Origin of the sequence: Paenibacillus hubeiensis, assembly GCF_032334105.1 — a bacterium.
Lineage (GTDB): Bacteria > Bacillota > Bacilli > Paenibacillales > Paenibacillaceae > Paenibacillus > Paenibacillus hubeiensis.
In genome coordinates, this window is the sequence record NZ_JAVYAE020000001.1 from 1,166,620 (window position 1) to 1,224,290 (window position 57,671).

General features: G+C 49.6%; 44 protein-coding genes and 5 pseudogenes (1 of these 49 running past the window's edge). 17 read left to right on the top strand and 32 right to left on the bottom strand.

The genetic code is table 11. The annotated features are described in order from the left end of the window. Window positions 1–148 precede the first annotated feature (148 nt). From RSX24_RS05680 to RSX24_RS05710, 7 genes are all read right to left on the bottom strand, one after another. Window positions 149–631, bottom strand: a complete 483-nt coding sequence (locus tag RSX24_RS05680; RefSeq protein WP_343259927.1) for a DinB family protein — start codon at window positions 629–631, stop codon at window positions 149–151. A gap of 122 nt (window positions 632–753) precedes the next feature. Then, window positions 754–1,353, bottom strand: coding sequence for a hypothetical protein (locus RSX24_RS05685; protein ID WP_343259928.1), 600 nt, complete (start codon window positions 1,351–1,353; stop codon window positions 754–756). A 149-nt stretch (window positions 1,354–1,502) separates the two neighbouring features. Beyond that, window positions 1,503–1,922, bottom strand: a complete 420-nt coding sequence (locus RSX24_RS05690) for a contact-dependent growth inhibition system immunity protein (protein WP_343259929.1) — start codon at window positions 1,920–1,922, stop codon at window positions 1,503–1,505. A gap of 459 nt (window positions 1,923–2,381) precedes the next feature. Further along, on the bottom strand, window positions 2,382–3,569 hold the full coding sequence (locus RSX24_RS05695; RefSeq protein WP_343259930.1) for a glycoside hydrolase family 88 protein: 1,188 nt from the start codon (window positions 3,567–3,569) through the stop codon (window positions 2,382–2,384). 67 nt (window positions 3,570–3,636) lie between these two features. Continuing rightward, window positions 3,637–4,437 (bottom strand): polysaccharide deacetylase family protein, encoded by an 801-nt coding sequence (locus RSX24_RS05700; RefSeq protein WP_343259931.1) that lies wholly within the window; start codon window positions 4,435–4,437, stop codon window positions 3,637–3,639. Between the two features lie 11 nt (window positions 4,438–4,448). Further along, a complete protein-coding gene (locus RSX24_RS05705) occupies window positions 4,449–5,591 on the bottom strand; it encodes a serine hydrolase domain-containing protein (protein ID WP_343259932.1) in 1,143 nt (380 codons plus the stop codon). A 26-nt stretch (window positions 5,592–5,617) separates the two neighbouring features. Further along, window positions 5,618–7,591: a beta-galactosidase trimerization domain-containing protein gene (locus RSX24_RS05710; protein WP_343259933.1), complete on the bottom strand. Its 1,974-nt coding sequence runs from the start codon at window positions 7,589–7,591 to the stop codon at window positions 5,618–5,620. A gap of 158 nt (window positions 7,592–7,749) precedes the next feature. On the opposite strand from RSX24_RS05710, the gene RSX24_RS05715 reads away from it, so the two are divergent. Next, window positions 7,750–8,619, top strand: a complete 870-nt coding sequence (locus tag RSX24_RS05715; protein WP_343259934.1) for a helix-turn-helix transcriptional regulator — start codon at window positions 7,750–7,752, stop codon at window positions 8,617–8,619. 91 nt (window positions 8,620–8,710) lie between these two features. Here the strand turns inward: RSX24_RS05715 and RSX24_RS05720 are convergent, their stop codons facing one another. Next, window positions 8,711–9,571 carry a helix-turn-helix domain-containing protein gene (locus RSX24_RS05720; protein WP_343259935.1) on the bottom strand — a complete coding sequence of 287 codons (861 nt, stop codon included), beginning with the start codon at window positions 9,569–9,571 and terminating at the stop codon, window positions 8,711–8,713. 76 nt (window positions 9,572–9,647) lie between these two features. Between RSX24_RS05720 and RSX24_RS05725 the strand changes: the two genes are divergently transcribed. From RSX24_RS05725 to RSX24_RS05735, 3 genes are all read left to right on the top strand, one after another. Continuing rightward, on the top strand, window positions 9,648–10,304 hold the full coding sequence (locus RSX24_RS05725) for a hypothetical protein (RefSeq protein ID WP_343259936.1): 657 nt from the start codon (window positions 9,648–9,650) through the stop codon (window positions 10,302–10,304). A 30-nt stretch (window positions 10,305–10,334) separates the two neighbouring features. After that, window positions 10,335–14,327, top strand: a complete 3,993-nt coding sequence (locus tag RSX24_RS05730; protein WP_343259937.1) for a glycoside hydrolase family 2 TIM barrel-domain containing protein — start codon at window positions 10,335–10,337, stop codon at window positions 14,325–14,327. A gap of 78 nt (window positions 14,328–14,405) precedes the next feature. Next, window positions 14,406–15,371, top strand: coding sequence for an alginate lyase family protein (locus RSX24_RS05735; RefSeq protein ID WP_343259938.1), 966 nt, complete (start codon window positions 14,406–14,408; stop codon window positions 15,369–15,371). A gap of 53 nt (window positions 15,372–15,424) precedes the next feature. On the opposite strand, the gene RSX24_RS05740 is transcribed toward RSX24_RS05735, so the two are convergent. The 4 genes from RSX24_RS05740 to RSX24_RS05755 form a co-directional block, all read right to left on the bottom strand. Beyond that, window positions 15,425–19,939: an Ig-like domain-containing protein gene (locus RSX24_RS05740; RefSeq protein WP_343259939.1), complete on the bottom strand. Its 4,515-nt coding sequence runs from the start codon at window positions 19,937–19,939 to the stop codon at window positions 15,425–15,427. A 51-nt stretch (window positions 19,940–19,990) separates the two neighbouring features. After that, window positions 19,991–20,860, bottom strand: coding sequence for a carbohydrate ABC transporter permease (locus RSX24_RS05745; protein WP_183522861.1), 870 nt, complete (start codon window positions 20,858–20,860; stop codon window positions 19,991–19,993). 19 nt (window positions 20,861–20,879) lie between these two features. Then, complete coding sequence (locus RSX24_RS05750) at window positions 20,880–21,779, bottom strand: ABC transporter permease (RefSeq protein ID WP_236414948.1); 900 nt, start codon at window positions 21,777–21,779, stop codon at window positions 20,880–20,882. Window positions 21,780–21,861: 82 nt separating this feature from the next. Then, a complete protein-coding gene (locus tag RSX24_RS05755; protein WP_343259940.1) occupies window positions 21,862–23,424 on the bottom strand; it encodes an extracellular solute-binding protein in 1,563 nt (520 codons plus the stop codon). 362 nt (window positions 23,425–23,786) lie between these two features. Here RSX24_RS05755 and RSX24_RS05760 point away from each other — a divergent pair, with 362 nt between their 5' ends. Next, on the top strand, window positions 23,787–26,102 hold the full coding sequence (locus RSX24_RS05760; protein WP_343259941.1) for a helix-turn-helix domain-containing protein: 2,316 nt from the start codon (window positions 23,787–23,789) through the stop codon (window positions 26,100–26,102). A gap of 300 nt (window positions 26,103–26,402) precedes the next feature. Here RSX24_RS05760 and RSX24_RS05765 read toward each other — a convergent pair whose 3' ends face one another. The 15 genes and pseudogenes from RSX24_RS05765 to recQ all read right to left on the bottom strand — a co-directional run bounded on the left by RSX24_RS05765 (window position 26,403) and on the right by recQ (window position 42,476). Further along, the gene (locus RSX24_RS05765) at window positions 26,403–28,124 is read right to left on the bottom strand and encodes a helix-turn-helix domain-containing protein (protein ID WP_343259942.1); all 1,722 of its coding nucleotides are present in this window, start codon (window positions 28,122–28,124) and stop codon (window positions 26,403–26,405) included. A gap of 114 nt (window positions 28,125–28,238) precedes the next feature. Then, window positions 28,239–29,015: a (2Fe-2S)-binding protein gene (locus RSX24_RS05770; protein WP_343259943.1), complete on the bottom strand. Its 777-nt coding sequence runs from the start codon at window positions 29,013–29,015 to the stop codon at window positions 28,239–28,241. 1 nt (window position 29,016) lies between these two features. Continuing rightward, window positions 29,017–30,057 (bottom strand): ABC transporter substrate-binding protein, encoded by a 1,041-nt coding sequence (locus tag RSX24_RS05775; protein ID WP_343259944.1) that lies wholly within the window; start codon window positions 30,055–30,057, stop codon window positions 29,017–29,019. Between the two features lie 134 nt (window positions 30,058–30,191). Then, a complete protein-coding gene (locus RSX24_RS05780) occupies window positions 30,192–30,701 on the bottom strand; it encodes a DUF6933 domain-containing protein (RefSeq protein WP_339276771.1) in 510 nt (169 codons plus the stop codon). 68 nt (window positions 30,702–30,769) lie between these two features. Further along, window positions 30,770–31,156 (bottom strand): annotated as a pseudogene (locus RSX24_RS32295) (nucleotidyltransferase family protein); the annotation flags it as partial. A gap of 71 nt (window positions 31,157–31,227) precedes the next feature. Next, complete coding sequence (yqeK, locus tag RSX24_RS05785) at window positions 31,228–31,839, bottom strand: bis(5'-nucleosyl)-tetraphosphatase (symmetrical) YqeK (protein WP_236414956.1); 612 nt, start codon at window positions 31,837–31,839, stop codon at window positions 31,228–31,230. Between the two features lie 26 nt (window positions 31,840–31,865). Further along, complete coding sequence (locus tag RSX24_RS05790) at window positions 31,866–32,420, bottom strand: YfiT family bacillithiol transferase (RefSeq protein WP_343259945.1); 555 nt, start codon at window positions 32,418–32,420, stop codon at window positions 31,866–31,868. A gap of 223 nt (window positions 32,421–32,643) precedes the next feature. After that, window positions 32,644–32,991: pseudogene (locus tag RSX24_RS05795) on the bottom strand (NUDIX hydrolase); the annotation flags it as partial. Between the two features lie 240 nt (window positions 32,992–33,231). Next, a pseudogene (locus RSX24_RS05800) lies at window positions 33,232–33,528 on the bottom strand (serine/threonine protein kinase); the annotation flags it as partial. 653 nt (window positions 33,529–34,181) lie between these two features. After that, window positions 34,182–34,655, bottom strand: a complete 474-nt coding sequence (locus RSX24_RS05805) for a hypothetical protein (protein ID WP_236414961.1) — start codon at window positions 34,653–34,655, stop codon at window positions 34,182–34,184. A gap of 273 nt (window positions 34,656–34,928) precedes the next feature. After that, a complete protein-coding gene (locus tag RSX24_RS05810) occupies window positions 34,929–35,414 on the bottom strand; it encodes a GNAT family N-acetyltransferase (RefSeq protein WP_343259946.1) in 486 nt (161 codons plus the stop codon). 207 nt (window positions 35,415–35,621) lie between these two features. Further along, window positions 35,622–36,132 (bottom strand): annotated as a pseudogene (locus tag RSX24_RS05815) (GNAT family N-acetyltransferase); the annotation flags it as partial. 301 nt (window positions 36,133–36,433) lie between these two features. Continuing rightward, window positions 36,434–36,979: a GrpB family protein gene (locus tag RSX24_RS05820; RefSeq protein WP_343259947.1), complete on the bottom strand. Its 546-nt coding sequence runs from the start codon at window positions 36,977–36,979 to the stop codon at window positions 36,434–36,436. Window positions 36,980–37,698: 719 nt separating this feature from the next. Beyond that, window positions 37,699–39,705: a B12-binding domain-containing radical SAM protein gene (locus tag RSX24_RS05825; protein WP_236414964.1), complete on the bottom strand. Its 2,007-nt coding sequence runs from the start codon at window positions 39,703–39,705 to the stop codon at window positions 37,699–37,701. Window positions 39,706–40,595: 890 nt separating this feature from the next. Continuing rightward, window positions 40,596–42,476, bottom strand: coding sequence for a DNA helicase RecQ (recQ, locus tag RSX24_RS05830; RefSeq protein WP_236414965.1), 1,881 nt, complete (start codon window positions 42,474–42,476; stop codon window positions 40,596–40,598). Between the two features lie 351 nt (window positions 42,477–42,827). Between recQ and RSX24_RS05835 the strand changes: the two genes are divergently transcribed. Further along, on the top strand, window positions 42,828–43,343 hold the full coding sequence (locus RSX24_RS05835; protein ID WP_343259948.1) for a DUF5412 family protein: 516 nt from the start codon (window positions 42,828–42,830) through the stop codon (window positions 43,341–43,343). 154 nt (window positions 43,344–43,497) lie between these two features. On the opposite strand, the gene RSX24_RS05840 is transcribed toward RSX24_RS05835, so the two are convergent. From RSX24_RS05840 to RSX24_RS05855, 4 genes are all read right to left on the bottom strand, one after another. Continuing rightward, window positions 43,498–44,601 carry a glycosyltransferase family 2 protein gene (locus tag RSX24_RS05840; protein WP_343259949.1) on the bottom strand — a complete coding sequence of 368 codons (1,104 nt, stop codon included), beginning with the start codon at window positions 44,599–44,601 and terminating at the stop codon, window positions 43,498–43,500. A gap of 201 nt (window positions 44,602–44,802) precedes the next feature. After that, a complete protein-coding gene (locus RSX24_RS05845) occupies window positions 44,803–45,546 on the bottom strand; it encodes a class I SAM-dependent methyltransferase (protein WP_236414968.1) in 744 nt (247 codons plus the stop codon). Beyond that, entirely contained in the window at window positions 45,533–47,104 is a 1,572-nt protein-coding gene (locus tag RSX24_RS05850) for a nucleotide sugar dehydrogenase (RefSeq protein ID WP_343259950.1), read from the bottom strand. The genes RSX24_RS05845 and RSX24_RS05850 overlap by 14 nt, the downstream gene beginning before the upstream one ends. 18 nt (window positions 47,105–47,122) lie before the next feature. Continuing rightward, on the bottom strand, window positions 47,123–48,112 hold the full coding sequence (locus tag RSX24_RS05855; RefSeq protein ID WP_339276760.1) for a polysaccharide biosynthesis protein: 990 nt from the start codon (window positions 48,110–48,112) through the stop codon (window positions 47,123–47,125). A gap of 313 nt (window positions 48,113–48,425) precedes the next feature. Here RSX24_RS05855 and RSX24_RS05860 point away from each other — a divergent pair, with 313 nt between their 5' ends. Then, window positions 48,426–49,136 (top strand): GT-D fold domain-containing glycosyltransferase, encoded by a 711-nt coding sequence (locus tag RSX24_RS05860; protein ID WP_343259951.1) that lies wholly within the window; start codon window positions 48,426–48,428, stop codon window positions 49,134–49,136. 189 nt (window positions 49,137–49,325) lie between these two features. Here RSX24_RS05860 and RSX24_RS05865 read toward each other — a convergent pair whose 3' ends face one another. After that, on the bottom strand, window positions 49,326–49,715 hold the full coding sequence (locus RSX24_RS05865) for a hypothetical protein (protein WP_343259952.1): 390 nt from the start codon (window positions 49,713–49,715) through the stop codon (window positions 49,326–49,328). A gap of 209 nt (window positions 49,716–49,924) precedes the next feature. On the opposite strand from RSX24_RS05865, the gene RSX24_RS05870 reads away from it, so the two are divergent. The 10 genes and pseudogenes from RSX24_RS05870 to RSX24_RS05910 all read left to right on the top strand — a co-directional run. Continuing rightward, window positions 49,925–50,932, top strand: coding sequence for an RluA family pseudouridine synthase (locus RSX24_RS05870; RefSeq protein WP_343259953.1), 1,008 nt, complete (start codon window positions 49,925–49,927; stop codon window positions 50,930–50,932). Between the two features lie 41 nt (window positions 50,933–50,973). Then, window positions 50,974–51,555, top strand: coding sequence for an SLOG family protein (locus RSX24_RS05875; protein WP_343259954.1), 582 nt, complete (start codon window positions 50,974–50,976; stop codon window positions 51,553–51,555). An 82-nt stretch (window positions 51,556–51,637) separates the two neighbouring features. After that, entirely contained in the window at window positions 51,638–51,718 is an 81-nt protein-coding gene (locus RSX24_RS32300) for a putative holin-like toxin (RefSeq protein WP_356722732.1), read from the top strand. Between the two features lie 322 nt (window positions 51,719–52,040). Beyond that, window positions 52,041–52,853 carry an adenosylmethionine decarboxylase gene (gene speD / locus RSX24_RS05880; protein ID WP_236414978.1) on the top strand — a complete coding sequence of 271 codons (813 nt, stop codon included), beginning with the start codon at window positions 52,041–52,043 and terminating at the stop codon, window positions 52,851–52,853. Window positions 52,854–53,104: 251 nt separating this feature from the next. After that, window positions 53,105–53,647: pseudogene (locus RSX24_RS05885) on the top strand (GNAT family N-acetyltransferase); the annotation flags it as partial. Between the two features lie 72 nt (window positions 53,648–53,719). Then, window positions 53,720–54,157, top strand: coding sequence for an NUDIX domain-containing protein (locus tag RSX24_RS05890; protein ID WP_343260067.1), 438 nt, complete (start codon window positions 53,720–53,722; stop codon window positions 54,155–54,157). After that, window positions 54,154–55,023 (top strand): helix-turn-helix transcriptional regulator, encoded by an 870-nt coding sequence (locus tag RSX24_RS05895; RefSeq protein WP_343259955.1) that lies wholly within the window; start codon window positions 54,154–54,156, stop codon window positions 55,021–55,023. The genes RSX24_RS05890 and RSX24_RS05895 overlap by 4 nt, the downstream gene beginning before the upstream one ends. A gap of 152 nt (window positions 55,024–55,175) precedes the next feature. Then, window positions 55,176–55,700 (top strand): ankyrin repeat domain-containing protein, encoded by a 525-nt coding sequence (locus RSX24_RS05900; protein WP_343259956.1) that lies wholly within the window; start codon window positions 55,176–55,178, stop codon window positions 55,698–55,700. Between the two features lie 269 nt (window positions 55,701–55,969). Then, window positions 55,970–56,488: a sigma-70 family RNA polymerase sigma factor gene (locus tag RSX24_RS05905; RefSeq protein ID WP_343259957.1), complete on the top strand. Its 519-nt coding sequence runs from the start codon at window positions 55,970–55,972 to the stop codon at window positions 56,486–56,488. Next, on the top strand, window positions 56,485–57,671 hold the 5' portion of the coding sequence (locus tag RSX24_RS05910) for a DUF4179 domain-containing protein (protein WP_343259958.1). It continues 535 nt past the right edge of the window; the window shows 1,187 of its 1,722 coding nt (coding positions 1–1,187); the start codon lies at window positions 56,485–56,487; its stop codon lies beyond the right edge, outside the window. Before RSX24_RS05905 ends, RSX24_RS05910 begins: the two co-directional genes overlap by 4 nt.

Consider the following 57,671-nt stretch of genomic DNA (forward strand, 5'->3'; position numbering starts at 1 on the left):
TGTGTTCCCCCCAGGATCATTATTTTAAGCGGTCTTGCCTAACGTTTGGCTTCCTGACGTTCAAGCAGGTTTAAGTACTATATGGAAAGGTCCTCAGACTTAGCTGGTTGAATGCATCGTATACTTCCACTTCTTAAAGATCCGATTTTCAACCTATACTTATCCATTGTTTCTTAAGCATCATGATCTGACCAATGTGATACGCATTATGAATACTTAAATTGGATACCACGCCCCACCAAGGAGCATTGAAATAGGAAGGAATCTCTTTGATAAGTTTGAGATCATCACTTTCCTCAAGGGCTTTATTCCAACCATTAAAGACTGTTTCAAGTCGCTCTAAGGTCTTTTTCCACTCAAAATCATTTATCGTATGTGGATTCACGTAAAAAGTATCATCATTGTTTATTGAACTTTCTAATTCAAATTGTCCGACGTTATACCTCTCAAGCCACTTCTCATTCCAAAAAATAAGATGATTTACGATCGACCAAATGGATTGTTTACTTTCATTTTCCCATGCAGCTTGTGCAGCATTTAAATCTTTTAAAATGTCATGGAGCGGAATGAACCAACTCTTATCGTTATAACAGGCGTTTAATTGGTCTATAAGAATAGATTTATAACTCATCCTTGTACCTCACTTTTCGATTTATCTATAACGCTCCCCGTATTCACGACCTCGAAAGCCTTAAGGAATCAGTGACTGGGTCAGAGACTGAGCCTTGCAGAGGTGGTTGCCTGAGTCCGTTACTATTCGTCTTTCAAAAACCATTGAAGCATTTTCTGTTTCATTCGATCCGCTATTTCTTCATCTCTTGCCATGATCCATTGATATAAAGGTTCGTTTATAAATTCTAGTAAATCATTTTTGCATTTCTCAAGACCATCTAACAGCTCTTTATAGGTAAACCTGATACAAAATAATTCTTCCTTCTGTGTTACTGGATCATCTGACCACACTAAGACATAATCTTCATAATATATAATTCCAGGTGACGGATCATGCCCTAACCATGGACTTTGTTTTGCTTTAATTGAATTAATTATTGTTTGTAGCTCTTCAAGTCCGCAACAACAGCCAGGCATAATAAACGTTTCTTCATCCTGTATAAATGTAACCCCGCCTAAAATAGCAACTTCATCTTTCTCCAAAAGCTCTTTGAAAGATTCTTCAAAAGACATCGATGCATCTATACTGTTGTATCCAAATAAATGCAATAAAAACAATTCAACTTCATTTTCACTGCTATTCGAGGATAAGAAAGCAAACTCCTTCCGAGCCACTTCATTCTCAATCCATACAGGCTTATCATAATAAGGTTCTCGAATTACAGGTTTCATATAAGGCATCTTTGATTCCACCTACTTGGGTTGTTTATAAAAATGTCAATAATGTCTGCAGGAGCCGCAGCCTTAATTCAGCTTCCATTATTGCAAAGTATACACCCATGGCAATTTAAATAGATACTGTGTTTTTCGCATTTAGGGTATCCCCTCTTCTAAGCGGAAAATCCGGTGATAAACCTATGCTTCCGATGCAGCTTTCTTTCAGAAAGCTTTTTGGCGAACCGCTTCGCTTCTTCATATGTTCGGATCACTTCATCTAATTCGTTCTTCAGTTCTCTATGTTCTTCCCAATATCTTTGTCCTACCTTAAGTACCGAACAAAATAAATTTCCCATATACAGATCCCCTGAACTCAATGGGTTCTCCATTAATTTCTCTAAGGCTAAAGGTAAAAGAAAATCCAGACTCATTTGTTGCCCGATCGAAAGCCTTAAATCTTCATTATTCCATTCACAGAGAGGTTTCTTTCTTAATTCATATCCTTGGAGAACCAACCGAGAAGCAAAATTCGGTTCGTTCCACTTTTCGCCTTCTAACTCTTCAAGAGTTTTGGTTAAATCCACTTGCTGCATGGTTTCACCCGCTTAAATAAATGGTTTCCAGTATGTCATATAACGTTTCAGTATCCACGACGCCCCAATTTCATCACGATCGTTGAGTTGACTAATACATTTTTAGTAATATGTATCTCTTAAATCTTTCATTTAGTATAACAGTAATTATCGCTATCGATTTCTGAAGGGATGTTGTTACTATATGATTCCATGGTCTGATTGAATGATTCTTTGATTTGTGCAGAAATAGGACAAGATTGGACTGACAATATCTGCTGTAACCAATTCTACCACTCCTTAGGCATTATGATCTCTATATTATAAAAGAGTACGGGACAATGTCCTCTGCCACGGCTCATATCATAGAACCATGTTTGACGGAGGATCATTATCCCGAAGCGTCAGTACGTTGTTTTTTCCAAGTCTCTTATCCATATCTCCAACGCCTTATATAACGCTTGCTATGGTATTACAGTGTTATTTCCCGCTGCGCTCATACCAATAACCAGGAATACCATGCGCAAGACGCATTAACGCTTCCAGGTAGAAATAATCGCCCCAGATCATATAATCATCAGGGGATAAGCCGCCATGGACATGGTATGAGCCATGCTTAAGAAAGCCTTCCGCTTCATCGTCACCGATCGTGGCATAGTTATTAATTAGCGATTCCATGCTTGTTGCCAGCATCTGCTCGAAATATAGACGATCTGGATCAGCCGCAGCCAAATGGGAGATGAGCTCCGCCAGTCCGGCAGCAACGATCGCTGAGGCTGAACTGTCCCGGTAAGTATCCTCAGCTATAGGAGCATTGAAGTCCCAATAAGCAACACTGTCCTCGGGCAAATGCTCAAGGAAGTAGCGGGCCATACGCTTGGAAGTCTCCAGAAATGCCTTATTTCCAGTATAACGATAGGATAGCGCGAACCCATATACTCCCCAAGCTTGCCCTCGCGTCCAGGTCGAACCATTGTTGTAGCCTTGATGTGTCGCGCCGCCGATGGGAACCCCCGTCTTCGCATCCAAGAAAAACGTATGATACGAACTATCATCACCTCTTACGATATAACGCCGTGTTTTCTCTGCTTGGATCTGTGCTATTTCACCATACGCTGGATCACCCGTCTGTTCACTTGCCCAGTACAATAACGGCAGATTAAGCAGGCAATCGATAATAATCCTCCCCGCTTCTTGCTCGTTATCTGGTGCTCCCCACGCTTGAATATAACCGCTGCCATCACTCGTAGTCCGCCAACGTTTCATTAATACATCAGCTGCAGCAAGTGCCAGCTCCCGAGCGCCTTCATCGCCAGTTACAATCCACTGGGCTTTGGCCGATAAGCTGTACAGAAATCCGATATCGTGGTGATCCAGGGAGACATGCTGCTCGAGCCGCTGACGAAAACTTGCTACGGCCCCTTCTGCTGCCTTTCGGTAGCGTTCATCGTTTGAATATTCATAGCACAACCACAATATCCCCGGCCAGAATCCATCTGTCCAGTCGTCGTTAGCATTCAACATATAGGTTCCATTCAGACTGACATGGGGAAACCGGGTCCCAAACTTATCCATATTGTTTAGCGTTTTCGATAGAGTGTCCTCAATGGCTTGTATATAAAGTTTTTTCTCTTCCGAGTCCGTTGTTTGCATTCCCTCGGTAGACATCGCACTTCAGTCCTCTCTTCATCTATTAGGAGAAATGATCCAGAGAATGACAGCAAACAAGGGATCATCAACCGAGCTCGGTCAATTCGCCTGCCGCAAGCTCTACGACGTCAGTTTCCATGCTTACCCATACACTTTGTGCAGATGGATTATGGACGATCCGGTAATCTGCCGAGAATCGGAGCTGCCGCAATGCATGCATATACGAAACGATTTCAGCATTCGTAGCAAACCAAATATTTTCGTTTCCGGCAACGAGTTCTCCAAACCGATCGATCAGCTCCCAGTTGTTGTCGTTCTCAAATTCATAGCTGTGCCCCCACACATACAGCAAAGCCATCTTGGTATGCCTCTGCTTTAAAGCAAGTAACTGCTGCGCGTACTCCACCATTTGCCGATAATGGCAGGTCGGATGCCATCTCAGGAAATCTGAAGGCATATTGAACCCGAACTCGTTTGCTGCTGTCCGGGCATACTCTATCCCTAGCGAAGGCAGCAGCGAGACAAGCTGGTCGTTATATGTACCAAAAGGATAGCTCATCCCACGCACAGGATAACCAACCAGAGCCTCCAGTCCCTTTCGATCCTCCGTGATTTCCTGAACCATTTGTTCGACCGGCGACTGTTCGAGAAAAGGATGGCTGACGGTATGGGCAGATACTTCATGCCCTGTGAACAGGGGACGTATCTCGTCCCGTGTAAGAAATCCCTCTTTTCCGAGCGTACCGCTGTTTAGGTGAAACGTGCCTTTGAGACCATATTCATTAAACTTCTCGACCAGTCTCCTGTCATGAATCTGACCATCATCAAAACTCAGAGTGATGGCCTTATGCAGGCCACCCGGAAAGCGATCATATCGAATTCTCATGCCAATTCCTCCTAACGATGGTTCAAGCAAGCGTATACGAGATTTCTCAAACGTGGATGCACATAGGGCTCTTGATTGTTCAACATATGCTGCGCATACATGACGGTCAGCTGAGAAGACGGGTCCATGATCGCCAGAGCACCGGCTGCGCCGCTCCAGCCGAATTCACCAAGTGGACTGAGCGACCCGCTGGTCTGCTTGGAACAATGGGTGCGAACACCGAGCCCGTAACCATACCCCGCAAGCTGCGACCACGTGAAATGACTGCGAGTGGCCTCCGTCAGATGATCTGTTCTCATGAGATTCACCGTGTCGGCTGCGAGGATTCGAACGCCTTTGGGGCTTGTTCCTTGATGGGTAAGTGCATTCAGAAAGACGGCGTAGTCATCCACCGTAGAGAATAACCCGGCACCGCCGCTCTCATATTCCGTACCGATCCGGTAATCGTTCCCCTCCTTGTGAATAGGTTTACCTAAAGACTCGCTATATTCATACTGTGGAGCTAAACGGCTCCGTTTCTCTTCCGATACATCGAAGCCGGTATCACACATCCCGAGTGGGCCGGTAATTTCATCCCGAACATAGGCGCCGAACCGTCTTCCATCGACAACTTCGACCACAGCGGCAAGAACATCATGGCTTAAACTGTAGCTCCACCTCGCCCCCGGTTCGAACAACAGCGGTTCTTCGGCGATGGCCGCCGCTACTTCGCGGGTTGGTGCTCTTCCGCTTGTGCGTCTTACGACTTCCAGGATTGAAGGGGAACGGATATCATAAGAGAGCCCGGCCGACATGGTAAAGAGATCCCGTACCCGGATCGCTCTCTGGGCTTTCTCCAATACCATTTCACCGCTCGGCAAGGTCACCTTCACCGCCATCTCGGTATATTCGGGAAGATAATCCGACAACGGGTCATTTAACAGGAGTGCTCCCTTTTCTACCAGCTGAAGGGCTGCCGTACAGGTCAGAATTTTGGTCAGTGAATACAGCCGAATGATGTGCCTGTCGTGGATGGGAATACGTTGTTCCAAGTCAGCATAACCGCTGCGGTAGCGGAAGACCTCTTGATTGCGGTGCAAAACCAAAACCTCCGCCCATGGAATACGCCAATCCGTCAAGCGGTCGATAAATATGGATAGCGGTTTGAAGTCCATCGCTTTGCTTCCTTCCTGTCTCAATATCACTCGTAATCGATAACCACCATCTGATGGCATTCCAGCTTCGGAACGGTGTAGCTAACCGAACCCTTCTCCCACTTAAAGGGAATGGACTGCACTTGCGGTGCCAAATACACATCCTTCACTTGATGGGGAGTCCGGATGGACACCTCAACATCATATAGGGGGATGATATCCTCAATCACTTCGATCTGTTTGCCACGGCGAACAGGGGACGCATACAGCAGATGATGAACCAGCCTTTTCTCTTGCTTTTGCTTCTGCAGGGTGGTCACCCCCTGGGCAGGTAGATCGGTGTTCAGCGTTTTATTAGGCATGAGGCGGTTCAGCGCATACAGGATCGTCTCCTTCAGGATCAGACTTCCTTGGTTCGCATAATCCTCGAACACGTTCCAGGCCAGATAGATGCCGCTGCCGCTCTCTACCATGCCCGGTCCGCCATAGACATCGCTGCTTGGCGTGTGCTGGTGCGAACAGAAGGTAAAGACATCGCGGTTGAAATACGGGTCTTTCCTGCTTCCAAGCTCCGTTCCGCCGGCAAGTTCAAGCTTCTGGCCTTCCGTATACATGACAAAGGAAGCTTCCCCCAGGCTCGCAGGCTTGAACAACGGATGAAAAAAGTCCGGACGGTATGGATTCACTCCCACATATCTCACTCCGAAATCAATGGCGAAGGACGTGCCCTCCTGATCCAGACCCGACCAGCCTGTGGCAAGAACCTTACCTCCCTGCTGCAAAAACAAATCCAGCTTACCCTTCAGCTCGTCATTCACCGCCACATAATCCGGTAAAATCAGCACCTGATAATTCGAAAAATCATGTTCCGTATCAATCACATCAAATAGGATATTGCCCTCCAGCAGCATGCGTACAGCCCCTGCATCCGAATCGTTCCGACTTGCCTCTTCTTGGGCTTTAGGGTGCACGCCCGCTGCTTCCAAGGACAACAACGCTACATCCGCAACGTTCACGGCATTCACGCACCAAGCTTCCTTTCTTTCGACTTCACGGTAGGCCGTACCGATCAATTCATAGGTTGCCGGATCCATGCGGCCGTCAGGCTGAAGCTGATCCCCAATCGAACATTTTGCGCCATTGGAAAGACTGAGAGCGGTTTCATAGCGAAGTGCGTTTGGATGTTTATATCCGCCGAATTCTCCCCACGCCGTATGAAATTTGCCGGTCATGCCAAGAAATTCGAATCCGAGCGTTTGTACGTACCTGGCCGATAGAGGAAAATGGTCATACCCCCATCCGCCGGTAGGCAGCGACTCCAGTTCCAAATGGGTATTCATTGCAGCCAGGTCACGACGACCGCGCTTGATATGCCCACCGTTATGGAAAATGGGCAGACCTGGTTTGATCGATTCCACCGTCTCCTTCACCCTGGCTGTGTAATTGGCATATGTGCTCTCCCAGAGGCTCTTCATCGCTTCCTCGTTGCGGGGGTCATCCCCCTTATGCCTTATGGTATCCACACAGTTATGACAGTAACATTTGCGTATACCCACAATATCGAGAAACAATCCGTCTACATCATATCGGAGCAACACTTCCCTAATCTGTTCGATCAGGATATCGAGATAAGGAGAGTTCATGCAAAATTGATGATAGCCTGGCTGCATGAAGCCTTCGGCCCAATTCGTTCGATCATTCTTGTCACGGATCAGCCACTCGGGATGACGCCGGGCTAGCTTTTCATCCAAACCGGCCGAAAGGTACACTGGTGTTTTTACGTTGATTTCATGGGCTGCCTCAATCTGTGCCGCAAGCAAATCGAAGCTTAACCCCGGATGAATCTCATTAGCCTCCGAAGGATGATACGCCCAGCCATGATGGCACTTGGAGAACACCGTAATCGAGTCGACATGCCCAAGCTTCAACATGTCCTGAAACTGCCTTTTGTCAAAGCGGTCCCCAATGGGGACAATGGCTTCCGAGGTGTGAAAATCCAGATGGACTTGACGGAATCGCATGATTTCGCTTCCTTTCTCGTTCATATACCCCTAATATATTCTTTCCAGCATTGAACGAATAGGTGTAAAGACGACTTTTTATAGCACAATTTCGACCATTCGCAGTTCAGTCCATGATACAATAGGTGCACCAAGAAGTAATGGAAAGGGCTGGCCTTATGAATTGTCTTGAGCTAACCATCCCCCCACTTCCGCAATTAGTAACGATCGGTCACTCCATCTGGAACCCGGGGCAGCAGCACCTGAGTCGTTCGTTTAACTTGTATGACATGCTGTTTGTGATGAAAGGTACCTTGTACATGACCGAAGATGATATGCCATTCGAAATCACAGCAGGTTCCTTGCTTGTGCTTGAGCCGAACCGTCTGCATGTCGGGCATCGCCCTTGCGAGGAAGAAACTGAAATATATTGGCTCCACTTGGCCCACCCTGAGCCTGTCCGAACGATGGACAGCGGACAAATTCCATGGTCGACTCCCTTCACGAAAGGCTCCAACCTGGATGTCACTCCGCACCGGCAGGTCATGTACATTCCCAAATTCACAAGCCTCCACACACCAAGCATTCTTCCCTTCCTGCAGCGAATGATGGAGCTTCACCAAAGCTTGTCGCCCGCAACCTCCTTGCCGCTGCAGGGTCAGCTCGCTGGCTTGTTGACCGAACTGCAGTCGGCTATGCGCCTGCAGTATGCTCCACGTTCGAGAATACTGTGCGATCAAACGATAAGCTATCTCGAAGAGCATATCACCCGTCCCTTTGATGCGAAGCATATGGAAGAAACGCTTCATTTCCATGTGGACTATCTCTCCCGCTGCCTGAAGAAATACACGGGACTGAGTCCACTTCAATACCTGCACGAGCTGCAGATGAGTAAAGCTAAATCTCTTTTGGAAAATACGAGCCTTCCCGTATCCGAGATCGGTGTGCTGATCGGGATCGAGAATGCCAATTATTTTATTCGCTTATTCCGAAAAAAGCTGGGAATGACACCCGGTCAATATCGCAGCACCCGCTTGGGCCGCACATGACAAAAACAGCAGGAACGTAATCGTTCCTGCTGTTTTCTTATGAGTTCCTATTGTTTTGTTATCAGTTTCTGTTGTTTTCTCATCAAAACGTTTAGGTGTATTTGTCCCGGTATTCCGTGGGCGTACACAGGTAAATCTTCTTGAACTGGCGGGCGTAATAATTCTGGTCCCGGAATCCGCTCTCCTGAGCCACTTGCAAAATAGACAGGTTAGGATTACGCAGCAACGTACAGGAATAGTCCAGCCTCCGCCGGATCACATAGTCCATGGGCGTCGTTTGGAAGTTCCTTGCGAATTCGCGAAGAAACTGCCTTTTGGACAAATAAGCCCTTTCCGCGAGCATATCCAGATTGAGAGGCTCCTGAAAGTGTTCCTCCAAGTACGTAATGGACTCGGCGATTCGCAGCGCCTTATTCTGAGGCCACCCGTTGTTCGCCACATAATAGCGGGAGAGCACACCCATGAGTGCCGTAAAGTAGGAGCGGATCAGCATTCGGTAACCTTCTGGCCGCTGATCATGCTCACTCAGAATGACATCAAGCAGACCGGTGACCTGCCGCAGCTGTTCATCATTCAGAGTAAGCATCCCTTTGAAGTTCATTTCCTTCCGGTAGAACGGCTCGAAATAAAATAATGCCTGGAAGCCAGCCATCAGCTTCAGTTCCTGCAGCTGAGTCATCTGGTCAGGATGAAACATGACGTTGACGTACTCGATATGATCCACGTCTTTATAGCCGTGAGACACATTGCCATGGATGAAGAACACCTGCCCGGCAGAGATCGGATACTCCCTTCCTTCGATAATGTGAGTTGCGGTACCTCCAAGAATGACAACGAGCTCGGAATAGTCATGCTGGTGGACATCAAAGTCATGAGTTAGAGGGCACTTCTCGATGCGAAAAATAAAATCCGGTTCAAGCCCCAGGTCCAGATAATGGCTTTTTCTATTCATGTCGCTATTATGCTAAAGAAGGTCATTATCGTCAAGGAATTATGAAGCCAATTACAGTAACATGGGGATAACCGACATGAAACTGAGGTGGCTTATGTACCGCTATCATTTCCGTTCACAGTGCCGCGAGAATTCGAATCTTAAACAATTGTTCAGCGAAGCTTTACCCGTACTTCAAACCCGGATGAAGGAACTCGGCGCCCGTCAACTTAGTCTGTTCCATTTCGGAACACAGCTGTTTCTTTATTATGAAAGTCCAGCCCAGTCGGTTGACCCTCATGAACTCTTCGCTCACTGCGAACACGCTTTGGAAATCTGGCCCGGAACGAGCAGTGCTAGAAGGTGGGTACCGATGATCGATATTTTCCACTATCACAAGCCAGTCAGCGAGCAGCAATGGTCAAGACAAAACGCTTCGGCCCGGCCTTATGCCAGAATCGCCCATCTCAAGCCGGATCAAGTCGCCAGTTATGTTTTTTACCATTACCAGTATCAGGAGGAGAAGCCGGGGGATGGCGATAAGTACGGGATAATTGCCCTGCATGAAAATCTGATGTTCTTCTACTCGGAAGATCCGGCAACCATCGAGAAGCCGTCCTATTCAGGGAAGCTCTCCACATCCCATACGCCATCCGACTGGGCGGGAACGATGGAGCCCCACTTTATACCCTGGGATTTGTCCGATGGGAGCTCCCGGATCTGGCTGGAAATTCCGCTCGTGATCCGGGCATAACGAATGTCAAACGAAAGGAGCATTCTTATCATGCGAACTGAATACTGCTTAAACGGTGAATGGAATTTTATGCCCTTGTACAAGCGGGACACTGGCTTCGGCCTTCCTGCAGAGCTGGTTTACGAAGAGCAGAAGGTTCAAGTACCCTCCAGCTGGAGAAGCTCCTACGAAAGGCCTCCGGGAAAGAACTTCGGGATCATTCCTGAGTACGAATATGCGCCATATGATGTATTTCAATATCCGAAGGAGTGGGCGCAAGCCGAAGCGGGAGTTCTTCACCGGTCATTCCGGGTGCCTCTATCCATGAAAGAACCAGGGACACGCATCTTCCTCCGTATGGACGGGATCATGCAAAAGGCTGCCGTGTATCTCGATCATCATCTCGTAGCCATGTGGGAGGATGGTTACCTGCCTCTTCTCGTGGAGATTACCGAACTGGTCAGAAAGGATACGGAGCACAAACTTCATGTAGTCTGCGGCAGCTTTGACAAGGTCGAGATTCCTTCTGGTCAACAAAAAATCACGGGCCTTGCAGGCTCGTGGTTCGGTTCGATTGCCAGAGGGATATGGCAGGACGTATATCTGGAAAGTCGGCCCGAGATTTCGCTTGCGGATGTAACAATCCGAACGTCGGTACGGGAGAATCGGCTGGACGTAGATGCTGCGGTAATCCATCCCTTGGCTTCCTCCTTGAAGACATCCCACAAGGCTATTCTTCATGTGAGCGAAAACGGTGATTCGGCGTCCTCCCCCATTCTTCAGGCTGAAGCTGATGTGTTAGCCGTGAGCGGCCAAGGGGATTCAAGCCGGCTCACGTTCCGACTGGATTGGGAGGACGCCAAGTACTGGAATCCGGAGCAGCCTTTCTTGTACAGCTTGGAGCTTTTGCTTCTGGACGGTGAGCGGGTTATCGACCGGGTGGAACAGCCATTCGGCTTCCGTGAGATCTGGACCGAGGGTTCGCAGTTTATCCTTAACGGTACGCCCATAAACTTGCGCGGTGACTCCTGGCATTTCCAGGGTGCCATTCAACAAACACAGGAGTACGTACGCACCTGGTATGGCATGTGCAAGGAGGCCGGAGTGAACTGTGTTCGTCTGCATGCCGCGCCTCATCCGACCTATTATCTGGATATCGCCGATGAGATGGGCATGCTGATTGTGGATGAAACAGCCATCTACGGTTCGAGCAAATCGATGCCTGCGGATCATCCCGCTTATATCGCGAACTGCACAGCCCATGTCCGCAGACTGGTAGAGCGGGACCGCAATCATCCATCCATTATCCTGTGGAGCTTGCAGAACGAGATGCGCTGGGTGGACGGCCGCGATATATTCAAGCAGCATATGCCTTCCATGATGAACCTCATTCGCGAGTTAGATCCTACCCGCCCGATCATTGCAGAAGGCGATAACCGTCTCCTCCCCCAAGAACTCACGGAGGTGGAGAGCAGGCACTATAACATAGACGGCACCATCGACGCGTGGGATCGGAAGAAGCCTCTCGTGTTCGGCGAGCATGGCGGCTGGTGGTATGTCTGCCCCCAGAACAGCAGCATGTACGTAGGCTTGGCTGCGTATCGAAACACGGATGAATGTATCCGAGGTCTTGCCGAGAAGGAGCGGCTGTTCGTGGAGTATGCGAGGCGGCAAGGCGTTTCGGGAATCTCCACCTTCAACTTCGCCCATTATTTCATGCGGGCCATGCCGGAACGCGATATTGTGCTTCCTCCATCCGTTCCAGATACGCCGGGGCCGAAACCAAAAGTCATTCCGAAATACGCGCTAACGCTGAATAACGGTCTTCTTCCGAAGGAATATCCGCTTTATATGAAGAACCCGTCCTTCCCGATCATGGAAGCCTCTTTCAAGCCCGCTACCATGATACCGGCAGAATACAATCGTTCCTTTTTCGATGATGAGCCGATTTCCAGAAGCTTCGATGTTTATAACGATACGTTCCATTCAAGTAAGACTCGGATTGAATTCGAAGTACGCCAGGAGGACAGACTCCTTCACCAGGAGCTCTTCCTGTTCAACCAAGAACCGGCAAATCATGAAATCATAACCGTATCCTGGAAGCCTGAGCCTGTTAAGGATGTAACCGATATACACGTTCATGCCGTAATGTTTCACGATGACAAGCTCGTTCATGAGCTGGATTTGCAGTACAAACTGTATCCCTCACATTATAAAACAACCCCTGTCTCTATAGATCGACCTGTGGCCTTCATAGGTCGGGACGAAGACTTCGATCGAATAAACGTCCTTGTCCCGGAATGCAGACGAATCCGGCTTGAACAGCTTGGCGAGCTTTCACCCAACCACCTCGTCGTTGCAGGCAGCGGGCTGGAGGATGAGGACGGTCAACTGGAGATGGCGCTCCAAAATTATGTACGAAGGGGCGGGCGTCTTCTGCTGTTGGAGCAGCTCCATCTGTCTCTGGGTCATTTGACAATTTCGCGGCAGGATTTCATCCGCGCCCACGCGGGCAGCTATACCCATCCCATCCTTCAAGGCTTGGACGATGATGATTTGATGTATTGGGACGAAAGGATACGCGAGGATGGTCCCCCTCCTATCATCCACGCCGCTTTCGAGAAACCGATCAAGGGCAACTTCAATATGATCTTGGAATGCAGCGCAGGGGATTTTGGAGATGGCGGGGATCTGTGGTCACCTCTTCTGGAATACCGGAACGGCAGCGGCCTCTTCATCGCTAATCAATTGCAGCTCATGGAGCATTTCGACAGCGTTCCTGCGGCCTGCTGCTTGCTGCGCAACATGCTCGCTTATGCAGGAAACGTCGAAACGATATCGATTCGAACGGGTGCATGGGTTGATTCGGGAGGAACAGCAGAGCATTTCCTGCGGTCCCTTGGCCTTTCCTTCGACGTGCTCAAGAATATCACGAGCAGCCTTCTTGCAACATATCAACTGCTTGTTGTGGAGCCAAACCTCCTGTTGGGTACGGATTCCGTAGCCCGGTTAAATGAATATGTTCGGCATGGCGGTCAACTCGTCATCCTTCCCGCTGCTCCAGGTCATGAAGCCGCCCTGTCTGCTCTATTGAAGCGCCCTGTCTCGATCCTGAAGCATGAAACGTACCACTTGCAGGCGAATTACGATAGGCCTGTGGTCCAAGGATTAAGTCCGGTTGACCTGTTCGGTTTCGACAAGGTTTTTCTCTCGCCCAGAGAAGTTGTTAATCGTCCCTTGGCCTCTTACAGTCTGGATACGACCGATGCAGCGGTACTATGCGCAAGCGTAGAAGGGACAGCGTGGAAGGATTATTTTGTGCATGGGCATACGTCGGAATACAGCAGGCTGGCATTGGTGGAGTTAAACCGGGATCATCAGTATCCTGCCGGGAGTTTCGTACTGCAAGTGGAACAGGAACAAGGATGTATCATTTTATCTCAACTGCTCCTTGAACCGGATTCCGCCAAATCCATACGCTTATATAGCCGACTTTTGGCCAATCTGGGGGCCGCCATAGACGACGGTCTTCTTCACAGCTCCAAAACAGACGCGCACTGGTCTGTTGAAAAGGCCATGGCACTGCCTTGCAAGCCGTGGATCAATTACGAGGAAATGAAGGCCTATTATACGGATCCGGAATTCTCGCTGAACAATCTGGGCGAGGGGCTCTACGGCTGGATGCTCAAGAAAGAGCGAAGCTCTTCAGACGGTGCCTTTCTTATCCAGGATCCTGGGGATGAGCGCTGGTTCCTGAGCTGTTTCGTTCATGTATTGGACCCTTCATGCAATCCAGTCGATGGTATCCTTCGAGGTAAGCTTCAAGTCAACACGAAATCCGAATATGAGATTTATCTAAACGGGAGTCACGTTCCCGATCCAGAGAGACATATCGAGCTGCGTGCCGGTATTAATCGTCTGATCGCCATCGTGCAAGGATCCGGGGAGAACATCCGGTTTGGTATGGTATTTAGGAACGCAGCCGGTTCATATATGAGGCATCTTCAATATCGTCTGACCTTGGATGATGTGGAGCCCAAGTAAGTTTACTTTTCCGTATCTGTTACTGCGACAAGGATATTAATGAATCATTCCATTTCAAAAGAGGTGGGCTGCATGCATATGAATCATCCGACTGCACTTGAAGTTCTTCTTGATCAAGCAAACGAGAGTCTATCTGCGAACAGCCATGCGATTGCCACTTGGGGGATTCCCGGATTTTACCAGGATACTGAGGGGCACACGCTCGCGAAGCGGCGAATGGAAAAGGACGCCCAGACGGCCTATACGACTGCACTGGCCTACCGGCTGTCAGGAACAGCTGCTTATGCAAGCAAAGCGAAGGAAATCATCATGGGGTGGGCAGTGGTCAATCGGGAGATTACAGGTGCGGATGGACCGTTGGTATCTGCCTATTTGGGCGTTGGACTCATTCTGGCCGCGAATGAAATCAAAGAATACGTGGAGTGGGGCAAAGAGGAACGGGATATGTTCACCCAATGGATGACCCGGGTGTGTCTGCCGGAGTGGGATCAAATCCCTCTCCGCAACAACTGGTGGAGCTGGAGTCTGTATGCCCAGCTAGCGCTGTATCGTTTTATGGAGGATAAGCTTCATTTGGCAGAAGAGGTGACCGCTCTCAAAGAACATCTCGACCACTCCCTCTCCATCGAAGGATTCATTCCGGAAGAAGCGTCCAGAGGCAAGCATTCCCTGTGGTATCATTATTTCGCTCTCGCTCCGGTAACGGCCGCCGCCAAGCTCGTCCTGGACACGACGGGAGAGGATTTGTTCCGCTGGGTCTCACCGGGCGGCAAAAGCCTCCAGTATGCCGTCGAACAATTCTTCTATTATGTCAACGGGCATCTAAAGGAATGGCCATATGACGATAATCCGATCTTCCCGGCACAGCTATCTGGCAGCACATGGCCCCTTGATCTGGTTGAGGCGATGGCGAACATCTACAAGAATCCGGACTTTGAACGTTTTGTCGCCCCTTACCGTCCGATCACAGGCAATATTAATATCAACAGCGGCCTTTATCATGCTTATGCCTGGATCTATCCCGAGCTGCAATTTCAACGTTAGCTCTAAGAAAGAAGCCTTTCCGAATATGATCGGAAAGGCTTCTTTTCTGTGGTCTATTCTGTTGTTACAGCCTGCCCGTCCCGAAGCAGGTAGACTGCTGCTTCCTCCGTAATATGTTTGCCGCTCTGGGCTTGAACCTCATGGAGGAACGCTTCCGTATTCCCATTATCCAGCTTCTTGAGCAGGCTGTTAGCGATCCCGCCATTATCAATCCAGGACTTCTCCCGAAAGAGGGTTACCAGCGCTTTCAGTGAGCTGACATCTGCATAAGTGGAGAACGTCACAACCGCTTCCTGTTCATTTCCCGCTTCGTCTGTGGCGGTTACTGTGAAGGTGTGAGCTCCCAGGGGCAGCGTATAGAGAAGCACCGCCGCTCCCTGCTCGATCTGATGATCATCGAGCCTTGCTGTACTCTTCAATTCATTAACCCCGGACACCTCATCGACAGCTGTCCATGACAGATTCAGGGACTCTGCGCTTGTATAATCTCTAGCTAGCGGCTCTGCCACCGAAATCATGGGTGCCGAGGCATCCAGATTAAACTCCAGCGATTTCGCTTCCTCCGCGTTTCCGGATGAATCCAGTGAACGGTATAGAATGGAATAACGACCATCCTGACTGAAGGTCAGGGAGTCCTGATAGTCCAGCCAGGTATCCCCTCCATCCAGACTATATTCTGTCGATGCGGATTCAGAAGAGCCTTCAGAAGAGTGCAAGGCAAGGGTTACAGGCTGTGTATACCATCCATTCATGCCGTCCGGTTCTGCCGGACTCATCACGGCCGTGGTCTCAGGAGCAGTTCGATCCATATCGATCAGGGAAAATTGGATGTCATCGAACCACATTTCGCTGAACCCGCCAACATAGAAACCTACCGTTCCAGATGGATTGTGCTTGGTATCCGAACCTTCAAGCCTAAGTTCCCCGTTTACGTACACGCGGATGTCGGCACCTTCGACCCGGATGCGGATGGTGTACTCGGTATTAGGCTGCAGGTCCTCATCAGGCAGATTCGTCGTTTTCAGAGCTGTCCATGCTCCATTATAAAGAATCCATTGTGAAGTGCCATCCGCCAGCTTCTTGTACGCAATTTTCCCGGATGTGCTGGAGACGGAACGATCATATACATATAGTGTTCCCGTATCCGGCATGACCGCCGGCGTCTTCAGCGTGAAGGTAAGGTCATAGTCGGTATATGTCTTCGGATGAAGAGCCGAGGCACCTTTGAGAATTTTATACTTTTTGTTGCCATCCACAGTTACGATACTGCGGTTCGGGTCCACCGGCCATCCGTTCGCTCCCGAATCGAAATCCGTAAAGTGCATCACATCAGATACCTGAATGCGCACGGATGCTGATGCTTCCGGGTTGGCGACTGATGTTACGGTGATATCTGCCTCGCCTTCCGCCAAAGCGGTTACCAATCCATGTTCATCCACAGCCGCAATTCCCGGTTGGGAGGTATGAAAGAGGACCTCCTTATTCTCGGCATCAAGCGGATCAAATTGAACTTGCAGCTGCTTTTGTTCCCCCTTGACCATGTTGACATGGCTCTCACCCAGCAGCAAACCGGATACTTCCCTGCTTGGAACGGTAAATTTGATGTCATCAAACAGGAGCTCACTGAAGCCGCCGGCATAAAATCCAACCTGGCCGGACGCATTGAATGTCGAATCACTTGCCTTTAGCTTCAATTTGTTATCCACGTAAACACTAATCTCCGGACCCTTAACGATAACTTTCATGTTATAGACCGTATCCGGCTGCAGATCAGGTGCAGCCAGCGTATTCTGCTTCACTGCAGCCCAGGCCGCATTGTACAAAAGCCAGGCAGATGTTCCGTTTGCATACTTCCGGTAACCAATCCTACCGCCGCTTCCGCCAGAGTTCAGCCGGTCAAACACATAGAATGTGGCATCATCTGCGATGACTTTCGGCGTCTTCATCTTAAAAGTCAGCTCGTAATGGTTGAATTCATTCTCGTTTAGCGTCGTTGCTCCTTTAACGAGCTTATACATATGGTTGCCGCCTTCCACCTCGACAATGCTTCGATTCGGGTCCGTCGGCCAGCTGTTCCTGCCGTTTTCGAAATCGGTATAATCGATAATGCCATCCCCAACTTCAACAGTAACCTGAACCTCATCCTTTAAGGTCGGGTTGTCAGCAGAAACGGCTGTAATCGTGGCATTCCCTATGCTAACACCCTTCAGCTTGCCGCCTTGATCCACCTTAACAATCGAAGGGTCGCTCGACGTGTACTGAATAGCGGGGTTCGTTGCGTTCCAGGGAATGACTGCGGAATACAGAGCGTATGACTTCCCGATGCCGATGGTTACGCTTTCGTCATACAATTGGATCCGATCCACAGCAATGTGATCCGGAGCCAGATATGGACCGACTTTTCCCTGGACTCCCATCTCGCTGAAAGGGATGGCCGGGAAGCCAGGGATCTTTTGGAACACTTCCGCATCCGCCTTCAAATTCAAATCCCCGTTCGCCAGATTAACGAAGCCGGGATCATGATCCGTAATCCAGTTGTTTGCATACTGGAGCAGATTGCGCTTGTCACTTGCTCCCTGATTATTCGTGCCGCTTAATTTCCTCGTCGGGTTATAGATCACATTGTTCTGAAACGTGTTCGTATCCGGATAATACCGGTTCTCCGTGAAGAAATCCGCCAGTTCCGGGTATTTCTCCATATGCGGCGTGCCTTCGAAATGGTTGTTCTTTTCAAACAACGCCTTCCATTTAGGCATATAATTTTTGGAGATTTGCTGATCCGGTTGATCGCCTAGATACATGTCCGAATATTCATACGGTACCTTTGCATCAATAAAAATATTGTTCCGGGTCTTGATATGAGCACCGCCGTTATTGAGAATGGCATCGTTACCCATGCCGTTAAATATGTTCTCTTCAATGGTAATGCCCATAGTAAAGTTATCCGGATATACCCCTTGAACCCCTGCTTTGCCTTCCCCGATATTGTGGAAATAATTCCTGCGGATTACCGATCCCCGTTCCTGAGGCGACTCGCCCAGATTCATATAGATGGCACCGAGATCCGAGAAGGTTTTGCAGACGTCATAAATGTTGTTGTATTCCACGAGATGGTCATTTCCAAAGATCAGCATTCCCGGATGGGGAGCGTCATGAATTTCGTTGTGGGAAACCTTGTTCCCCGCACCGGTCAGGAAGATGCTCGGATTATAGGCTTTATGGTAATAAGCAAAATCATGAATATGGCTGTTCTCCACGACATTGTTTCCTGGCTCAAGCGTCTTCTTATCTCCACCATTCAGAATCACCCCGGTCCCGCCGATGTGATGAATATGGGAGCTGCTCACCGCATGATTCACTCCGTCCACTTTGGCAAAGTCGTTATACAACCAGCGGCTCTGCGTATTAATCAGTACGCCCCCATTGGAGAAATTCCGTATTTCGCAGTGCTCCAATCGGACGCTGTCACCGCCCATAATGACTGCTGCGGAGTCCCGGCCATTCTCCAGGATCAGGTCCTCAAAGGTCACATGCGAAAGATTATTCGCGTTAATCATCGGTGTTTTAAGCATTGTAACCATGATCTCAGGATGATCCCTTTCAAAGGCAGCCGTAGGCATGAAGTAGAGTTTGCCCTGCTTCCGGTCAATATAATATTCACCTGGCATATCGATCTCCTCAAGCAGGTTCTGGGCAAAATGGAAGTCCGGGTACCAGTTGGTAAACAGACCGCTCATCTCTCCGTATGCCAAGGTAATCGTCTTGTTGCTTGTATCGATGGATGCCACTTTATTGTACGACCATTCCCAGCTGTAACCGAATATACCATCCAACCAGATGTCATCCGCCTCTTCCCAGAGATCCGGTCTTTCGTAATTGTAGGTAAAGGTCCCGCCGCGTGTCTGCAAATCCGGGTCACTGCGGGTTGGTCCGGGATCGGTGATGGTGCCCATCTGGACCGTTCCATTGTTGGGCCAGCGGGCAAGGGTCATGCCTTGACCTTCGACATACAGCTCCATCGGAGGAACCTGACTGACGTCATTGGCTTTATAATAACCATGCCGGCTCATTACACCGTAATCGGTGATGCCTTGAGCTTTCAGATCTACCTGAAGAACCTTCGTTCTGGCATCCGCACTGATGATTCGGTCCAGGACACTCGTGTCTGTTACCGGAGAGAACCAGCTTTTCTGAAGTTCCAGACCGCCGTTTAACCGCACGCTTTCTCCTGGATAAGCCTTGTAGGTTATCCGCTTATTCTCCGTACCGGAGTCCTGCTCCTCCAGAAGAAAACTTTCGCTTCGATTATAGATGCCGCCCCTTAAATAGACCGTCACACCGCCTTCAGGCAGCCCGGAACCCGTCTTCAATTGCCGGATTGCATCCCTGGCCTTTTCAAGTGTACGGAATGGAGCGGCTTCCGTTCCCGGATTCGAATCATCACCATCATTTGAAATATAAAGGACAGCACCAGGGTTCACCATATCTTCCGCATTTGCTCCCGTAACCGGCAGACAGCCCACCAACAAGACCAGGATTAATGCAATAATGATCCGTCTCCTCATCATCTTTGGAAATACCTCCCTTTTATGATCAATCAGATAAAACGCACATGATCACTAGCCTTTTACAGACCCAATCATGGTTCCTTTTTCGAAATATCGAAGCAGGAAAGGATACATGACGATCACCGGCAAAGAGCTGACAATGACAGCCGCCATTTTCAAGCTCTCCGGAGCAGGCGGGGTTGCAAGCGTCGCCGTAGTAAACGGGTCCAGCTTGCTCTCGATGAGGATCTGGCGGACAACCTGCTGCAGCACGAATTTGGATGAATCGGTGACGTAAAGCAGGTTATCCATAAACGCATTAATGTGGTAAACCAGATTCCAGAGCCCGATCGTCACAAGAGACGGAATGGACAGCGGGAGCAGAATACGGAACAGAATTCGCAAGTCCCTTGCCCCGTCGATACGAGCTGCTTCGATCAGCGCATCCGGAACGGAGCGGAAAAACGAGATCATCACAAGCACATGAAAAGCATTGGCAGCGGATGGCAGCACATAGACCCAGTGCGTGTTAAGCAGATGCAGTTCTTTGATTAATAGATATTGCGGGACAATTCCGCCATCGAAGATCATCGTGAACAACAGCAGCATGATCAGCAGCCGCTTCATGGGCAGATCGGGACGGGAGAGCGGATAAGCGGCGCAGACGGTAACGAGAAGTGTTAAGGTCGTGCCTACGACCATCCGAAACAGCGTATTCGCATATCCTGACCAGATTAAAGGATAGTCCAGCAGCCCGCGGTATGCTTCCCACTCGAAATCCCGAGGATAAAAATGAAATCCGCTTCGAAGTGCTTCTCCCCTACCGCTGAAGGAGACGGACAGGACATGAATGAACGGGTACACAACGATGAGTGCCAGGATGGACAAAATAAGATAAATCATGGCGGGTGCAATAAGCTCTTGCCATCTTTTTATTTTCATGACTGTCTTCCTCCTGCCTTTACCATAGACCGCTCTCGCCGCGGCTCAATTTTCGCACGGTCAGATTAGCCCCCAGAATCAGCAGGAGCCCTACCAGCGATTTAAACAAGCCAATGGCCGCCGTGTAGCTGTACTGAAACTGCTGCAGACCTACCCGGTAGACATAAGTATCGATGACGTCACCCGTTTCGTAATTGACCGGGTTTAACAGATTGATGATTTGTTCGAAGTTTGCGCTTAGGAAACCACCAAGACTCAGAATGAACATAATAGCGACCGTGGGCATAATGGAGGGGATATTAATTCGAATGATTCGCTGCCACCGATTGGCTCCGTCAATGACGGCCGATTCATGCAGCTCCGGGTTGATCGCCGCCAAAGCAGCAAAGTAGATAATCGAGCCCCACCCGATATCCTTAAGAATCGAAGAGATGACTACAATCGGACGGAAATATTCCTTCTTTCCCATATAAAAGACAGGTTCCCCTCCAAACCATTTCACAATTTCCCCTACAACGCCGGACGTTGGAGAGAGAAAATAAATAATCAGCCCGGACATGACGACCCACGATACAAAATGAGGCAAGTACATGGTCGTCTGGATAAACCGCTGGAAATACCTTGACCTCACCTCGTTAAGCAAAATCGCCAGTATGATTGGTGCGGGAAAAGCAAAGATCATCTGATATAAATTCAGGAGCAGGGTATTTTTAAGTAATCGATAAAAATCCCCATTCTGAAATAATTCCTGAAAATGGCGGAATCCGACCCACGGACTTCCCCATATCCCGTCGACGACCCGGAAATCCTTGAAGGCAATGACCACTCCATATAAAGGGCCGTATTTAAATACGACGAAGAATGCGAAGGCGAACAGAAATAATAAAAGCAGCTCTCCGTGTTTTTTTATCGTTTTCATGGCGCACTTCCTTGTAAACCGAACCGCCAGCCCTCCCGCAAGGGATGATTAAGCCCTCACGGGTGGCTGGGCCAAGTCAGGGTTATTTTTTGAATTGAGCATGGTACATTTCATTGGCTTCCTTCGTTAATTCATCGCCGCCTTTTGCCTTCCATTCCGTTACGAATGTATCAAAATCAGTCAGAGGAATTTCGCCGCTGATGATTTGTGCAAAATATTTTTGCATGAGTGACGTCAATTCCTGTTTGTATTTTCCGTCCGAAGGCAGCACAGAGAATAACAGCGCATCGGTCCATCTTGGAGCAGATGAATACGTTTTGACCGCCTCATTCAGCTTCGGATCGGAATATTTGTCCCGATAAGCCTGGGTGGTAATGTTACCAAAAGAGAACAGACGGATTCCCAGTTGATCCCGCTGCTCCTGCTTATCGAATCCAGGCAGGAATGTAGTCGCCCCCGAGGTAGCACCGTTCTCAGCAAAATCCCATTGCTCCCCCTTTACCCCAAGGCTGGTCATATTGATGGTCTCTTCATCACTGCTCTGTGCCCGTAGAATTTCGAACAGCTTCTCAAGCTTCTCAGGCTGATCCTTTACTTTGCTGCCGATAACCAGGAAATTGCTCTTGATTCCCCAATCCCATGAGCCGTCACCGCCAGGTCCCTTCGGATTTTTGGAAAATGCCATCTTGGCATCCGGATTTAGTGCCAGCATTTCCTTGACTGTTGCCGATTCCGGCAGAGCGCCTTTGCTGATCTGCTCTTCAATGACGCCGATCCGGTTGTTATACAGTTTCTTACGATATGAATCCTGTGTATCTGTAATAAATTCCGGATCGATGACACCATCCGCATACCATTTGCGCAGCTTCGCCAAGGCTTCCTTGGTCTCAGGCATGATCGATCCGTTTACAATCTGACCATCCCTCTCCATCCACATGGTCGGCTCCACACCGAATGCCCCGAAGATGGAATAGAATCCGGATGACCACGTGGACGTAGCCGTTCCTGTCAACCCGTACGTATCCTTCACACCGTTACCGTCCGGATCCTTTTGTGCAAAGGCATAAACGGCTTCCTCGAATTCATCCAACGTCTCCGGGACTTTCTGAATGCCGACCTGATCCAGCCAGTCCTTACGCCACAACATCCCCAGATCGTAAGGCTTCAAATCGATAAACATCGGGATAGCCCACAGCTCGTTATTGACGGTAACGGTCTGAAAAAGCTCTTTCTTTTTCTCAATATCCGCGTAATATTCAGGCATTTTCTCCTTCAACATGTTCTGATCAATGCTCATTAACACGCCCTGATTCTGGTAAGCGATTACATTGGAAGGATCACCGAGCATGAATATGTCCGGTATTTCCCCGGAAGCGATACTGGCGTCCGTTACCTTCACGGGTTTGATCTTTACATTAAACTTCTGCTCCAGCCACTTCTGGACCTCCGAGTCATTGACAACTCCATCTGCGGCAAAATGAATGCCCCAGGAGATTTCGATCGGATTGGAGTTTGCTCCCGGCGTTTCTCCTGCATTTGGACTCGGGCTTGAGGTGTTCGTCTCGGAAGTGCATCCGGTAAGCAAGCTTGTCGCCAAACTTACAGCCAACAAGATAACGCTTACAATTTTGATTCTTTTACTCAAAAGAACCTACCCCCTGTTGTTGGATTGGTTTTGGATTCGAGAATCCCGCATCCTGCATAACGACCCGGCCGGGTATTGGAAACGGTTTTTACATACTTAAAATTTAAGCTTTAACCCTTCCGGCGCACAATCCTCTCATTCCATTTTTTTTATGTTTTTGGCTTCAGAAGCCGCGTAGAGCCACTGACGTTATTCCGTTTTTTGTATGTTTTTCAATTTCGATCTGTTCTAATTCCGTTGGTGTGATATATAATGGACTGCACACAACTGTTGAGATCATCGAATTTTATTGTAAGCGCTACCACATCTGAGGTAAGGAGGGGATTGCCATGAGGGGACTTTTAGACATAAAAAATAACTCCATGTTCGTGAAACTGCTCCTATCGATGACTGCCATAGCTTTGATCACTGTTGTTCTCATTTCTTCGGTCACTTACATGATTTCGGCTGATAACAGTGTCCGTAATGCCATCAGTTATAATGAATCTGTCTTGACTCAGCAGAAGGAGCTGATTCATAAGGAGCTGACCACCATCGGAAATGCGGCCAATAGTCTGCTGATGGCTCAATCCTATGTGTACCATACCATCGGAGGCAAGCTCTCTGTAAGTTCATTAATTGATCTGTCCACTCTCGTAGAAGAGCAAAAAAAGCTCAGTCCCTACATCGATTCCATTTATCTGTACTATGCCCCGCTCGAACTTGTCCTGACATCACGTCCGGAGGTAAAGACATCTCCTATATCCGACTTTGCTGACCAATCCTGGCTGGATACCTTAAATCAAGACTCAGCATCTCGTACCGTCTGGTTAACAGGAAGATCGAATGGATTTTCTCCGGATCATCCTGCGACCTCCCTGATTCAGAAGATGCCGCTGATTGGCCAAGTGGAGGGCGCCATCATCATTAATCTGAATCTGGATCGACTCTTCGCCGACTACTTAAGTCATTACAATAGCAAGAAAGGCACCATCATGGTCATTGGTCCACAAGGTGAACTCCTCTACTCCGATGCTCACGACAGAGAAGCGCTCCTTCAGCAATGGGATGCCGAACAGGTAACATCGGACAGCGGCTATTATATTGGCGATTCTGATCAGATCGTATCCTACACTGCATCAAATATGACAGGCTGGCGATTCGTCGATATCACCGAACGATCTGTCCTTCTGCAAGGCATGAACCGAATTAAAGTCCTCATTTGGACAGTCGCCATGCTATATATAACGGCTGCTGTTGCTATTTCCTATGTTTTATCGAGAAGATTATATCGCCCGCTGCAAAGTGTGATTTCCTATATTGTGAGCTCTGAAGAGTCCGAACGACGCGACAAATCGGGCGGCCCAAGCAGCACGGATGAAGCCGGCTTTATCCGTCATTCATTTGAGCAGATGACACGTAACCGCGATATTTTAATCAAAGAAAAGCGAAAAGTAGATGAACTCCTCACCGGAAATCGCACGGCCATTAAGGAAAAGTATTTGAACGATTTAATCCAGGGCAACGTTCCAGAAGAAGCACCAAACAGACCGGACCATGCGGCAGAACTGCTTGGATTGCAGCTTGATTTCAATCGTTTTGCCGTCCTGACCCTTGAACTCGAGGAGCATCAGCCAATGAGGGGATCGGAGGATATATTCCATTCCCATCTGCTCCAGTACGGTTTGATGGAAGAACTGGGAAAAGATATCGACGGAGAAATTTTTGTCAAAGACAGCAGGCACACGGTCATCCTTCTCTCCTTACATTCGGATGCCGATGATACCTTTCCTGTGGAACAAGCCAGAAGCCTCAAATCATATTTTCTCAGTCGTTATGGGATCTCTGTGACCATCGCTGTCAGCCGTATTCACTCCGGAGAACAAGCCGTGCGTACAGCTTACAACGAGACACAGGAGGCACTAAATATGAAAATCTATATTGGGAAGGGCGAAATTCTGCCCTATTCGATCCTTGATGAGTGGAAATCGGAAGAAGGTACCTACTATTATCCGTACGAACTCGAAACGAAGCTGCAGCAATCCCTGCTGAAGACGGATAAAGAGGAATGTACTGCCGTGATCCGGGCCATCACCCGGGAGGTGCTGAAGCAAAGGCTGGGTAAAGCCAATATTCATCAGCTGTATGTCCAATTGAGCGGGGAGTTGGTCAAAACACTCGTTCAGACTGGCGGCGAGGTGACCGCTGTTATCGGTGAAGGATCGTCTTATACCGATGCACTGGCGCGGGCCGAAACCGTTCAGGATATGGAAGAATGTGTCTTAACGATATGCAGCAAGATTATCGACTACCACCGGGAGAAGCGCTCCAAAATGACGGATGTGACCCTTCAGCTGGCAACGGAATTCATGGACAACCATTATAATAAGAATATATCTGTGGATAACGTGGCAGAACATGTAAAACGCAGCTCGTCCTACTTGGGTCGCATCTTCAAGGAGTCAACGGGCATGACGGTTAATGACTATCTCATCCAGCTGCGCATCAAGCGCGCCATGGAGCTGTTGAAGCAGACAGATGCCTCCGTTGAGGAGGTCTGCCGGGAGATTGGATACGCGAACGTCAGCTATTTCAATAAAATCTTCAAAGCCAGAACAGGACTTACCCCGGGTCAATTTCGGCACCAACAAGCGGCAGATCAACGATTAACGCAGGGAAAGGGTCCCAAAACCTCCTAATTCGGTCCATTCGCGAACCAAGAACCGAACAGCCTGCCGCGTAGATACTTTCCCTAATTTCAACATATTCTGTGATCTCATGAAATTTAATTCCTAGGGTCTGATGATTCGATTCGAAAAAAGGTTGACCCAACCTCCATATTCCGGTGTTCGTGGCATTCCATGCTCAGCGATATATCACTGGGACGATTCACCTTGTAAGGTGATATAGATAGAAACCGCCCCTTAGATATATGGTTGCGCCCACTTCCATTTTCCAAGGAACGGTTTCTTTTCGTTTTATAATGTTCAGAATGGCTTTCAAGCCAACAGTGCCTGAGCAATCTGATCGATAATACCATTGATGCCCGTTGGTCCATAACAGCCGATCCATGTCGCGGCATCTACCGAGTATATTCGCTGTCGGTCATCCGTATCCAACATCCCCCAGACACTTTGCTCTGTCGCTGACATTCCCTCCTGCATGATTTCATTGCTCAGCAAAAAGTAGTGGCTGGCATGTACAGCCGGCAGTCTGTCGACTGAAATATGATAAGCCGTGTCGGAGGGATCGGCTACAAATAACGGGGCAGGCAGACCTAGGTCTCGATAGAGCACAGCGCCTGTACGATGTGAGGCTGTATGTACGCGAACCATAGACTCAAACGGACGAATCAGTGCCACGCTCTTGCCTGCCAGCACTGGGGCAAGTTCTTCTGACAGCAATGCGGTTCGTCGATGATAGTCCGCAAGTATTTGCTGTGCCTCTGCTCGCTTGCCTGTCAATTCACCGAACAAGCTCAGAATGGTCTGCCAGCTCTCATTGCGCTTAAACATGAGGACTGGAGCGATTCGGCTTAACCGTTCATAATGCGGATCATGCACCTCGGTACAAATAATGAGATCCGGAGCCAATCGTTCCACTGCGGCCAGATCGGGGTACTCATAGGTTCCGAGCAATTCGGTTCCCTGGAGTTTCGCCCGAATATATTGAGGAAAATTAAACGCCGCACTCCCCGATCCTACGCTCCCTGCCGGGGACAACCCAAGCGCAAGCAAATGATCCGCATATTGAACATCGAGCACGGCGATACGCCGTGGAGATGCGGTAACCTCATATTCACCTCGCATATGGCAAATCACCGGGCCTTGGGACGACTCATACCAAGAAGCCATGCGGGTTTGCAGCAAGGAATACGCAGAGAGCGCACCTGTTCTGGAAGAGGCATTACGCCGATAGAGCTGCGGAGGGACACCATAATATTTCTTAAACGCCCTACTGAAATAATACGTGTCGCGATACCCCATTCTCTCAGCGATTTCGCCGATGGGAGCATCCGTATGACGCAGCATTCGCGACGCGCTCTCCATCCGCAGCTGGATGACGTATTCCATCGGTCCGAGCTGCTTCTCTTGTTTGAACCGTCGCTGCAGCTGTCTTACGCTGCATCCGGCAAGTGCCGCCAGCTCTTTAAGCTCCAGATTCTGACGATAATGCCCTGCTATATACGCAGCGACAACATCCACCATGTCTGATTCCGCTCCGCCCTGACCACGTTCATACTCCATAATGAGTTCGTAGAGCATCCCCTGCATCAGCGCATTGGCGTGAAAACGTTCCAGCCCTTCGCCCCGACTCCATTTGGCCGCGATTTTCTCCGCCATCTGAACCCATTCCGCCTGGGTTCCAGGGTGCTGAACAAACGAATTGCGCAGCGGGTGTTTGCGATGCGAGGGCAAAACAAGGGAGGCTCCCTCCATGGAGGATGCCTTGTACATGATCACGATATAATCCATGTTGTCTGAGCTGGCAGTCAGCGTAAAGGATGATCCTTTAACCACATGAGCAGCAAAAGAAGCCCCAATGCGGCAAACTTCACCATTCATTGAGAGCTCCCCTTCTCCGCCTCCTGCCAGCAGCAACAGATTCGATGTCAATTCGGTTTCGCTAAGCACACTGCCTGTCTGTAAAATACCGCTATACACGTCAAGCACCTTGATCGTCGTATCACTCCATAGACTTGTCTGTTCTTGCAGCGGCATACTTCTCTCATCTCCTGACAATAGCATCCTTGGCTAACTTAATCCCACCTGACTAGACTTACGACTATTAAAATACAAGCGAGCCCGTTAGCAAAGGTAAAGTTGTTGCTGCTGTCATTTTAATTGAGATTCATTCTCATTGTCAATTTTCGGACATTTTCTGCAATATTCCCCGGACATCTGGTAGTAAAAACAACAGGTGAGGCGCTTGTTCTTCGCAACCGGAACGTTGTCCTTCTTTTCGGTGAATCGAGTAAACGGATTCTTTCTTAGGCCAAAGGTTTGTCCAGACGCTATTTGAGTCAGATATGAAAAATCGGCTTGAATATGCTGGCTTCCTGGCCCAACATCGTCTACATCAGGAATATACAGCGGAGCAATACGCACCATCATATTTTCCCAGAGGACACTCATCGAAAGAGGGCCAACGGTAGCAAGCGTCTGTAACAGCGGCGAAAGCCGTACCGCAAACAACTCCTCGATCATCTCTTTCCGCCAAACTTCCCTGTCTTCCGTTAGCGTTTCTGCCCGAAGCCCGTTCACGGCGAGAAAAGGAAAACGTGTTCCGCCTTCAGTAGCGGTAAGAGTCGAATGGTAGAGGTAGCTGTTGTCCAGCGAGAAGGACATTTTCTGATGATGAAAGGTCATCGCGGTCAGCAACGGGGCAATCCACAGATAGCCGATTCGTTTAGCCAGCATAGAAGCGGCAACCCTCATGTCAGGTGCACCGATATACTCCGTAAGCCAGCTTATATACTCGCGGCATGCAGCTTCTTCATGCAACTGGCTTAGAGCAATGGTACGGAGACTATCTTCAGGTGGATCGCCAATCCTGAGTGAGTAGTCTTTCACCGTTTGCTGCCATACGTCCGTCGACAGATAATGGTCCATTTTAATTCGATCCCAACAGCGCTTCCGATGCCTGATCTGCAATAATATTAATGGCAATTGGACCATAGTAAGCGATCCAGAGCGTTGCATTCACGTTATATGCGCGGTTATTTTTGACGGCATCCAGAGATTTCCATACCGAACTGTTCTCCAAAACCTCAACCTCTGCAGCAAACAACTCATCGGATAGCAGGAAATAATGATCTGCCCCAATATCAGGGACCTTCTCCATCGAAATTTCAACAGAGGTGTCGTCTTTGATCTCCTGGACGAGCGCAGGGGCCTTTAAGCCCAAGTCCTCATACAGAATGCCGCCTGTCCGATGCTCAAGACCATGTACACGAATTCCTTCCTTTCTCGGGCGAATCAGCGCTACCGTTTCATCTCCCAGCTTCTCCGACAGCTTCGCCCGCAGGCCGACGATTTTGTCCTCATAAGCCTGACGCACAGCCTCAGCCTCTGCCTTCTTGCCTGTGATCGTACCGATCGTGGCTAACGTATCCCGCCAATCCTCGTAGAAGTCGAGTACGATCGTCGGCGCAATTTTGCTGACATTCTCATACTCTTTCTCTTGAAAGTCGGTCATTAAAATAAGATCCGGATTCAATGCTACAATTGCCTCCAGGTTGGGCTCGTCCCGTGTACCCAGAACCTCTATATTCCCTAGCTGATCACTCAAATATTCCGGAAATGTAGTATTCCCTCCAGCGATAACGCTACCTGCGGGCTGCTCGCCAACGGCCAGCAATTGATCTACGAATTTCACGTCAAGCACAGCAATGGTCTTCGGCTTCTCGGTTAGCGTATATTCACCTTTCATGTGCGAGATCGTAACCGGGTAGGCTGCATTCGTCTGAGAACCTGAGTTCGAAGGTGTCTCCGTTGGCGTTGCAGCAGACTCATTGCCCCCATTCGTACCTGCTTCGGCACCACAAGCCGTCAGCACAAGTACAAGTGCCAGCAGCAAGCCCATTAATAATCGTGATTTTTGGGCGGCAAATACCTTGCTTCCGGTTGCTCGCCCCTTTGTCCCTTTATTCATGATGACTCCCCCTTATATATGATAATGATTTTCATTATCGAATATAAGGCGAGTATAAACGATCTCCACATCGCGTTGCCATGTACTTTTGCGACATTTCAGCCGGACTAATGCGACATGGTACTCCCACTTCTCTAATTCTCCATTTCAAACCTGGTTTGAAGCTCTTTAACAAATACTTCGATGGGTCTGTTATAGTCGATGGGTTTGTAAATTATTCTATTATTCCACTTGTGCCGTATGTCTTGATCTCTATAATCATTATCTTCAGTTTCAACCGACTTCATCACAAGCATAATTTCATTCATCGTACTTATAACACTTCGGCTATCCGTTTTGGTTATCGTCTTCTCGTTACATTGTTCTAAATAATATTTCGCGAGGTGATCAGGAACTTCCTCAACAGCCAAATAAGCCTCCAAATTCTCTTTAAAGACTCCTGCCAGTTTACTGGCCTGATTCGTTCTAATCCCAGTAACCGTTAAGCTTAATCTGGAACAATCATTCATAAACACATAATGTTTTCTGCCATATAACGTAAAAAAGTTCACATGCCAACTAAAGAAAGAATCCGTATCTTCGATGGTTTCTGGTTTGACATTTAGATCTTTTAATGTTAATTGGGTTGCTTTGAATATAATCATGCACTAATCCCCCCTTTGTGCCCTCTGCAGTATTCATTGTACCCTACTCCTATGACTGTTCCATGCAGCTAAACTAAGGCCGCTGCGCCTACCACGGTATAGCATTCAATTCCGGCCATATTCTTTTCCACTTCTTGTGTTTTGTTATATAAAGTGGCTGTTGTAGGCCACGAGTCAATTGCTTCCTCTAATGATAAATATGGCTTAAGATCAATTCCGAATTTATCTTTGTACCATAAATGAACCCTTGCTTGATTTTTTACATCAGCTTTAATGGGCAGCTTACAATATACCTCTTTACATTTATTTATTATTCGATCTTCTTTTTCATAGGAAAGGTCAGTATCAAAATAAATAATATCAATGTCATCAATGCCGTATCCTAAAGGATTCCCTAACGAGTAGTTCCAAACGGTCTGTGCAATACAGCCAGCACCAATATAATATTCTGTTAACTCCGTTTTTCGAGTTTAAGGTACACAACGTAGATTCTATGTTATCGGATGTTCTTGCCTTCTTCGAACGACTAAACCAAGTCCTTCAATTCATTATAAGCGTCTCTAAGCCACGGATGAATAACTCTTAGGTTTTCTCGCTGTTTCCATAAAAAATGAATATATTCGAATGCTGCATGGTTCAACGAATCATCTAGCTTCTGCGTAATCTGATGTAAATATGGAGGTTCACCAGCTTGATCCCACTCTATCTTATCTGCAACAAACAAAACCTTGTCTAAAATAGTTGAATTTTTCTTGAGTGTCGTGTGACATCCAACTGCATCAAGAACTTCCTGATCCTTAATGTTAAAAATATCTCTAGCCATTTCTTTCGATATCTTCTGATGGATGATCATTGGAAAAGTCTCTTCTTCAGGCAGCACCTCAATACCCAGATCATAAGAAACTTGAATCCTTACATCATTAGAATATACCGCACTTATATCATGTAAATATCCAGCGATTTCGGCTGAATCCTTATCAGCATGATATCGATCAGCTATCTTTCTCGCTTCTTTGCCTACCCTGACACAATGTTCCGCAGTTTTGGGGCAGCCATTATCCACTAAAAAGTTATATATATCATCCTTGAGATTTCCCGACAAGGTATTTATAACAAGATTATTATATACTGACTTCATGGAGTCCCCCCTAAAAGATGCATTGATCATACCGTATGAATTTCCGATAACATTCCCGTATCTACGACGTCCGACGGAGTCGGGTATGTCCGGCTGTTCCGGCGTTTGTTGTGCCATATAAATCTTTGAACTACAATCCCTAATGTAATTGTCCCTAATACTTCGGTTTGTATCGTTCGTTTAAAATCGTTTTGATCTAATCCAATTAGTAGATAGAAAAATCGATGGTGTAGTAATTCAATAAGTGCTAGTGAATTTTCTATTGGTAATCCCTTATAGTCATTTAATTCTGCCCATAGATCTTCTCGATAGGTAGTTGCTAATGGGTTTTCTTCCGTTAGTCCTCTTTTGAATCGTAGATATGCGTTCATATCATTATCAGCTATATGATGAACGATTTGTTTTATGGTCCAGCCATTCATTCGATATGGAGTATTTAGTGTGTAATCTTTACGTCCATTTAGCAATGCTTTTAGTTTTATTATTAGTTCTGGAATTTGATGAATGAGATTACATAATTGTTCACCTGATAGATTCTTTTGGGGCTGAAAATGTCCAATGGGATATCTAATTGGATCCATTGAGTTTCTCCCTTCCTCTTAATTTGCAGTAATTACGCATAACGTTTTTGTATTCACTACGCCTCACTGACTTAAGGTTGCGCAGCAGCCGGCTGCGATGCGGTTAGTCCGTGCAGGTGTGTCCTCCTGTTTCCTCTCCCTGCTATTCCCGTTCGGGCGACCGAGGAGCTCCCCATGCTCCGAAGCGTGGATATGATATTACAATACCTCCCTTGAGCCACATTCAAAGTAATCCCTTTTTACCTTCATTAAAATACGTACTTTCATTTCCATGAATTAAGTTTTTAAATCCGCCTTTATAATAAGGTATCAATTCATCTGCCTGTTCTATGTCCAACCAAGCTATTTCTGAGATTTCATCTGGTCTAATTATTTGTTCTTTACCGCCTATTATTTCTGCCCTAAAAGTAATAAAAATGGCATGTTCATTTATGTTTTCAAATTTGCACTCGTTGATTGCCACAATTCCATAGACTTTAACTTCAAGTCCCGTTTCTTCTTTTACCTCGCGAATAGCAGCTTGATCTAATGTTTCATTTAATTCAACAGCTCCCCCAGGAAGAGACCAACTTGATCGACCAGAATTCTTAACTGCTAGAACTTTAGTTTGGACTGGTCTGTTATTAGTGAGTACACTACATCGACTCGTTTCATTGAGATCATATCCCTTCTACACTGCATATCTTACATATACCGTTCCTGTATTTACGATCTCAGCGAATGCTAAGGTGTTTGGCCCCTGCAGGACCAAGGGCTAATGCGCTGTTATGAATATTATGTTATGCGATGCCTCTGCCCTCTTCGAAACATTTCAAAATTCCTTATTCTTATTCCAAGCATTAGAAAATTCTCTAACAGACTGATACCTTTTTTTGCTTGTCATCATTAATTGCATTGCAAACCACATAATAAAGTTTTTGGTTGGCTTCCCATTTCTCTTAGGATCGATCAAGTTCTCCACCCAATAGCCCAAATGCAATGGCTCCCATATTATAAACATTAGTTCGACTATCAATTTCTGCTCCTACTTGAAACTCCTCAGCAGACATGAATCGTGATGATATCCCCAAAGCCTCCCCATAATATTGTAAAATGGTTTCCTTTGATAACTTAAGCCGGGGCGTGTATTGTCTGAATAAACTTCTACGTCTAACTTCCGACAATCAAGGGCCGTATGCCTCGCAGCGTAGATGCATTGTTATATGATTGGACAGGCCTCCTGAACTACTTACTATCCCTATTTCTATTTTTGATACTTTCTTGCCATCTTTCTATTAACTTGTCGTAGCTCAAGTACCAACTTTTTTTTAATTTCAAAATTAAAATCATCAAATATTATAATGTAATTATTTCGGTACTGTTTATTTAATTGTTTCACATCAAAGACTATGCAGTTCTCCTCCGATTCAATAATCTCTTCATTCAGACAACTTAGATATTCTTCTTTTGTCGGCATTCTTATAAATTCTGTAGGAATAAATCTACTACAATTTATATATGAAACTCCTTTAAAACAAACTATCAATTCGTCATAATATATACTTTGAGAGCCTGTTAATACTAAATTTCAGATTTCATTACTGTCCTTTCTCATAATGTTCTTTTATTTACGAAACGCCCCAGCTTTAGATAGCTCTTATCTTAAGCTGGGGCGTTTGTTGTCTGAGTCTCTTCCATGATTATACATCTGGCAACCAAGGGGCGGTAGCCTCGAACCGTGAATACTATGTTATAGGATGTACCCGACTTCTTGAACATCTATCAAAATGTCTTATAATAAATGTTTTTTAAATATTTTTGATTTCCATAACGAATCTCTTTTGGATAGTCTACGCTGCATATGTCCAATTTCAGTAAATCATCATTACTCTCTTTTATTTTGCTTTTGATTTCCGCCCTTGAGTGAATACTCCAGATTTTATCTCTTATCTGCCTTCCAAAATTAACTTCACAACGAACTCCTAATTTCACCATATTATACTGATCGGTAAAGTCTTGAAACAAATCTATTAATATAAAACTTTCCCCATCATTTTTATTTAAAAATACAAAGACATCTCCTTTTCCAGCCCTACATGTTCCTTTGCCATAAGATAAATATTGGTTATATAATTCCGCTAAATCATAATTTATATTAAACGTTTTCATCAATTCTTCTAGACTGGATGCTTCATCTACATCATCTATCAAATCAAAAAATGATAAATAAAAAGAATATTCAATATATTCCTTCATAGCTTACTCCTCTTCGATTTATTCAAAATGATTTTTCGGACATTTCCTATAACGTTGTTTGTTCACGAGCCCGAAAGGCTTAAGCTGCCCATCAATCAAGCACAGCGATTGATTCTTGCCGGGCGGCTCCACCACTTAGCCTTGCAGGGCTGTCCGGCTGAATCTACTTCTTGGCTTCCCAACTTCTGCCGGACCGAGGAGCGAATGCGACGATGCGTGAACATGTTGTTAGATAATGATTCCTCTTTTTCGAGATTACTTCCAAATTGCCCTTCACATGTTTATAATAAATCCTGTTTTCTTTCCTTTAACAAATCCTGTTCTTTCATAAAAATTATGTACTTCATCTCTCTGAGATCCCGTCATTAGCATCAGTTTATAACAATTCATTTCTTGGCCAATTTTTTTGGCCTTTTCTATAGCCATCTGACCAAAACCTTGTCTCCTAAAATCCTTATGTGTTATTACATTCTCGATTAATCCGTACGGTCTTGCATTCCTTGTAAGATTTTTAATGATTACAAGTACACAAGATGCAACAATTATACCATCATGTTCGACAACTATTATGTTCATGTTCTTATCATCTAAAATTTCATTCCAGTAATTATACAATTCTTGACCTCTAATCAGTTCTGGATCATCTGGTTGCAGGAACTTATAAAGTAATAAAAGATTTTCTAATTCATCAACATGGATTAATCTAACTTCAGTCACTGCAATGCACCTGCTTTCAAATTTGGTTTTAGGCAGTTTCACCTAACGTTTCCGTGTTCACGACGTCCCACCACCTTAAGGACCCGTAGGATCCGGCCGCGGTGCGGATGTGTCCCGGCAACAACTTCCTTGACTTTATCTTCCGGGAATCGAGATGGCTTGACTGTCGATACGTGAACACATTGTTATATGATGTATAGACCCTTTTTCGAAACTCCCGGAAATCAATTTACATTTTTTTCTCACATGATAAAGAACATGTTTTTCTAAAGGATTATTCTTTTCAACTTTTGGATGATGGAATGTATTAATATAACTCATGCAAACTTGATCATTACTCTTTTTGAGGGTTCATTAATATCAGCTGTAAAACAATATACTTCCTCAAACCCCAAGTTGTTAAAGCCATATTGCAAACATGCTGTAGCACCTTCAGTTGCATATCCGTAACCCCACGCATCTTTTTTGAGTCTCTAACCAATTTCGATACATGGAGTAAAACTGGCTTCAAATGTTGCTCTGTGAAATCCAATAAACCCAATGAAGTCATCATTTCCCTTTACTTCGACAGCATACAATCCAAAGCCAGTTTCCTTAAATTCCGATTCAATTAATTTATAAAAGTCTTTTGTTTCTTCAGTTGATAAGGTCTTAGGAAAATACTTCATTACTTCTTTATCTGCATTAAGAAGACTAAATGGATCTAGTCGGTTTCTCTCCAATCACGAAAACGTAACCTCAGCGTTTCAAAATAGATCATATCACTCATCTCCAATTTAAGTGATTGGTTGTTTTGCTTTAATAGTCTGTTAAATCAATAAAGAGGTATATGCTATACCGAGAGATAATGATTTGTATATGATTTTATCCATCTTGCGCTGATTTCACTATAACGTTTTTGTGTTCTTGACGTCGTTTCCCCTTAGATAGCTCTTATCTTAAGGAAATCGATGTGTCTGTCTGAATCTGCTTCAATGAAAAATTCCTCAGGCAGACCGGGCGACGACAGTCGAGAAGTTGGAACACTTTGTTATCGGATGTCTTCGTCTTCCTGAAATACTCTACAAAACATCTTTGTACTCATTCATTATCCTCGTAACAAATTCTGTCTTTCCTTCAGTATAGGCTTTGCGATTGTTTCTGAATTTACTTGACAGTTGGATCTTCAAATTTGTGTACTCAGATACCAATAAGGGATACTTTCTTAATATGTCTCGAAACATGATATGTCTTTTTAGTTCATTACTTTCTCTATTGCATACGTATAGATGATGTTCGTGCTTCACATAGCCTTCACTACTGTAAGGTACATAAACGTCCTTTCTTGCAAATGCCTCTCTGTTCTTAATTCCTAAATCACCTTCGTGTACATATCCCAGTTCGTCTAACCTCTTGATTACCCCTGGTAGGTACTCCATAGATTCAATTACTACATCAATATCAATGATTGGCTTGGCTGCAAGATGCGGTACCGCTGTACTTCCAACATGCTCAATTCGTAATGCTAGACCACTAAGTTTATTGGATAAAATTGATTCTATTATATTGAATGCTTTTGGCCATTCTTCATTATATTCTTCTATAATTACTGGTTTTTGATTCTTCATCGAATTCCCCTTGAGTTTATTTGATTTATATTTACGAATATTTCCGATAACATCTGATTGACGCACTTCGTCACTACCACTCATTCCATCTATGATCTGAATTACGTATATGATAACTCATGTTGTGACATTTGCGAAAAATAATTTGGTGAAAAAAGGAAATTTAGTTCAGCAATCAATTCCCCCTGTCCATACAATCTTCCAGACTCTGAATACCTGAATATTTTTCGTACTAAACATATGTATATCGCTGGATTGTTCGCTCGACTCGTATGACCAAGCAGCTCCTGAATGTAGCACAGGTCTGTCCCGTTTACCAGCAAATCAGTGGTAAAGGGATGCCCTTAGGCGCATGAACGCTAACCTTTTTCACAATTCCAGCGCGTTGTCTGCCTTTGCAAAAACCTTCTGCATGGTCAACTCGGTAAGATCGATCAGAAGATTGCACCGGAAACAGCCAACGATATGGTCTATATTTAGCGATATCTCCACCATTCTGAAAAACAAAAAAAGGAAGGCCCTTCTTCATCCCCAATAGGGAATCCAATGACCTTCCGATGTTGAATGAAACATTTTTGATGTTGTAAAAGACAGCACGGAACGCGGCTTGTGCAATGCTAGCCGCGTCGGGGTGAGGTGCTGCGCCCGATTCGGGCAGCACCTCACGAGGGATGCACCGCGTCAATGATCTCGCGGTGCTTTCCTCAGGCCGCTGCGCCCTACATGGCAGCGGCTTCTTCTCCCAGCGGCAGCATGTAATACTGCGCCTGCTGCCCTTCATGCTGCTGGTACACCACGACCAGCAGCGTCCGGCCTTTCGCGGCAAGCGGGCTGGCGCCAGCAAGCACCCGCTCAAGCCGGAACGGAAGCACGTCCAGTACGGCGTGCTTCTGCAGCTCTTTTTCGCCGAGTCCCAGATCGGCGAAAGAGCGTGCGCCCATGACCGTCTGTGCGGTCATGGCCGAGGTCATCGGCAGCGCACGCGAAGCGCTGCCGTCCCCTCCGTCCGCCGCTCCATCCCCGGCGGACACAAGCTCGCTGCCGTTCACACCCGCCGCATCCGCGGCAGTGTCTTCCCCGGCAGCAGCCGGACTGGCCGCAGCGGCAGGCGCACTCGTGCCGCTGCTTTCAAGCCATGCCGTGCCTGCGGCGCCGGCAATGCGCGGCAAACGAACGTCTTCCGGACGTTCAGCCAGCATTTTCATATAACCCGCCCACTGATCCTTCTCCAGCGCATCGTCCCACCAGATTTTGCGCGGTTTGTATTTGTGGCCAAGGAAATAGTCCAGCTTCATCAGGCCAAGCACGACATCCATATGGGGCGTGTTCCGCGACTCCAGGAAGCTGTACAATCGGGTGAACAAATCCTCCAACTGATGCCCGATCTTCTGCCAGCCCTGACCTTCCCAGTAGTCCCCGAACGCCTGGAAGAAATCAAACGGCGAATCGAATTCCTGCTCCATCAAATACTTCAACGTATGGTCCATCCGGTGTGCGTTCCAGTATTTCTCCAGCACGTCCTCCAGACGCTTCAAACGTACGATGTCGCTGAACGGCAGCACATGGCTGCCCAGAATTTCGTACGGCGCGTGATCCATATACGTGTAGTTGTACTTTTCCGCATCGAGACGCAGTCCGGTACCGCGCAGCATTTTCAGAAAGCCGAGCTGAAGCTCCTCCGGTCCCAGCGCAAACACGTCGTTAAACGTTTTGCGGAACGTATTGTAATCCTCTTCCGGCAGTCCTGCGATGAGATCCAAATGCTGGTCGATCTTGCCGCTGGCTTTGACCTTGTTGACCGTGCGGCTCAGCTTCGCAAAGTTCTGGCGGCGTTTCACCAGTTCGTTCGTCGGGTCATTCGTCGACTGTACGCCGATTTCGAACCGGAAAATGCCCGGCGGCGCATGCTCTGCCAAATAATCCAGCACCTCGGGACGCATAATGTCCGCCGTGATTTCGAACTGGAACACCGTGCCCTGATGGTTCTCGATCAGGAATTTGAACATCTCCATCGCATAATCGCGCTTGATGTTGAACGTGCGGTCCACGAACTTGATCAGCTTCGCGCCCTTTTCGATCAAATACAGAATATCCGCCTTCGTCCGCTCGATATCGTAATACCGCACGCCGACCTCGATGCTCGACAAACAGAACTGGCAGCTGAACGGACAGCCCCGGCTCGTCTCAAAATAAACCACCCGTTTCCCCAAATGCGGAATATCCTCGTCAAACCGGTGCGGCGACGGCAGATCGTTCAGGTCTGCTTTCGGGCGACCTGGCATCACGATGACTTCTTCCCCTTTGCGATACGCCACGCCATAAACGAAATGATACTTCTGCGTCGTCGAAATTTCGGTCAGCAGCTGATGGAACGTCTCTTCGCCTTCGCCCATGACGATGAAATCGACGTTCTGGATGCGGTTCATCCAATATTCCGTGTCATACGATACCTCAGGACCGCCGAGCACGATTTTCACTTCAGGCATAACCTTTTTCAAAATATCGATAACCTTGATCGTCTCCTCGATATTCCAGATGTAACACGAAAACCCGATCACATCCGCACCGCGCTGGTACAGATCGGACACGATGTTCATAACCGGGTCCTTGATCGTATACTCGGCCAGTTCGATATCAAAATCCTTCTCGCTATACGCCTTCAGACAGCGAATCGCCAGCGAGGTATGGATATACTTTGCATTTAACGTCGAAAGAATAACCTTCATGCTTCACAACCTTTGCCTGGATCACCAGACCCTATTTTTCATTGCCAAAAGGAAAAGATTATCCGCCATCTTGCCTCAGATTCGCTCATTTCCAAGCCTTGCTTTACCATTCTTCAATCATCATTTTTCAAATCATTCATCAATCATCATTCATTCCACATATCACGGACATTTCGCCATTTCGTCCACCAAACAGTGGACACTATTTTCAAAAAGACATCCACTCGCCCGGCCCTTCAAACCGCTATATCTGGGCAAACAACCACTTTACCCATCTACATGTTGTGCTCCTTGGAAACAGCTCGCTCCACTCCCGAATGTCCACCTTCTGAAAAGACAATCCAACTCAGTTTGTCCACTCCCAAAAGACATTCCGTGCACCCGGCGGCTAGGTCACCCCATACTCAGTTTGCTCCACGTTCCGACGTCCTTTTCCCATCGAAATCATACTGATCCAACTCCGAACTAATTCGAGCTAATCAAACCTAATCCGAAAACACCCGAACTCATCCGATCCGATCTAAACTTATAACTATAGAAACCGCATTAATCAATCACACAAGGTCACTGCGAGTGCAGTACCATCTTCCGATCGCTGTTATCCCAGATTTTTTGTTTCCCCCTTTCTAAGGGGACAATCCGGTGATAAGCCTATGCTTCCGATGCAGCTTTCTTTCAGAAAGCTTTTAAGCGAACGCTTCGCTTCTCCAGATTGATTCTGCCTCTCCGTTAACGTGTGTATGTTTTTTGCGGTTTATATACAGGTAATCTTATCCGTTGCAGCTCTAACCACAGCAACCGATAAACCAAATCGTCATGTTCGACCGTACCCTCATTTATATCCAAATGTCCCAACTGATTTCCCCTAGTTCATCCGTCGATCCGACCTCTCATTCATATTCGTAAAAGAGATCGTCATCCAATCCCGCATCTTCGCCCTTCTGCTTTTGGAAAAATTCAAGAAACGGCTGTCCGTACTTGCGGTACTTCACCTCGCCGACCCCTTTGACGGTCAGCATGTCGCGTTCCGTCGCAGGGCAGACCACGCTCATCTCGCGCAGCGTGGCATCGTTGAAAATAATGTACGAAGGTACATGCTCCTTCGCCGCCAGATCGCGCCGGATCAGGCGCAGCTGCTCAAAGATCGTTTCGTTGACCGCCGAAGGCATCGCATCGCGGCCGCGACGGCCGCCGTAGTTCGTGCCCGAGGCGGTGGCCGCCGTTTTGCGCACGACCCGCTGCATCACTTCGCGCTGGCCTTTCAGCACCTCTACCGCCAAGGGCTGCAGCCGCACGACCGGATACTGTCCCTCGGACAGCATCAGATAACCTTCCGATACCATAACGTTGATGATCTCGGCAATCTCCCGTTCCGTACGGTTGCCCATCACGCCGTAGGTCGGGAGGGAGTCGAAGCCGTAATCCAGCACTTTTTTCGCTCGTGATCCCTTAAGCACGGACGCCACCAGCGATACACCGTACCGCTCGCGCATGCGGTGAATGCAGCTGAAGATTTTTTGCGCGTCGATCGTCATGTCCACCAGTTCGCGGTCATCCGTGCAGGAGCTGCACATGCCGCACGGCTTGTCCTCATGCACTTCGCCGAAATAATCGAGCTGCGCGCTGCGCAGGCATCGCGTCGTATAACAATAATCGACCATCTGCTGCAGCTTGCGGTAATCGTTCGCCTTGCGGTCGCCCTCCATCGGGTTCTGCTCGATCAGGAATTTCTGCGTAATGATGTCCTGCGCCCCGAACAGCAAAATGCACTGGCTCGGCTCGCCGTCCCGGCCTGCGCGTCCCGCTTCCTGCACGTATGCTTCCATGTTTTTCGGCATATTGTAATGCAGCACGTAACGCACGTTGGACTTGTCGATCCCCATGCCGAAGGCATTTGTCGCGACCATCACCCGGATGTCGTCGTACAAAAACTGCTCCTGACTCTCGGCCCGTTCCTCGTCCGTCATGCCTGCATGGTAACGCCCTGCAGCAAGTCCCGCATGCAGCAGGCGTTGATGCAGATCGTCGACGTCCTTGCGGGTCGCGGCATACACGATGCCCGGCTCGTTCGCATGCTCGCGGGCATAGTTCAGGACGAAGTCCTTTTTGTTCTCGCCACGCAGCACGCTGAACGCCAGATTGTCGCGCCCGAGTCCGGTCACGAACGTCTGCGGCTCATGCAATTGCAGCAGCCGCAGAATGTCCTGCATGACCTCGGGCGTCGCCGTTGCGGTAAACGCGGCCACCACCGGCCGCTCCGGCAAACTATCCACGAACGGCGCTACCGCCAGGTAGCTCGTCCGGAAATCATGGCCCCACTGCGATACGCAGTGCGCCTCATCCACGGCCACGCAGGAGATGGGCAGCTGCGCCATCTCGTCGCGGAACCAATCCAGCTCCAGCCGCTCCGGCGCGACGTAGAGCAGCTTAAGCTCCCCGCGCTGCGCCGCGCGGATACGGTCGTTCACCTCGCGACCGCTCAGCGTGCTGTTGATGTATGCCGCGGCAATGCCCGCCGTCGTCAGCGCATCGACCTGGTCCTTCATCAACGAGATCAGCGGGGAGACCACCAGGGTCAGTCCCGGGTACAAGAGGGCAGGGATCTGATAACAGATCGACTTTCCGCCCCCGGTCGGCATGATGCCCAGCGTGTCCGCCTGTTCAAGCAGGCTCGCCACAATCTTTTTTTGACCCTCGCGGAAATCGGGGTATCCATAATATTTTTGCAGAAGACCCTGCGCTTCTTCCAAGGTCGCCATGTGCACGCTCATCTAAAGACTCCTAACTGTGTCACCGGCGTTCATTGCCGGCTTCGTTCATCCGATTCTGACATCCGATCACGGCATAAATGCCGTATCCTTGACAACAAAATGGCGTTCTCATGACTTGTCCGTCAAGCAAACGCCGCTTCTTCTAGTTTAACGTTCCACGCCCGAATGAGCAACCGTGTTTTGCAGTTCCGGGCAAGTGAGACAAATCCGGCGCAGGACATCCGCCAGATTACCATTCACTCTATTCTATCCTCTTCGTTCTGTCACAAAGTCGAAGCAAGTACCTATGGCCCCCTTCGCCAAATATGGTATTATATGTAATATATTTCTTTTTACGGAGGCCTCTGCTGCATGGATCATAACGTTAACGACCAGACCGGCAAAACTTCGCGTCAGCCCTGGATCCACCGTAATCCGCTTTTTTCCGCGTTCACTTTTTTGTTGATCGGACTCGTTGTCGCAACGATGCTGTACATTAACCTGCGTCCCTACTTTTCCACCTTTGACCGCTCCCGCCAGGGAGACCTCGTCTACTCCATGCCTTCGCCAAGCGGTGAACTTGTCGCCGAAATGTACGGCGTGCCATACGGCGGCGCCCCGGGCGGCGTAACCCAGTGGGTCGATGTAAAAAGGCGGGGCTCTGATGACCTTTGGACCACCAAGACGATCTACCGTGCGGAATATCAAGGAAATAACCATTTGCAATGGGAAAACGAGCATACGCTCCGGATCGAAAATTGGAGCGAGTTCCGCGATGACAGCGTGACGCTGAACATCGAGGAAGACATTTACGACGGCTGGGGCTTTGCCTGCAAAAGCCTGGGCATGAAGGATGAATACGTCCGCTGCTACGGACCGGACGAATAAACCATAAACCAAAGGGACGGCGCACATGCTTGCCGTCCCTTTTCCATTCTTGATCCATTTTTTAGGAGATGATACAGGTTGATCCGACACTTGGTTGTACTGTATAAACCACACTAGTCAATCACACTAGGGCACTGCTCCAGCCGCCGTAATATCAAGGCTTTCCGTTCTGGCTTTGGCTCAGTATGGCTTCCAGTTTGGCTCTGTTGCTCAGCAAACCGGGGTCATCGGGTACATACTCCAACGCCTTGCCGTTATGCAGCAAAGCCTGCCCGATGTGTCCCGTATGGGCGTAACAAAACGATAAGCCCGCATGAGGCAGCCAGGTCCGGCAAGCAACGGGCACCGGGCGCAGCCCCGGATCGCGACTGCCGACGTCCAGCGCCTGCATATACCAATAGATGGCGGCTATCCACTCCTGCCTGTCTTGGAAACAAGCGGCGATGGCGCAGCAGAAATCGGGATGCGGCAGGTCGTACTGAAACGACTGCAGCAGACTGCCCAGCTTCATGCCGGGATCGCCCAGCCGCCCGTAGCAATCCGCCAGCCGGGCGCAGGCGATGAGCCGGTCTTCGGCATGCCCTTCCGGCCGCCTTAGCAGCTCGGCGTACGCCCGCGCCGCAGCCGCGTAACGCTGGCGGTCATAACATTCGCCTGCATAATAATACAGCAGGCGTCCATGCCCTATCCCTTTTTCGGCGACCCATTTGCGCAGAATGCGCACGTTTCGCGCCGAATGATGGTCCGCTTCGCGGCGATGCGTGACGGCAATGTCTGCCGTCACCGTGCCACGCGGCGGGAAAGTCAACTGCTCGTGCAGCCGCCCATGCCAGCGGCAGCCTGCGTCGCGCCTGACCAGGCGCAGGCGGCGGTCCGATACGAGCGGACCGCCATCCGGGCCCTCGGCCAGCGTGTAGTTCAAGATCACGCCTGCCGTCTCCCCCCCTGACGGCAGGCGTTCCTTCAAAGCGAGCAGCTTTGCCCGTTCCGCGGGCAGCAGCACATCGTCCGCATCCAGCCACAGGATATACTCCTGCGTGGCTCGGGCGAACGAAGCATTGCGTGCCGCGGCAAAATCGTCCTCCCAGGCAAACGCATAGATCCGGTCGGTATACCGCGCGGCCACTTCCGTCGTGCGATCGGATGATCCGGTATCCACGATGACGATCTCGTCGGCGATGCCATTCACCGAATCGAGACAACGCGCCAGCGTTCGTTCCTCGTTCTTCACAATCATGCACAGGCTGATGGTGATCACGTTTCTAGCTCCTTCCTTATCCTTACGCGTATTGCCGTGAGGTGTCTTCTGTACTTTTTTTCTAAATCTATTCCCCGAAATCCATCCTGCTTCGTTCAGACTGCATGGCTCCACCTTTTTGCTTCCGGTTGACGCTCACGGTCTTTGTACTCTCTCACCGCTTTGAAACTTCCTGCCCATCCGACATTTCAACCGTGCCGGTCACGTTCCGTCCTGCCCCTGCTTCAGCTTCCTGAGCTGCTCCACCGCGCTGTCCAGCGCCTTTTTGCGCTGATTCATCTGCTGCTGGTGCCTCTGCTCGATCGCGGCGAATTCGGCATGATCCATGCTCATCCATGCCGCCAGTTGGCTGGCGGTCGGCTGGACGTGCATTTCGGTTTCCCGACGTCTGCGCGCCGCGCAACATAGATATTTATGATGGATCTCGATCTTGTATACATCGAAATACGGCATTAAACAAGTCGCCAGATTGCCCGCATAGAACGTTTGCTTGTGGTCATGGAAGGGATGGTATCCGTACGGCACGGTTACCACCAATGTCCCGTCGATGCGAAGCAGCCGGTGCAATTGCAGAAGCAGCACCTCGGGATGGGAGAAGTGCTCCAGCACCTCCCCGAGCAGCACGGTATCGAACACCGTCCTGACCCGCCACTGCGTAATGTCCGCCAGCAGGAAATCGACCTTGCTCCGCACGGGCCGGGATTCCTTGGCGAGTTCCTCGCGCGCATACCGGATGCTCTCGTCCTCCAAATCTATGCCGGTCACCCGAAATCCCTCCCGCCCGAGCAGGATGGAGGCAATGCCCTGGCTGCAGCCCACGTCCAAAATGCGCTGTCCCGTCGCTTGGCGGCACATCCAGTGGATACGGGCACGCGTCGCTTCATGCGAAGCCTCCGCATTGACGGTTCCGTAGTAGCGCTCGCTCACCCGATCATGATTCGCCATCGCGCCCACCCGCGGACATCCCCGGCTGCCCAAGCACGACGATTCGCCCGCCTGCGACGCCTGCAGTGGCATTGCGCGTGTCGTAGACCAGACGGGCATGCGCCGCCAGTTCTTCGTAGTCGAAGCCGCTGTGATCGGTCGTAACGATCACCAGGTCGGCCCATGCCCACGTTTGCGGCGAAGCTGGGCGAGCTTGAGCCATCGTGCCGTCATGCTTGAGGAACGTGGACACAAGCGGATCGGCGAACGCCACCTCTGCCCCGGCCTCCTCCAGCAGCCGGAATACGTCCAAGGCCGGCGATTCGCGCAGGTCATCGATGTCCTTTTTGTAGGCTATGCCCGCCAGCACGATCCGTGCGCCAGCGATGGGCACGCCGTCCTTGGCCAGCAGCTCCGCCGCGCGTTCGGCAATGCGCTTCGGCACGTGCCGATGGGTCTCGTCTGCGAGCGTAATGAAACGCAAGGCTGCCCCTTTCCGCTCCGCCGCCCAGGATAAATAAATCGGATCAATCGGGATGCAGTGGCCGCCGATGCCTGGACCCGGATAGAAGGGCATGTACCCAAACGGCTTTGTCGCCGCCGCATCCAGCACCTCCCATATATCCACGCCCATCTGCTCACATGCAGGCGTCAGCTCGTTCACCAGCGCGATGTTGACGCTGCGAAACGTATTTTCGAACAGTTTCGCCGTCTCGGCCACGGTCGTCGAGCTGACCGGCACGATTTCGTTCAGGAACGAACCGTAGAACCGCTCTCCATACGACAGGCAGGCGGGCGTCGAACCGCCGATGATTTTGGGCGTGTTTTTCACCCCGTAATGCACACTGCCCGGGTCCACCCGCTCGGGGGAATAGCAGACATGGAACTGAAGGCCTGCTTTCCACCCCTTGGCCGCTTCGATCGGCAGCTTGACGCATTCCTCCGTCGTGCCCGGATACGTCGTGCTCTCCAAAATAACGAGACTGCCTTCCTGCAGGTAAGGCAGCATGCCGTCAACGGCTGCCGTAATGAACGAAATATCCGGCTCATGCTCCGTCGTGAGCGGCGTCGGCACGCAAATGACGATGACGTCAGCCTGCGACACCACCCGGTAATCGGTTCCCGCCTCGAAGCGCCCCGATTCGTTCATCGCCTCCACCAACGCGGCGTCGATGCCGATGACGTACGAATCGCCGGCGCGCAGCCGGGATACCTTGCGGGCGTCGATGTCGATGCCATGCACGCGATAGCCCGCCTGAGCCATCTCCATCGCCATCGGCAAGCCCACGTAGCCGAGGCCGATCACCGCCGCTTGAAGCGACCGCTCCCTAATGCCGCGCATGATCCGGTCCGCATCGATCGAGGCAATCGTGCCGGTGGCAACACTCTGTCCGCTCCCTGTATCAGACGCTGCCGAGATCTTCGATCCGACCGGATTTCCCCCATCGATCTCGCTCGCCTTCGGGATCATGAAGCGTTGATGAGTCTCCCCGACCCAAGGTCGACCACCGGCACGGGAAACATGACCTGCTGCCGTTTCCTTTTGTTTCTGCGTTTCTTCCATCCCATCCGTTTCCATGGGTCCTCCTCCCTTCCGTTAGTCGATGAAGCCGCCGTCGCGCAAAAACCGTAAAATCCCTTTGCGTTCCATCATTTCGCTGTCTGAACGATATTCGGCAAAAGCGACCGGGGCGAGTCCGGCGTATTGGTCCCTCAGCCGTTTATCCGGATCCTGCGGCAAAATAACGTAGTACTGCTCGTCATATTTGTACGTGCGCGGCGCTTCGAACGGCGAGACCAGCACCTCATGCAGCTTCTCTCCGGGCCGGATGCCGGTCACCTTGTAATCGCTGGCCGGGCGCCCCGCCTGTTCCAGCATGACGATGGCCAGATCGGTCATTTTGCACGCCTTCATTTTCATCACGAACGTCTCTCCGCCGACTGCCGCTTCGGCCGCTTTGAGCAGCAAACGAATGGCTTCCGTGCGGGTCAGGAAGAACCGGGTCATGCCTTCGTCCGTGATCGTGAGCATTTGGCCATCATCGAGCTGGCGACGAAACAACGGCACAACGCTGCCGCTCGTGCCAAGCACGTTCCCCCCGCGAATGCAAACGAAACGCGTATGCTCGCTCAAACCGTTCGCACGAATCATCATTTTTTCGCCAAGCGCTTTGGTCATGCCATACACGTTGATCGGGTCAACCGCCTTGTCCGTCGATACGTCGATCACCTTCGGAATCCGGTGATAGATGGCTGCCCGGATGATGTTTTGCGTTCCGATCACATTCGTTTTGAATGCTTCATCCGGCTGGTCTTCGCAGACAGGCACATGCTTGAGCGCGGCCAGATGGAAGAGCACCTGTATCCCCTGGCTGGCTTCTTCCACGGCGGTGTAATCCCGGATATCCCCGATGACGAAGCGCAGGCGCGGATCATGGCCAAACTCCCGCTGCATCGCGATCTGCGCGTATTCGTTGCGCGACAGGATGCGAATCTCGGCCGGGTCCTGCTCCAGCAGCACCTCAGTCAGCTTCTGTCCCCAGGACCCCGTGCCGCCCGTTATCAGAATCTTTTTTCCCTTAATCATGCTGCATCCTCCAATCAGATCATGAATTCCCGAAGTACGCTTGCCATTCCCCCCAGCTCAGGCGGTCTTTGAATTCGTACTTCCATGTCACTGCTGCTAACCCTTGCGTGGATCAAAAATACTATTTTTATGAAACTAATCTCTATAACGTATGAGAAGCAGTCCAAACCGGAACGGACACTCGTACCGATTTCATAGAAATAGACTGATATGTACCCTGTTCATTCGTCGTATCCGGCAAACGCGCAACAACCTTACCACAGCAACGACATAGAATAGAGCAGTTGAAATTTCAAAGGAGGGATGGGTTCACATGAAGTCACGCTATCTTGAATTGGACGCCGTGCTCCTTGAGCTGGAAACGGCGCTGCGGAAACGATCGCCCTTCTCCCTTGTGCGAGTTGGCGATGGGGAAAATATCGTCATGGCCCAGGAAACGGTCTGGACCATGGAAGAGGTTCTGCAGGAGCGTTGGTCGATCAAGGCCAATAAGGGACAAAAAGGGCTTACCCTGCCCAATCTAGTATTGCGGGACTTGGTTGCCGCTTCCCTGCAGCGCGCCACGATCGTCGGCATTCTCCCGCCGGACGATCAAACGATCAAAGCGCCGGATTATCTAAAAAGGACCTTGACCGACAAGTTGTTCGCCTATTACGGCATCGAGCCGGCATTGACCTGCCATGCCTGCGTCAATCGGGACTTGGCCCGGACGCCGCGCTTCTGGCAATTGCTTGCAGGCAAACGCGTGCTGCTCGTCACGCGGCAGATCCAGGAGCTTCAGGACGCACTTGTCCAAGATCCTTATAACCTGAACATTGCGGCAGCGTTGCCATTTGACGGTTGGGATGATTTGCCGGAGACGCTGCAATGGATCGCGGCGCATCCGAATGAATTCGATGTGGCGCTCTTCTCCTGCGGCGTCAATGCTGTTGTCCTTGCCGAGCAAGCCGCAGCCCTTTCCGGGAAGGTCGCCATCGATTTCGGCAAGGCGAACAATATCATTTTGAAAGGTTCACCCAACTGAATCTGCTTTTTTCATTAAACGCCAAAAAACCATTGATGACTATGAGGTCACCAATGGTTTTTTGACATACATGGAATGGCCTGTCGATCATATCATTCTCCATCTGCAGCATGTATTTTGGAGAAAGTCGTTACTAGAGCAAAACAAAGAACCGTCATGCGAAAGTTCATCTTCGCAAGGCAACTTGTTCTACACCGTCGATGCAATGCCATAAAATACTTCCGGTCCGGAACGAACAGTCGTAGACACTCCTGAAATATAGGAAGAATATACGGTTAGCAAGGCCGGCGGTGCCAACAGATCCTGTGCTGTAAAGGAATGGAACTCGTGCCCGCCACTTTGCGATACGGTTCCTACCGCATGGTAAATGATATTCGCCGGATCGAATACACTTCCCCGGACAACCACGACCTCAAATGTATCCCCTACTTCGCCTGTCACCCCAACCGTGCCGTTCAGGGTAATGACCGTACCGACTGTTTGCATCGTATCCAATCCAATGAGGCCGAACAATGCTGGAGTTGGACTCAAAGCTACGTTAGGCGCACCTGTGCCTGACGAGTTCATCGAACTCTTCATATCAAGAAAGGTTCCCAAAAAGTCACACCTCCAATCCTGTTTGATAGGTTATACTATGAAACTTCCTCTGCCCCCGCTTGGATGAATTAAGGAAGGCAACCTCCCATTTTTCATTCATGCCCTTTAATGGTATATTGGACAGCATGGAAGAAACGAACGGATCCGTATCGCACACCCGATACAGCTGTCCTAAAGGAGAATGAATAATAATGAATAACAAACGCAACGGCACCAAGCCCAATCCCGCGGCAAAGCGCGGAAATGATGCAAAGAAACCGAATAAGCACAAACCTCGCCAACGGCCGGCGCATATCCCCGCTCGCAAACCGGAGCCTCCCCGCCAGTATCAGGTGAATGAAGCGGACGAGCTGCTTTCGTTTTTGCTCCAGCATGTCAATTCCGGACGGAACGCCGTCAAATCCATGCTGAGCCGCGGCCAAATTTCGGTCGGGAATGAGATCGTGACCCAATATAACCACGCCCTCGTTCCTGGACAAGTCGTGTCGGTAAGCAAAGAAGGCGTGACCGAAGCTGAGCCCATGGCAGGGCTGACGATCTTGCATGAGGATGACGACATCATCGTCATCTCCAAAGAATCCGGACTGTTGTCCATTGCCGCAGACCGAAGCGATGAAACTACCGCCTATCGCCAGCTGACCGAGCATGTCCGCCGTACCGATTCGCGCAACCGGATCTTTGTTGTACATCGTCTGGACCGCGATACATCGGGTGTCATGATGTTTGCCAAAAGCGAAGAAGTGCAGCAGAAGCTGCAAAACAACTGGAAAGACCAGGTGCAAGAACGGATCTACGTGGCTCTGGTTGAAGGCAAGGTAGCCAAAGAAGCCGGCACGATCTCGTCCTGGCTGAAGGAAAGCAAAACGCTGAAGATGTATTCCAGTCCGCGTCCGGGTGATGGACAGCATGCCATCACGCACTACAAACGGCTGCAGTCAAACCGCGAGTTCTCCCTGCTTGAAGTTCGTCTGGAAACGGGACGCAAAAACCAGATTCGCGTGCATATGGAAGAGCTTGGCCATCCCGTTGCAGGCGACAAAAAATACGGTGCGCGAACGAGAACGCTGGGGCGTCTCGGCCTTCATGCACGGGTGCTTTCGTTCATCCATCCGACCACGGGTGAGCTCATGAAATTTGAGACAGACATACCCAAACCATTTTTGTACCCGTTCCGCAAAGACGCCCCGCCGGCGAAGTAACTGGACCATTCGGAAACCGAGCTGTCTGATAGGAGGAACCGATGCTGAAGAACTTGTTGATTACCGGATACCGGGCGCATGAGCTGCAAATTTTCGGACAGAAGCACGAAGGCATTCCGTTTATCAAAAAAACCATTGCCTCCCGCCTAGTCCCGTTGGTCGAGGATGGATTGGAATGGGTATTAACGCCCGGCCAGTATGGCGTCGACCTGTGGGCATGCGAAGTCGTTATGGAGCTCAAAAAAGAATATCCTCATTTGAAGCTGTCGATCATTACCGCTTTTCTGAACCCGGAGGAACAATGGAAGGAAGACAAGCAGGAGTATTACCGCTCCATTCTGACGGGCGTGGATTATTACGGAGCGGTCAGCCGCCAGCCGTATGTCGGACCGTGGCAGTTCACGGCGCGCGATGACCTGCTGCTGCGCAAGAGCGACGGGCTGCTGCTTGTATATGATGAGGATGCCGGAGAAGGAAGCCCGCGCTTCATTAAGGAAAAGGCGCTGAAGAGGCAGCAAAACGGGGAATACCGTCTCATCACGATTACGTCTGAGGACATTCAGTCGATCGCCGACGATGAGCGCATGAATGACGCAAATACGTACGAAGACTACGCTTTTTAGACGCAAACATGGTATAATTTAGACGCAATGGAAAGGCTGATATGGGCGGTCGGCTAATCTCCCGGAAGGGAGGTGATGCCTGGTGACAGTATTTGAAGCACTTATGCTGATGCTTACCTTCGGTTTGCTAATCGCAGCGCTGCTGTCCGACAAACACAAATAGACCGCCCCGGTCGAAGGTTGCGGTCTATAAGTCTGCATCTCGCCTGTAAAGCCCACCGCCCTTAATAGCGGCTATTGCGCAGAGAGTCGTGTGTCCAGCACGGCTCTTTTTGCAGTATAAGCTCTTTCTTCCCCCATTATAACATCTGGATCAGGCTTTTCAATCCGTGGTTCTGCTCTTTTTTATCGCGCAATGCCGTCGTGGATCCCCGCCTTTCAACCGATTATTCGCAGGGACCCCATGTTTATTTGGCATGGATTAGGGTATACGTAGTAATAATACTGCGATCATTGCGTCGTATGCATAAAGGGGATTGGCCGCCATGAGCTTAACGCCAGAGCAGCGCATTCAGCTGCATGGATTCAACAACCTGACCAAGTCGCTGAGCTTCAATATGTACGATATCTGTTACACCCAAACGCGAAAAGAGCGAGAGGCTTACATTGAATATATTGACGAGCAGTACAATGCGGAGCGGCTAAGCAGCATTCTGCACCACGTTGCCGACATCATCGGAGCGCATGTGCTCAACGTCGCCAAACAGGATTATGTGCCGCAAGGCGCCAGCGTCACGATGCTGGTCTCCGAAGGCCCGATCGTTGAGGTACCGGAGGAATCATTCGAAGAATCGCCGGGCCCTTTGCCGGACAATGTCGTCATGCAGCTCGACAAAAGCCATATTACCGTGCACACGTATCCGGAATTTCATCCGGGCGAGGGCATCAGCACGTTCCGTGCGGATATCGACGTCTCCACCTGCGGCGAAATTTCGCCGCTCAAAGCGCTCAACTACCTGATTCACTCGTTCGATACGGACATTATGATCATGGACTACCGGGTGCGCGGATTCACGCGCGATACGAGCGGACGCAAGCTGTTCATCGACCATGACATCGGTTCCATCCAAAATTACATTCCGGACGAGATCAAACGGAACTTCGACATGATCGACGTCAACGTGTATCAGGAAAACATTTTCCATACCAAGTGCAAGCTGAAGGCATTCGACTTGGACAACTACCTGTTCGGGTATACGAAAAATAAGCTGAGCGAGTCCGAGCAGCAGACCATCACAGAGTGGCTGAAGCTGGAGATGGACGAAATCTATTATGGAAAAAACATACAGCGCCCTTGAATCCACAAGAAAGAATGAGCATTGATGAAGGTGTGGTCCTGAACGAAGGATGGCTCCGGCATAAGCTTGTTCTTCTTTTTCGTTTATGGGGGAATTGGCTTGGTTGACACTCTTCGCTAAAGCGGACCACCGCAGCACCGGGAACGGCTGCTGTCGTATGTACTGCGGCACAGCCTCTTTCTTCTTATACGGCATTTCGTAGTATAATGAAGGCACTTAGCAATACATTTTCTGGACAAAAGAGGTGCCTTATGGGTTATAACGACAGGGATTTGTTTCAGGGCACCAAAGTCAGGCTAACGGCTCCATGCCCCGAGGACTGCCTGCGAATCGCCCGATTTACCGATAATTACGACTACCTTCGCAACGTGGATACCGATGCTGCCGTCCCCCTGACACCGGACGAAGCGGGAACGTCATCCGTGCGCCGGGACGGCGGTTTCGAATTTGCGCTGCGCACGCTGAAGGACAACCGATTCGTCGGCTTCACAGCCTTGTACCGGATCGAATGGAACAACCGTTCCGCTCGTCTGGCGGTCGGCATTGGCGATCCGCAAGATCGCGGCAAAGGCTTCGGCAGCGACGCCCTCGCCCTTATTCTCCGCTATGCCTTTCACGAGCTGAACCTGAACCGGGTTGCACTTGAAGTCATTTCCTACAATGATGCAGCCATTCATGCATACCGAAAGGCAGGATTCCGCGTGGAGGGCCGTCAACGTTCCGCCGTATTGCGCGGCGGAGCACATTACGACCTGATTTCCATGGCTCTGCTGGCCGAGGAATGGGCTGAACGGACAGGACTTCCGCTTTCCATGCGCCCGGCTTTGCCACATGAAATCGACCTTGGCAACGCAGAGGTTACCTGCGTGCCTTCTGAGCCGGAACCTGTGCAGCCCCGCATCGGCGTAGGTGCCGTCATTGTCAACGAACGCAATGAAGTACTGCTCGTTTGGCGCAACCGACAACCCGAGCAGCACACCTGGAGCATTCCCGGCGGCAAAATCGATCCTTACGAATCCGCCGAAGACTCGGTTATCCGCGAAATCAAGGAAGAGGTCGGCCTGGATATTGAGGTGGAGCAACTGCTCTGCACCGCCGAGACGATTCGGCCCGAGAAGCAGGAGCATTGGATCTCCCTCCTCTACGCGACCCGGATTGTCGGCGGCTCTGCCCGCAACATGGAGGAAGGCGGCGCGATCGGGGAGGTCGCGTGGTTTCCGCTGAACGACCTGCCTTCCCCGCTGGCCTGCTTCGCCATTCCCGCACTGGATGCCGTTAAGCGAACCAAGGATGGCTTGGGATGAACGGCGGGAACTCGGAACCTGCAAGGCTGCTCCCCTTCATCCTGCATGAATCAAGAGCAAGCTTTGCATGGAAGGGCAGCGGTGCCCTCTCGCTCAAAACGTTCCGTGGAGGAACCACCCTGTATGAAGCCGGGCGAGGATACTTTTCCGTCGACGATCATCGTTTCCTCGTGCTGAACGCCGGACAAGAGTATGCTTTACATATCGATTCCCCCACGGAAGTGGAGTCTTTCTGCATCTTTTTCCCCGACGGATTCGTTGAAAGGATCGGCCAAAACCTCATGCAGAGCGAGGGACAGCGGCTGGACGACCCGTTCGGTTCACGGTCCACGAAAAGCTTCGAATGGGTTGAACGCACGCACTCCATGCAAAGCAGCCTTGGGGAAACCCTGCGCCAACTGCGGCATCTTCATCGCCTTAAAGTGCTGGATGCCTGGGGATGGGAAGAACGGATGCATGACTTGGCTCTGCGCTTACTCCGCTTGCACCAGGATGTACGCAAGGAAATGGACAACCTCTCGGCCGCCAAGCTCTCTACGAGGGAAGAACTGTATCGCAGGGCTTATCTGGGACACGAATACTTGACCGCCTATTACGACCAGTCCCCGTCACTCGCCGACACGGCAGCCGTCGCCCAATTGTCGGTCAACCATTTTTTGCGCAGTTACAAAGCCGTCTTCGGCATCTCGCCCCACCGTTACTTGACAGAATGCAGGCTTCAGGCCGCCATGCGGTTATTGCAAACGACGGACCGTTCGGTGACGGACATCTGCTTCGCCGTCGGATTCGAAAGCCTGGGCACGTTCAGCTCGTTGTTTGCCAGACGATTCGGCGAGCCGCCCTCGCAAGCGCGATTAAACAGGTGAGAATGAAGAAGCGGACGTTTACCCGCATCGTTATAATCAGGGAAGGACGGACGATGCACAATGGATTGCATGCTGCTTCAAAAGCTTGGAGCAGCATCAAACGCCGTGCTTCGTTACACCTTATCTTTTTTTGCGAATGGAGGCCTTTGCTTATGACTCAAGACGCACAATCCTTGGAAAAATGGTTCGCAGCTGCCCAGCATGGCGATACAGCCACGTTAGCTGCCCTGTTAACCGCACATCCGGAGCTGGCCAATGCCGAAAACGGGGATGGACTGACGCTGCTCGGGTACGCTGCCCATTTTGGCCAAAGCGAAGCCGTCGCGCTCCTGTTGGACCACGGAGCCGATGTCAACGCCGTCTCCCACTCCAAAGTTTCGTATATCCCTTCCAACACGGCGCTGCACGCGGCGCTTGCCGGCGAACGCTCCACCGCCGTAATCCGGCTGCTGCTGGGGCGCGGTGCGGCGACAAACATCGCTGACAGCGACGGACAATTCGCCCTGCATTCGGCTGCCTACCATACGGATCAGGCCGAGATCATCGAGCTGCTGCTCCAGCATGGCGCCGACCCGTCAGCCATGAATGCGGACGGCCGGAATGCACTGGAGATCGCGCTGGAGCGCGGCCATGAAACCGCCGCTGCCTGTTTGAGAGAAGCGCTCGGAGCACGATGATTTTGCAGCAGGGATCATGCTCCTTGCGCGCCTGCCTCTCTTGATCGTGAAAATGAAAAGCTGCCGATCCATTCCGAAACCCGCCGACCGGCAGCCCTGCGACGACAAACCGCCCGCCTCTTTAGCGAGAGACTGGCGGTTTTTGGCTTGGGCTCACATCCTCATCGTCCATGGCCGCCAGGCAAGAGCAATATTTTTTTCATAACCAAGAACCGTTTGCCCCCTCTCGCCGTCTAATACGCAACACATCCACGAAAGGAGGAGAGCCTGTGCCCCCTTCCGAATTGACCGTCGCCGCACAGAGAGGGGATGCCGAGGCTTTTTCGGCCTTAATGGACTTGCATCGGAACCGGCTGTACCGGATCGCTTATGCCTATCTCCATAATGAAGGGGACGCACTCGAGGCGATCCAGGAATGTACCTACAGAGCCTTTCGCAAGTTAAAAAAATTAAAGGAACCTGCCTTCTTCAGCACATGGCTGGTCCGGATTCTGCTGAACTACTGCGCGGACGAGCGTAAACGCAAGCATCGTTTCAGCCCGTTTGCCGCCCTCGCGGCTGAACCAAGCAGCTGGGATACGCCGCAGGACCCCGACCTCGCCGCAGCCATCGAAGCGCTGGAACCGGGCTGTAAGGATATCATTATTTTAAGCTATTTTGAGGGTTTTCCCCTGAGGGAGGTTGCGGATATTCTGGACATTCCGGTCGGTACGGTGAAATCGCGCCTGCATCGGGCGCTGGGCCAACTGCGCAATCATTTGGAGACGAAAGGAGATGCCTCGTTATGACCGATGAAAATAAAACGTTCGATGCGTTGGAACGGCGGCTGCATGCTCGCAAAGCGGAGTATGACGCGATCCCTGTACCCGATGAGGCGGCGCGCCTTGCCGTGCAGTCCGGCATCCGCCAGGCTGCACGACACCGCAAGTCCAGGCTTCGCTGGGGCCTGAGCGGGCTTTCGGCAGCATGTATTATACTGCTGTTTACGGGCTGTATTCGCGTGTCGCCCGCATTCGCCTCGTTTGTGGAGCAGCTGCCGGGCATGGAAGGGATCGTGAACCTGATTCGCCAAGACAAAGGTTTGCAGTTGGCCGTGGATCAGTCATTGTTACAGACGGTGAATATCACCGACGAGCATGACGGGGTCTCCGTGACCGTAAACGGCGTGATCACCGATGACTCACGCATGGTTATTTTTTACACGATGCAGGGCCAGATTGAGCCAGAGAGAGGGATGTACAATATCAATTTGTTGGATGAACATGGAGAGGAATTGCCCGTAGCATACAGCTACTCATCTCCCAAACAAACAAAGGAAAACGAAGATATTTACGAGGACTACATTGATGTAATTTTTACCGAAGAAATGATCAAACCCAAAAAACTAACGATACAATTCCAACCCAAGCAAAAACCTTCTTCACAGCTCTGGAGCGTGACCTTTCCCATCGACTACAGTTTGACCGAAGGCATGCAAAAGGTTATTCCACTTCATCAAACCATTACAGTAGATGGGCAGCATATTGAATTTGGTAAAGCTACGTTATATCCAACCCGTCTCGTGCTTGATGTAACCTATGATCCAAAAAACACTAAAGAGATTTTCGGTCTTCGCAACTTACAGCTTGTTGATGATCAAGGGCGCGCTTGGAGAACAAATACCTCCTCATTAAGCGGCACTCAGCAATCCATCTTTTTTGAGAGCATGTACTTTGCGATTCCGAAGACATTGACGCTTCAGGGTTCGGGGTTATCCGCGCTGGACAAAACGGATTTGGATGTCACGATTGATCTGAAAACAGGACGCCTCGAAGGCGGGCCGAAAGGTTTGACGTTTGCGGATAGCGAAGTCAAAGGCAGAGATCGCGTTCTTGAATTCCATCTTTCCCATTTCCAGAACGGCGTCTCTCCCCTGACGTTTAGCACAGCTGCCGACGAACAAGGGAAACACTACGTCATACCCAACACGAG

Excerpts from the sequence above, each read along its gene's own strand:
- RSX24_RS05680 (WP_343259927.1), bottom strand. The coding sequence starts at position 631 with ATGAGTTATAAATCTATTCTTATAGACCAATTAAACGCCTGTTATAAC.
- RSX24_RS05875 (WP_343259954.1), top strand. The coding sequence starts at position 50,974 with ATGCTGAAGAACTTGTTGATTACCGGATACCGGGCGCATGAGCTGCAA.
- RSX24_RS05705 (WP_343259932.1), bottom strand. The coding sequence starts at position 5,591 with ATGGACTTCAAACCGCTATCCATATTTATCGACCGCTTGACGGATTGG.
- RSX24_RS05750 (WP_236414948.1), bottom strand. The coding sequence starts at position 21,779 with ATGAAAACGATAAAAAAACACGGAGAGCTGCTTTTATTATTTCTGTTC.
- RSX24_RS05730 (WP_343259937.1), top strand. The coding sequence starts at position 10,335 with ATGCGAACTGAATACTGCTTAAACGGTGAATGGAATTTTATGCCCTTG.
- speD (WP_236414978.1), top strand. The coding sequence starts at position 52,041 with ATGAGCTTAACGCCAGAGCAGCGCATTCAGCTGCATGGATTCAACAAC.
- RSX24_RS05820 (WP_343259947.1), bottom strand. The coding sequence starts at position 36,979 with ATGAAGAATCAAAAACCAGTAATTATAGAAGAATATAATGAAGAATGG.
- recQ (WP_236414965.1), bottom strand. The coding sequence starts at position 42,476 with ATGAGCGTGCACATGGCGACCTTGGAAGAAGCGCAGGGTCTTCTGCAA.
- RSX24_RS05700 (WP_343259931.1), bottom strand. The coding sequence starts at position 4,437 with ATGAGAATTCGATATGATCGCTTTCCGGGTGGCCTGCATAAGGCCATC.
- RSX24_RS05780 (WP_339276771.1), bottom strand. The coding sequence starts at position 30,701 with ATGATTATATTCAAAGCAACCCAATTAACATTAAAAGATCTAAATGTC.
- RSX24_RS05825 (WP_236414964.1), bottom strand. The coding sequence starts at position 39,705 with ATGAAGGTTATTCTTTCGACGTTAAATGCAAAGTATATCCATACCTCG.
- RSX24_RS05690 (WP_343259929.1), bottom strand. The coding sequence starts at position 1,922 with ATGCAGCAAGTGGATTTAACCAAAACTCTTGAAGAGTTAGAAGGCGAA.
- RSX24_RS05790 (WP_343259945.1), bottom strand. The coding sequence starts at position 32,420 with ATGGATCCAATTAGATATCCCATTGGACATTTTCAGCCCCAAAAGAAT.
- RSX24_RS05685 (WP_343259928.1), bottom strand. The coding sequence starts at position 1,353 with ATGCCTTATATGAAACCTGTAATTCGAGAACCTTATTATGATAAGCCT.
- RSX24_RS05835 (WP_343259948.1), top strand. The coding sequence starts at position 42,828 with ATGGATCATAACGTTAACGACCAGACCGGCAAAACTTCGCGTCAGCCC.
- RSX24_RS05860 (WP_343259951.1), top strand. The coding sequence starts at position 48,426 with ATGAAGTCACGCTATCTTGAATTGGACGCCGTGCTCCTTGAGCTGGAA.
- RSX24_RS05870 (WP_343259953.1), top strand. The coding sequence starts at position 49,925 with ATGAATAACAAACGCAACGGCACCAAGCCCAATCCCGCGGCAAAGCGC.
- RSX24_RS05740 (WP_343259939.1), bottom strand. The coding sequence starts at position 19,939 with ATGATGAGGAGACGGATCATTATTGCATTAATCCTGGTCTTGTTGGTG.
- RSX24_RS05760 (WP_343259941.1), top strand. The coding sequence starts at position 23,787 with ATGTTCGTGAAACTGCTCCTATCGATGACTGCCATAGCTTTGATCACT.
- RSX24_RS05765 (WP_343259942.1), bottom strand. The coding sequence starts at position 28,124 with ATGCCGCTGCAAGAACAGACAAGTCTATGGAGTGATACGACGATCAAG.
- RSX24_RS05720 (WP_343259935.1), bottom strand. The coding sequence starts at position 9,571 with ATGAATAGAAAAAGCCATTATCTGGACCTGGGGCTTGAACCGGATTTT.
- yqeK (WP_236414956.1), bottom strand. The coding sequence starts at position 31,839 with ATGAAGTCAGTATATAATAATCTTGTTATAAATACCTTGTCGGGAAAT.
- RSX24_RS05865 (WP_343259952.1), bottom strand. The coding sequence starts at position 49,715 with ATGAAGAGTTCGATGAACTCGTCAGGCACAGGTGCGCCTAACGTAGCT.
- RSX24_RS05710 (WP_343259933.1), bottom strand. The coding sequence starts at position 7,591 with ATGCGATTCCGTCAAGTCCATCTGGATTTTCACACCTCGGAAGCCATT.
- RSX24_RS05775 (WP_343259944.1), bottom strand. The coding sequence starts at position 30,057 with ATGAATAAAGGGACAAAGGGGCGAGCAACCGGAAGCAAGGTATTTGCC.
- RSX24_RS05770 (WP_343259943.1), bottom strand. The coding sequence starts at position 29,015 with ATGGACCATTATCTGTCGACGGACGTATGGCAGCAAACGGTGAAAGAC.
- RSX24_RS05845 (WP_236414968.1), bottom strand. The coding sequence starts at position 45,546 with ATGGCGAATCATGATCGGGTGAGCGAGCGCTACTACGGAACCGTCAAT.
- RSX24_RS05850 (WP_343259950.1), bottom strand. The coding sequence starts at position 47,104 with ATGGAAACGGATGGGATGGAAGAAACGCAGAAACAAAAGGAAACGGCA.
- RSX24_RS05855 (WP_339276760.1), bottom strand. The coding sequence starts at position 48,112 with ATGATTAAGGGAAAAAAGATTCTGATAACGGGCGGCACGGGGTCCTGG.
- RSX24_RS05895 (WP_343259955.1), top strand. The coding sequence starts at position 54,154 with ATGAACGGCGGGAACTCGGAACCTGCAAGGCTGCTCCCCTTCATCCTG.
- RSX24_RS05725 (WP_343259936.1), top strand. The coding sequence starts at position 9,648 with ATGAAACTGAGGTGGCTTATGTACCGCTATCATTTCCGTTCACAGTGC.
- RSX24_RS05695 (WP_343259930.1), bottom strand. The coding sequence starts at position 3,569 with ATGTCTACCGAGGGAATGCAAACAACGGACTCGGAAGAGAAAAAACTT.
- RSX24_RS05745 (WP_183522861.1), bottom strand. The coding sequence starts at position 20,860 with ATGAAAATAAAAAGATGGCAAGAGCTTATTGCACCCGCCATGATTTAT.
- RSX24_RS05900 (WP_343259956.1), top strand. The coding sequence starts at position 55,176 with ATGACTCAAGACGCACAATCCTTGGAAAAATGGTTCGCAGCTGCCCAG.
- RSX24_RS05735 (WP_343259938.1), top strand. The coding sequence starts at position 14,406 with ATGAATCATCCGACTGCACTTGAAGTTCTTCTTGATCAAGCAAACGAG.
- RSX24_RS05805 (WP_236414961.1), bottom strand. The coding sequence starts at position 34,655 with ATGAAGGAATATATTGAATATTCTTTTTATTTATCATTTTTTGATTTG.
- RSX24_RS05715 (WP_343259934.1), top strand. The coding sequence starts at position 7,750 with ATGAATTGTCTTGAGCTAACCATCCCCCCACTTCCGCAATTAGTAACG.